Origin of the sequence: Candidatus Methanoperedens sp. (assembly GCA_027460535.1) — an archaeon.
GTDB lineage: Archaea > Halobacteriota > Methanosarcinia > Methanosarcinales > Methanoperedenaceae > Methanoperedens.
In genome coordinates this window covers 1-57,671 of record JAPZAR010000031.1, presented here as the reverse complement: position 1 = coordinate 57,671, position 57,671 = coordinate 1, and the positions used below count along the sequence as shown (strand labels likewise).

The following is a 57,671-nucleotide window of genomic DNA, read 5'->3' as shown; positions in this document are numbered from 1 at the left end:
ATGAACGAGACCGAAACCCAGCCCGTATAAAAAGGCTGCGGCAATGAATAATGAGAAGGAGTTCGCGATCGAGAGGACAAAAAGCCCGAGGGTGATTATGAGCATTCCGGGCACGATCACGGCCTTCCTCCCCCGGCTGTCCGAAAGCTTGCCAGCAAGTGCCCTGACCAAGACCAAAGTGACTGCGAATACAGTGAAAAATATTCCCGGATTCCCCATACCCTTTTCCTGGGCTAAAAGAGATAGAAAAGATACGATCGAACCGTAGGTCAGCGTAACGCTGAACATCAATGCCGATGGGAAAAGCGCCTCTTTGCTGAAAAGGGACGTTTTCGGATGCACTGCGCCTGTTTCAGTTATGGGCAAAACCAGTAATAGAGATACGAGCGCTATCAATGCGCTTACATCAAAGAGCCTCGGGAAATCAGGAACCCCTGAAGCATACAACAACCAGAAACTCAATGCCGGGCCTATTGCCATGGCGACGTTGGATGACATGCCGTAGATGCCCATGGCCTCCCCCCTCCGGCTCGGCGGTGCGATGTCCGCTATCAGAGTGCTTGCGGCCGTAGTTGCAGCGCCCCAGCCGATGCCGTGGAAAACCCTCAGAAGCAGCAATGCAGTGACACTTGTGGTATAGTTGTAGAGAAGCATGGACAAAAGGAACACCAGCGAGCCTGCCAGAAGCATGTTCTTCCTGCCTCGCCTGTCCACCTCGCGACCCATGAACGGGCGCAAGAGCACGGCTGAGATAGTAAACACGCCGATGATGAGGCCTATCTGGGATTCCGTTCCGCCGAGTTGCAATATATAGATAGGCAGTGTGACCAATAGAAAATAAAAGCTTGTGAATATGGCAACCGTTGAAAAGCTGGTCAGCAAAAAGTTCCTTGTGAGAAGTGTTTCGTTTTTCGTAGGTTCCATAATGTGAACATCTTTAATGGGGATTAGGCACATAAAATTATTCTGGTTAGGCAAATATCTATTATGAGCAAACCTGAGCCTTCAGATGAAGGTAATAGTTATAATTCCATTTCATAGGTTCAAACGAAGCGTGAATATTGAACTATGAACAATGGTGCAAACAAGAAAGTTGTATTACTTGTAACAAAATGAGCTCATTTCTTTAGGATAAGAGGCCATATACTGCTACTCCACCAGAAAAGCTTGCCATGTAAACCTTGCCGTTCGCGATAGTGGGGGGACAGAATTTCGCTGCCTCGCCAATATCGTCACGAGGATTCATCTCGCTATTCCACAGTTCATTTTGTAGATTTGAGGCATCGAAGGCATGGAGTACATTCAGCTCGGATACCCACAAGATCCCGGTTCCAGGAATGCTGCCGTTGGCTGATATTGACATCCATCCACCCGATACAGAGGTAATGTTACTCTCAGAAACCGGAGTGGTAGGCTGGAAAACGCCTGCAGCGAATCTATAAGCTTTCACGTGAGCAGCTGAGGGTGATACATAGACCAGGGAACCATTGGGGCTATCCCAATAAACAGGCCCTCCAAAAAGCTCGTGGTTATCCTGCGGATCTGACTTCGTGATAACCGAAAAAGGAGGTTGAACTATCTGACTATCATTGTTGGGATTGAAGTGCCCCATATTATTCCTGTCTATCAGGAAGAGCTTTGCTTCTTTTCCGCCGCCTACCAGCAGGTCAGTACCCGGGATCAATAATGCTCCTCCAGAACCAAAATCCAAATCGTTCTCATTGAGTTCGGTATTATTGTGAGGAGAGAACCAGTCAACTAACTTCAATTCTGGCGTGAGCTTCACGATACTGTCCCCCAGATCACTTGGCATGGGATTAGAAAAGCCATTAAAATCGCCATTACCGGTAATGAAATAAATATTGCCTGAACTATCTGCAGCCGGCCCCTGCCCGCCCTGCCAGATAGACCCCAATCCTGGAAGTTGTGGTCCGATCGGCACATCGTCCGGTGTTGTAACGTAAACAGCGGTCTGATTCAGTGTATTAGCGGAATATGACATCACCCAGCCGTGGGATGGCGTTACATCATCATATGATGAAAAGGCTATGTATATCATGCCATTGGATAATAGCAGGGCTGAACGCTGGAGCTGTCTGTGACTGGTGAAGTTTAAAATTCCGTCCATACTACCATCTCCATTTCCAGGATAAATTGCACTTATCTTAACAGGTCCGCCCAATTTCTCTGCTCCAGTACTGATATCCAGTGCATGAAGCCAATGAGAATATGAGCCAGCATCAGAACTGTTTGGATCTTTATTGGATGAAACGACATATATGGTGTTATTTTCCGGGGAGATGTACGGGGTGCTGACGATGCCTACCTCTCCTGTAATATCCACATACCCCTCCTGTGGACCTATGTTTGGATCCGGGAGAGGTATAGAGGGCCCCAGAGAGGCCATCCAGAGCGGGAGAGTGGCGTTCGGGTCATCAGCATCAAAGGCATAAACAGTGTTGTGCATTGTGGCTATGTATATTACATTGTGAATGCCCTGGTTGGGTATATTCACATTGCATAGATACAGAGGTTGAGCGTAGATCTGGCCATCCACCTGGAGTGTGTACAATTTGCCAAACTGGGCCGGATTCACGTTAGAAGTGTTCAAGATGACCTCGTTCAGATTTGCACCTGAGCGATTGTTGTCATTGTGCTGAGTTACAAGGGGGGTTTCGCCGGCTTCTGCGCATATATTTTGCTGCGTCTGCAATTTATTTATTGGATTTAGCTGGTCAGGAGTTGATGATTCTAAAAGAGATCCAGTTGTTGTGTTTTTCGCTGCTGATGTTGGAGGAAGCTCTTTTGATTGATTTATTATCGCATAGGATACCAAAGCGATAAGACTGATTAATATGATTGCGGATAATGCAATTATGTCATTTTTGTTCAGGTTTCTTCTGCCACTCATAGATCCCTCTTCATCGGAGGCATGATTTAATTGAAGTGTCCACTAACGTAAGCTTCGGATTGCATTATTGTCAGTTCGTCGAATGATTCCATGCTAACATTACCCTAAAAATGCCAATTTGAATCATTCCTTTCCTAAAGAGGAAAAACTGTGGGCATCTCTCCATATTTTTCTTCCTTTCTTTTTCAAGATTCTATCTCCAATAAGTGTGCAAACCACCGGTAGTGGTGAAAATGCATACAAAATAGAACCAAACAAATACATGAATTTGCGTGAATTTCTTACCCTGGATATTCTGGCAGACATGGGGCAATCTACATCATTGAAATTCAGGATGGTTTTTGACGATTCATATGCTACCCGGGCACTATAATTGACGAATTCAAACAGAGGTGCTACTTTTCCACCATAAATCGTCTGCTTATTTTTTATGCTGGCCCGCAGATCTTCATGAGAATATCCATCAAATAAAGTATAACCATTTCCTATCATGTTACTTGCATGCGCATCACTTCCGCCAAGCTTCGCATTCCCGTTACAATTTTCAAGGGCGATAGCGTTTGAATACCCGTCCCTGTGTAATGCATTGAATACTTCTATTCCATCTAATCTCAACGTGTTCATTTTTTTGCCTATGCACGAACAATGTGCGCTAAAAGGATGCGGAGCAATGGCCATCCCATCCTGACTATGTATCTGTTCTATCGTTTCTTCCGCACTTAAGCCCGGATTTATTTGCTCTTGAAGGAATAATCCCAGTATTTCACCATCGATAGAAGAGATTTCTTCACCAATTACCACCAGTTCTTTATTATACTTCCGAGCTTGAACTGCGCCTTTGATCGTGTTGTGATCAGTTATGCAGAGAACATTGAGCCCAAGTTTTTCGGCGACCTTGATGGATGTCCTGGGAGTGGTCACACTGTCCGGGTATGATAAAAACGAATATTCAGAAAAACCTGAATACATGGTGTGAGTATGAATATCGCTGACTCCGATTTGCAATTTTGCCTCTACTTCTATTATTAACCTTTATTGTATAAAACTTATACTAAACTATTTTGAGTTTTGTGCATCATATCCTTTTTTTAAACCGCTTCGGTCCTTTCTCTATGATTCGGAAAATAAATCAATCATTCGCTGGGATGTCTTTTTACCATTATCTAAGTGCCATTGGCGAAGTCATAAACACCCTGTAATCTGTGCCGTTCATGGTCAGAGTACCCGTTATGAGCGATTCACCTTCGTATTTTAACGTTGACAGCGAGATGTTTCCTACTGAAGTCGGAGTGAAGCTTGTCTGGTTGGTACCATGCGTGAGCAGTGTCAACACATCTCCCGTAAGAGACTGGTTATCATAACCTGTTATGTTGAGAGCATATACCTTACCTGCAAATCTGAGATGCGCCCTGGTCATGGTCGCTATTTTCGCATCGTTTATTTCTTTTTCGATCTCTCCCGGGCTTTTTTTATTCGAAAGCAGGGAATGGATAAAACCATGGGATACGTTAATCGTTTTTATAGCATTCACATCCAAAATGTGATAGTCGTTTCCGTTCAGCGCAAATCCGTGCCCAATGAGTATGGGCTCAATGAATGGTCTTACATGCCCCTTTTCCTTACCCATGGGCCGGGCAAACACTGCCAATGCAATTATCACTGAAACCAGAATTACAGCTGTAAAGAATATTGCTGTTTTTTTAGTCAGTTTCATTTTATTCTCCTTGATTCAACTTGGACTGAACGATATTTAATATTGATGCTGAACAGTGATATGAAATAAGCTCTATTTGAGTCTTTTTTCTAATATGCACCATTCCAAAGGTTCGATTAGGTTCGTCCATCCATGCTTGCGCTTTTTTATTTTGTCTGCCGATTTTGAGCATTTATTATACCTGTGAGTGAGCACACTCATGAACGATATTTGAATCCACCTTTATTCGTATCTCAGAGCATCAACAGGCCTCAATTTCGATGCCTGGTACGCAGGTATTATTCCTGCAAGAATTCCTACTATGACCGATACTGATAATGCCATCATTATTGAGTTCAATGTCACTATTGTGCCCCCTCTTGCCATGGGAAGACCTCCCCCCATAAGCGCAGGCATGAAGCCAGAAAGCATTGTTCCGAGGATTACGCCAATTATTCCACCAACGAGTCCGATAAATCCTGCATTGAACAGGAATATGAGCAAAATGTCGGGATTGCGCGCGCCGATAGCTTTCATTATCCCGATTTCCTTAGTCTTTTCAAGGACGGAAGTGAACATGGTATTTGCAATACCGATGGAACCCACAATCAATGAAACCGCTGCAATTGCAAGCAGAAATGTGCTCATTGAACTCATCGTAGCCGCTCTGGCCTGCTGCATTTCCTTCCTTGAAGTGACTGAAAAATCCATTGTATTTTGAGTGACATGTCTTGAAATCATAAGTTTATTCTGGATTTCCGTGATTACAAAATCTAACTGGTCCTGATTCCTGATCTTAACAACAAGTGTGTCGTAGATATCATTCGTCTTGTCTGGCATCACCTGGTATGCCATCTGGATCGGCATGTAAACGCTGGTGGTCTGGTCATTAAGAATTCCCACAACCCTGAAAGCAGCGGCGTTTATCGTTACCATCTTATTAATCCCGACAGGCTGGGAAAAATAAGAGGATGCGAGATTTCCCCCGATAACTATGACGTTCTGGTCAGCAGAATCAAGCATCCTGCCAGTTTGTATAGTAGTAGTAGTAATTTGAGACCATACTTTCTGGTCAACGCCTGTTACAGATACTTTCCCTGTTTTGCCAAGATAGGATATATTCACACTCTCTCTGATATTTGTGTCGATCAGAGCAATATCAGGTATACCCTTCAATGCCTGGAGGTCACTTCTGCCCAGTACTATTTCTTTGGTCGTTGCCTGGCCTCCTCCTCCCCCGCCGCCTCTCATACCATACATGCCGCCACCCCGTTCAGCGCCGGCTGTGATTGTAACGATGTCTCCGCCAAGAGCGTTCAATTGTGCATTCAGCGTTTGCTGCATCCCGTCTCCTATCGAAACAATCGCAATAACCGCAGCAACACCTATGACTATGCCCGTTATAGTCAGCCAGCTTCGCAGCTTGCTGTGAAGTACCATGTTAAACGCATGTTTGAAACATTTATTTAGTTTCATTTTGACCCGCAGGAAATTATCATTTCTTCTCGCGTTTGAATAAATCCTTCATTTTGAAACCAGGATCAAGCAGTTTGCGGCTCTTGTATTTCCTGTGGACTACAACTGCGCCAACGAGCACTATTATGCCGAAGAAATACAGCATGTTATTAGAGAGTACACTTGTTGGTTGTGTGGCTCCTCTTCGTCCCTGCATAGCGCTTGGAGATGCCATATTTTGAAATCCGATTTTGACCTGTTTTTCAACGACATTTCTTACTCCCATGGTATCGGTATAGGCTATTTGTATGAGCACTGTATCGGATGAGATATTTGTTGGACTTTGCCTTCCCTGGAAATTGGTATTGTTTCTGGAGGCTCTATTCTGGGAAGTCATATTACTCATTGAGGATTGCAATTTGAAGCTTGCAACCGTATAGTCTCCTTTGTTCAGATTACCTATGATGACTGAATTTGGGCCGCTTACACTCCAGACCGGCTGATCGGGAATAACCACAGATACCGAGTTTGCTGGGTTGCTTCCTATATTGGCAACGCTGAAAGACATCTGGCTGTTCGCATTATCTGAGTATGCCACATCGAAATCCGTTCCTCCGCCAACATACACCCCGGCAAATGTGCTTATTGTTTTGGTTTGGTTTGTCATTGAATCTTCATAAGTCAGGTATAAGTTCAGTTTGTATAATCCCGGCACTGCATTAGTATCTGCCATCACCTGGTATTCCAGGTCAGTGCCATTGCCAATATCGATGTACCTGATATATTTGGTATTGTCACTCCCGACTGGGAGAACTATCTTTTCATCATTCGCCCAGCTGAAAGTCAGATCCCGGAGGGGTGCATTCCCGACATTATTGATCGTGAATATTAAGCTGCTTTGCCTTCCCGGAACGAGCATCGTCTGGCCAATGTGGATCACTTCAGCGTTTTCTTTGCTCTTCACATCAATGGACAGGCTTTGCTGGGTCACATCGGTTGAACCCGCCTCATAATACTTAACTTTGAATTGGTAACTACCTGCCGGAGCATTCCTGTTTATCTGCATATGGTACAGTATGACTTTTATATTTACAGTAGGATCACTCTTCTGATAGGGTTGAACTATTCCTACATCCTGAACTGCGTTTTCACCTGGTACAAGCTCAAAAGGATACTGTGGTATAACTTCCATCATAAGATCGCTAGTAGTCGTACCCCCGATATTCTGGATACCTATACGAACATCCACGGTATTTCCTGCAATAGCAGGATTAGGGTCAGAGTTTGCAAGGCTTACTGATAGTACTGATGAGCCTGCTAGATCTGCTAAATCTGCATAAACTGCAGGTGTGTAAGCTGTCAATACCAGTATTATCAAAACCGGAAACATTATTTTTTTCATTTTTTATTTACCTCGTTATTTTCAGATATTTTCAAAATCTCTCCGTCTTTCAGTTCAATTGTTGTGTGAGCATATTTAGCCAGATTAAGGTCGTGAGTGACCATTATGATCGTTTTTCCATGCTCTTCCCACAATCTGTGAAGCATATCCAGGACTTCTCTGCCTGTAACACTGTCGAGTGCTCCGGTCGGTTCATCCGCAAGGATTATCTCAGGGTCGCCAGCAAGGCATCTTGCTATGGACACTCTCTGCTGCTGACCACCTGAAAGCTGTGTCGGACGATGATGCATCTTATCACTCAACCCCACCAGTGTCAGTATTTCTCTTGCCCTGTTTGCTGCTTTTTGGTCATCATATTCTAAGAATTCCAGTGGAAGCATCACGTTCTCAAAAGCAGACATCGACTGGATCAGGTTGTATTGCTGGAAAATAAAACCGATAGTCTTACCCCTGAATGAGGCAAGGTCTGATTCGCTTAATGTGCTGATGTCCTGCGATCGGAGATATAAGCTTCCTCTGGAAGGAATATCCAGGCAGCCTATCAGGTTCATCATTGTAGATTTGCCGCTTCCCGAGGCACCTATAATAGCCACAAAGTCTCCCTTCTTTATTTCAACGCTTATTCCTTTCAGAGCCGGCACTTCCACTTCGCCCATCTTGTAGATTTTCCAGACGTCCTTCAGTTCCATTATATTTTCCATCATATTACCTGTTGAATAAGAATTGAACGTAAAAAGTGCGACTGAAATTAAGACCAGTCATAATCATTTATTTTTCCGCCTTGCCAGAAGAGCCAATGCAAATAATCCGACCAGGGATAACACAATTCCGAACCCTGGAGCCGCTTTAGTCCCTGTCACGGCTGTATCTGCGGGGCTATCTTGTGGGTTTGCTGCAGGTGGCTGCCCTATAGCCATCAGGGCTGCACTGGGATCGGTAGCGTGGTCAGGCTGGTTAGCAAATAACGTTCCGTACGAGTTAAGCGGCAACGTTCTGTTTGAGGAACGCATTCCAAACGTTCCGTTAGAGCGGCGCATCCCCGGTGTTCTGCTGGTGTTGCGTGGAACATAAGTTCCGTTAGAATTGTTCTGTCCGAACATCCCGCTGGAGTTGCGCATTCCACTGCCTGAAGCTATTACATGGCAGGTGCCGCATGAACCAGCGCTATACACTGCGGTGAGATTTGTAAGATACTGGAGCCGTGCGAAAGACTCCGGTGCTCCTGAAAGAATTGCTAATGTTAACAAAAGTAACACTACTACGCCTTTCCTATTCATACATCTCCTTCTTGTCTCTTTTTTGTTAATATATTTATATTGAGGGATATTAAAGGAATCCCCGCTTGGGGGATTCCCATTACTATCCTTTTTCTATTTCTAATTGCCCGATCCGAACTTACGCGCTCCGAACATTCCATTGGCATTGTGCATTCCGCCACCGGATGCTATATCAGGGGATGTCAGTAGTACATTGTAAGTTCCAGTGTAATTCGTACCGGAGGTCATTGTTAGAGTTCCATTTGAGAGCATTACCCCTTCATATTTAGACATTGAAAGCGAGATGCTACCTGCTTCACTTGGGGTGAAACCCGCATGGTTCGTCCCCCGCGGAGGCACCGTATATATGGTTCCAACTAGTGATGTGTTGGTATAGCCTGTTATGGTGAGACTATACGGCTGACCTGCGAATCTGAGATTAGCTCTGGTTCGACTTTGCGTTGCATTACTGATCTTCATAGCCGTCACATCCAGAACGTGATATTGGGTTGTATCTGATGGATTCAAAGCAAACCCGTGCCCCATGACTATAGGTACAATATTCTGTCTGAACGTTCCCATAGCGTTATGCGATGCCCCGTATCCTCTTCCCATACCCGGACCCGAAGGCTGGGCAAATACAGTTACTGCCAATGGTGCAGAAACCAACAAAACCGCAGTAAACAATGTCAATATTGCTGTTTTCTTCGTTATTTTCATTTGATTTACCTCGAATGCCTACTTTGATTGAACGATACTTAATTTCGATGCAGAACTTTGACATGAAATGAGCCTTATTTGAGTTCTTTTTTGGATAAAAACCATTCTAATGGTTCTATAACGTTCATAAGTTCACTATTATCCTTTTTTACCATATATATCATCTTTGGAGCACTATTACCCGTAAGTTAAGATTTTTCTACGTGTATTGCACGAATATTAGCAATAAGCTTGCTTGGGGAAAATGAACGAATAAAAAAAAGGAACTGAAAACTGGAGAAAAATAGGAGGAGTGCAGAGCTACAATTCACTAAGTTCTTCTGTATTTGAACGATCGTTGAGGTGGTAACTAGTGTTCAAATCTCTGGCCGAATCCACCTTTGAATCTTCCTCTACTGTGGCTTTGCCCGTTCAATGGCTGGATACCATGGACGTCTGTCACAACTCTGCGCCAGCCGGTCCTTCCTGAGGGAGAAACGATCTGCGTCGATGTTGAAGAGGTGCGGGCTACGGTGAAACTGGCTCCATCGCTTCCCAGGGCTGAAGGGTGAGCCAGGACCTGACGGAGATTATTAGCCATGACTATAGAGTGCGCGTTAGCCTGGGCAGGGGTCAGTGCAGTGCCGTCTTTAACAGCCGATAAAGCGCTGAATTGTACGGAGCCGAAATTATCGAGCGGAATGAAAGATCTGCCGCGAACCGGCATTTCCTGGATCCATTCTGCTGAGGATAAGGATGCGGCGTAGGTAACTGTTGTCTGGTAATTCTGGCCTGTGGTATCATCACTCAAAGAGATCGTCCAGTGGTTCGCTGATTGCTGGACAATAGAAGCGGTAATGGAATCACCGGAGTTGATCGTGAGCGGAATTTCCTGGGAGTTCGCCGGCAACATCTCATACCAGGCCTGGTAACTAACCTTGCCATTGTTATTGGCTAAAGCCTGCGTTCCCGTCTGAATTAAATGATTACCGGCTGTACCTCCAATGCCCACCCAGGTTGCGTCGGCTGAAGTTCCTGTTGCGCTTACCTGCGGGACGCTCCATGATCCGCTTACCGAAGTAAAAGTACCCCCTGTAGCGACATACCCGGCCCAGTTATTGGAGAAATTCAGTCCTCTGCCGACATTAAGACTTGGATCGATTGCTCGTTCCGCTGTAATTTTCTGCCCAGGATTTGTCTGTGCCAGAAGACCAAGGAATATCAGTGGAATAATTGCATAGAATAATTTTTGTCTCATATCAATCTCCTTTCAGTAAAGCCTTCACTCCGGGGCTTGACGGCTATCCTGCAATGGTAGTTTCATGGTCATTCTCATTTTCTTCACCTAAGATGTCGGGTTGGATCGAACGATACATAAATGCGATGCAGAACGTTATAATAAAAATGCTTTATTTTGGTTCATTTTTTGATAAAAAACCATCTGAAAGTTCAAAATGGCGACATGAGGCCATCCAGATTCCTGCATCGAATCATCATTGAATTATTCCTCATTCCTGTCGAATTCCGAAATTTCGCAATATATCCATCCCAGCTGAGTCCTGAACTTGATCGTATAGCGGAGGAGAAGCGGCTCATAATAGGGAATTGAGATATTAATCATCATTTAAAGGGTTTTATTTGAATTAGGAATTGAATTTGGAGAAAACCCAAAAAGAACTATTATCTATAACATCTCAATATTTCAAGGGCTATTGTTGGAAGATTAAGAATGCTGCGCGAGAGATAGGCTACATCTTTGCGTATCTTTTTTCCGATCAAGGCGTTCATATGCTCTTCATAGACCTCGTGAGCTGTTTTCTTGAAATCCGCAGGATAATATGCATTTACAATAAAATTAGCCAAATATATTTTTTCATCAAGGCATGATTGCTTTTCAAATAAAGCAGGTACTGTGATTAGTTTCAGCCCATCATCCAATTCAGATAAAAAAATGAAGATTGACCTTCCCACATAAGCCTCTGCTGCTGCAGCTTCTATATTTCCTTTCAAACCGCTAGCATGAATTTTATTAATTAATAAGCTGCAGTAGCCTACTCCGGAGTCATTCAAAAAATATTTCACACTGAGGGTCAATTCGATATCCATTATGGGTATATTAATTTCAGAGTGCTGTATATCGGCTGCCAACTCCTTGAAATAATCCAAATCATCCATAAACCAGACTGTTTCCTATTTGAATTCTTTTTCTGACAAAAACCATTCTGAAAGTTCTATAACATTCGTTCTTCCATATTCATGCTTTTTTATTATGTTTCTCCTCTTTAAAGCGTTTAATATGCCTGTAAGCGAAGATTTTGGAATCATGATCTCATATCGAATATCAGCCTGCGTTGCAGAACCTCCGTTTTTTAACAATAAGCCTATTATTGCCTTCTCCTTATCGGAAAGAGTATCTATGACCTTTTGCATCTCGCCCGTGGCATGGATTTCTTTCGTTTCAGGTTTTGTTTCAGGGATAACTTTTTTCTCTTGATCCTGTGATTCTTTTTTCTCAGGAATGGCTGTTTTTTTCTGCATTCTGCGTCTATAGATCAGGAAAGTAGCTCCAGCAATCAACACAATAATTAGTGATACAGGAAGCACGGAAGTAACCAGACCACTTGATTGACCCTGTACTTCGGCCGGTACTTTGTAATCCACTTTGATCCAGGGAGACACCACCCTGTATCCCTGTATGGATAAGGTAAGCGAGTCCTCCTTGACCTGGAATTGATAATTGAGTTCCGGCTGTATGTCAAATTTCGTGACCTCAGAACCAGGCGGAAGATAAAATGTTACAGAATAATCTGAATAATAACCTTCTGAAGAAAAGTTGAGCGACCATGTATCTGCGCTCTTTGATGTCAGCATATCTGTTACGGCATAAAGCTGGCTGGTATTGTTGTCGAAGGTATACTGTGTCCCGTTTAAGAAATGCATATAAGATAGAGATCCGGGTGTGGCATAGCCTGTCAAGAGAACTTTCCCGGAATTGTCCACATAACCATTTAGCAATACCTGCTCCTCGTGTGGGATTTCCTGTGCATGTGTGGAATTTATCAGCAGTATCATCAAGAACAAGGCTGTTCGAACTTTCATGCTTACTGATAAATTGTATGCTTGCCAAAACATAAGTTATAGTCTCCAACCATAATTCAGCATAATGGGCGTCGCAGGATACCTGACCAATGAGTAAGGTGGCCAGTTAAAATTCTGTATTAAACATGAATTAATACTATCACAAGTTTTCAGTAAAAAATTTTTCAATTTTATATGTTCACCTCTTATTGCTCAAAACGCAGGGCATCCACAGGGTTCATCTTTGCGGCTGTCCTTGCAGGCACGACGCCTGAGACCACGCCTACGAATACGGAGAATCCAAGTGCAAAAATAAGAAGCTCTGGTGAGACGACTGCGTTCATTGTCCCGCCCGGTCCTATTGCCCTAAGACCAACTACGGATATTATGAGGGATATCAGTACGCCAAAAATTATTCCCAGCACCCCTCCTACGAACCCAAATAATCCTGATTCTATAAGGAAAAGTTTCATTACTTCATTATCCGTAGCGCCCAATGCCTTGAGCAGTCCTATCTGCCTTGTGCGTTCCATAACAGACATGAACATGGTATTCGCTATACCCACAGCTCCTACCAGAAGCGAAACTGCCGCTATCGAAGCAAGGAACAGCGATATGGTCTGGACGACACTGGTTATCTGTTGTTGTATTGTTGCGAACGCCGTGACTGTAAAATCTCTGGTTCTCGGATTGACGTGCCTCGACGGCATAAGTTTTGCTACAATATCATCGGCTATTTTACTCGCCAGCGCGGGGTCCGTTACCTTTACCGTAATCGACGTAAATGTATTCCTGGATACATTCGTGGTTATCACATCCCTGGCAAAATCATCCGACATATATACTGCATTATCACTTCCCCCTCCAAAACCTCCACCTGATTGTACGAATACTCCAACGACTTTGAAAGTCTTGCCCCCTATTGTAACCGGCCTGTTCAGGGTGATCGGCTGTAAAAAAGTTTCGTGCGCTAAAGAGTAGCCAATGACTACAGCGTTTGAATCGCCCGGCTGAAGATATCTGCCTGCTTCAAGCTGCGTGGTGACCATGGAACGCCAGACCGCGGTATCAATACCGCTGATAGATACGGAGGTCTTCTCAGTACCCAATATCATATCCGCCCGGCCAGATACCATGCCGTTTACATAGAGCACGCCCGGCACCTGCTTAATCACATTCACGTCTTTATCAGTGAGGTTAATGCTACCTCCGGAACCAGCCGATCTCCCTTCAAAACCCCCGCCTGAAGCCCGTGAAAAACCCGGAGTGACCGTGATCAGATCGGCTCCAAGGCTTCCCAGACGAGCCGCCACGCTCTCCTGCATTCCCTGGCCAATGGAAATTATAGCTACGACAGCGGCTACGCCTATTACAATACCTATTATAGTGAGCCAGCTTCGCATCTTGCTTTTTTTTACATGGCTCAGGGATAATTTGAAAATGTCAAAAGTCTTCATATTTAGTCCTCGTCAGTCCCCGTGTTTAAATACAGGGTCTCACCTTCCTTTTTGTTTCTGGAAATATGTTGTTATTTTTCTTCTCTGCCAGTATATTGCCAGTATAACAATAGCTGCAAATAACCATGTTGTATAATTTGTGCTTGCTGACCTGGTTTGTGTGCCAGACTGGGATAATTCCACAGGAAGATACTTTGTAATCGATTGTCTCTGTCCGCTTGTGTCGGTATATTGTATGTAGACCTCAAGACCGTTGCCAGCACCCGGTATTTTTGCAATCTGGAATATGGCTGATGTGTAATCACCCGGATTTAAATTCCCAAGCACAGAAGAACTGCTCCCTGTTGAAGAGAAGTTCTTTTGTCGCGGAAGGGTTACTGTCACTGCACTGGCAGGACTTATCCCTACGTTGGCGACATTTAGCGAAAAAGAGCCCAGAGTTTCCTGGTAACTTATCTCAAAATTAGTTGTCCCTGCGACAACCAGTCCAACAAAATTATCGGAGGAATAATTGTTCAGTCCTGTAATTGTTATAGGAAGATTATATACACCAGGATGGGCCGCAATATCTACGGCCAGATCAAATGTAATATCTGCCTCATCTCCTGCCTTCAGGTTGCCGAGGGAAAACAGAGTCCCTGCGCCAAGAATGGAAAACGCTGAATTCGTTCCTGTAAGGTCTATTCCAGCCACGGCGCTCTGTAGTGTGCCTGTGCCTGTATTTTTGAATTGCAGAGTCTCCTTATTAATGCTCATCGGTGCTATGGTTCCAAGCGTTGAATTGAGCAGCACTATCAAGGGCTTCCCCTTAATAGTTAATATCTGGTCCTCCAGCTTGGTTGTTACCGGAGTTTGTTGCGTACCGCTATTCATTTGCTGGCCCTTGTAGGTAATATAAACATTGAAATAATACTCTCCTTCCGTGGCATCAGGATTTATGTGGATCCTGAATTTTGCAGTTCTCTGGTCTCCCCAATTGTTTATAGTTCCCAATGAATACGCATCATCAAGGATCGTTACTGAATTGGCTGAAGCATTATCTTTGGGCTCCAGTCTGGCCGATACATCTTCCATGAACGTACCGAACCCCATATTCTGTATCGGCACATAGACATAGGTCGTATCTCCTGGAAAAACGGGTGCGCTTTCAGTCACAAGATAATTTGATTGAGCAGATGCGACCATTGATAACAATACTGTTGAAACGACTATCAAAATTAAATTGAATTTATTCATGTTCCACCTATAATTTTTCCATCAAGCATCTTAACAACTCTTCCTGCATATCCTGCAATCCTCATGTCGTGCGTTATCATTACAATAGTTAATCCCTCGCTGTTCAAGCGTTTGAAAACATCCATTATTTCGCTTCCTGATTTTGTATCCAGATTCCCTGTAGGCTCGTCTGCAAGTAGAATGGAAGGACCTGTGGAGAGTGATCTTGCTACTGCAACTCTCTGCTGCTGTCCGCCTGATAACTGGGAAGGAAAATGACCTCCACGTTCAGATAAACCAACAGTAGCTAGCAGTTTTCTTGACGTCTCCTCTATATCGCTCTGAGGAAATTCATGGATCCTCATCGGGAGCTGAATGTTTTCCAGTGTTGTAAGGGTAGGATACAGATTGAACGTCTGGAATACAAATCCGATTTTTTTCCCTCTTGTGCGCGCAAGCTCATTGCTGTTAAATTCTGATATGTCCCTGCCTTGAAGCAGCACCCTGCCTTTTGTGGGCATGTCCATGCAGCCAACCATATTTAGCATCGTTGACTTACCGCATCCGCTTGGTCCTGTTATTGCCACGAACTCACCTGCCTTGATGGCCAGGTCTATTCCCGCAAGCGCAGGTACATCAAACTCACCCATGCGATAAATTTTCCATACATCTTCCATTTCCATTATATTTTCCATCATTTCACCGGTTAAATAATTGCTGATGGCCCCAGCGCTTTGGATTTTGATTCTGGAAATCCGTTATCCATCCGCTGGACTCCGTCCGGGTCTTTTCCACAACACTGCCTGTATCCATATCGACAAGAGCGGTCAGGGTTATATTTCCCTGATTGAGGACAACACGGACGACCTTTTTATCCCCGTTTGCCGTTGATATTATCGATCCATGGTCCTGGACAGTAACATTATAATCGTTATTTCCAATTTCATTTCTCAACCCATTCTGAGCTGATTTTATTGCAAAACTCTTCTGCGACTCGTTCAGCGCAAATCCATGCGTCTCAATAAAGGTAAATCTTAGTCCGACTGCAACAGCCAGCAGGCCAATCATTACTAATGCCAATACTTTCCAATGGTTCATGGTTCGTCAAATGGACGAAAGGCCATATAAGAATATCCTGAAATTCCTCTGAAAGCAGTTTCAAAAAAATGAAATTACGGCTGCAATGGCCTTGATACTCCCACAATCATCCCAGCGGATGCTCGGCGTTTGAATCACTGTCTTTTCAATGTGAATGAGCCAACATATGTCGTACTTGAACCATCTGAAAATGCTCCTGTTCCCGTATATGTCGCTGTGATCGTATCATCAGTGATGGTTCCCTGTACCGGAAGATTATATGTTCCTCCTGCCCCGCTAAGAACCATTGTTCCTGTGAATGAGTCTCCTGAAATTGTTCCTGTGACAGTCCCGGATGTTGTAAAGCTGCCAGTTTCTGCTCCCGCACAGGTCGATGAAATACTTGCTCCATCATCAGTAACAGTCCCACTGAATGAATCTCCGCTGATTTTCAAGTTCCATGCCAATGTTCCGCTATTTGTATTGACACATGCTTCGCTGGTTTCTTTTTCTGAATAACTTCCTTTCCATATTGTTCCATTGATTCTATTATTGTTTTCTTCAGTGATGATCACTGTTGCATGCCCGCATTTTGAATTTGCCACTGTGTCTTTTACACAAACTCCAACTGTGTATTCTCCTGCCTGCGTCGGTATTCCTGTAAGTCTGCCGTTCACATCAATGATTGTTCCAAGCGGTGGAGCGCCTTCCCGGAATGTATCTGATTGGAATGTGTACGGCGGATTTCCTCGTGTCGCTGTCGCAATCACTTCATTACATCTTTGATTTACGGTGCATGCCACTTCCTGCGGGACAATTCCAATTGGCGGTTCTGTGATGACTATAGTGTATGAGATTTTTGCCGTATTTCCAGCGCTATCTGTCACAACAAACATGAATGGCTGCGAAATACTTTTTGATGATCCTGGCGCAAGAGTACCACCTCCTCCAATAGTTCCGTCTGGTCCCATGTTGAATCCTGGCGGAAGAGACGTTCCATCACCAATTGAAAAGTTATATGGGGGTTTTCCTCCCGTGACTTCAGGTTTGTATGTAGCAGTCCCTCCAGAGATCCATTGCGGCAATTCCTCAGTTTTAATCTGCAGAGACCCATCGGTTGTGGTGCCAGTACATCCACTTAGTATCAAAATAGAAGCAAGTAACACTATATATATATATTTCATTCAAGAATGATTAAACTTTAAGCTATTTATTTCTTTTGCTACTACCCAACTATTTGAGGACCAGGTAAGTTGAAAGAGATATAAAAGCAAAGTATTAATGCTATTATGATTGTTATTTTAACTATCTCTTGGAACGAATGGGATTGGAACCAGCATATCTCTTCCGGGGGGAGAGAAAGTGCGTTATGGGGTGTATATACATTGAAAAAAAGGGAGGTATCTATACACGAAAAGATTTCATAATAAAACGATCTACGAAACCCTAAAGGAAATAGTTGCTCCTGAACACACAGCACTTGTGGTATGGGATGTCCAGAATGCCCTCGTCAACAGTATATTTGATAAAGATGAATTCCTTGGAAATTTAAAAACCGTCATACATGCAGCAAGGAAAAGAGGGATTTCCATTATTTATACAAAGATCACACCATTACCGGCGGATTCTAATTCATCATGGTCAATTTATATTATGATGAAAAGGTACGGTGTCGATGACCCTGCCAAATTGCCGGAATTTTTGAAACCAGGAACTTCTGATGCTGATATTCCCGCAGATGTTGCTCCTCTGGACAATGACCTGGTAATCAAAAAGCATACAGCTAGCATATTCATAGACACTCATGTCGAGTACATGATCAGGAATAAAGGCATTGACGCCATTGTTTTCACGGGCATATCTACGGAATTTGGCATTTCTTCAAGTGCAAGGGATGCCTCAAACAGGGGTTTTTATCCTGTTGTTCTAAAAGACTGCGTATCATCCAGGGACAAGGAGATGCATGAGGCAAGTTTAAAGGCTCTGGCAGGGCTATGCATTGTTGTCCCTTTCGCTGAAGTTATAAAGGAATGGAAATAACCCTTGACAACATTATATTTCCAACGGTTTTTTATCATATTTCCAGAAAATCGATTTGTAGCCCATTCTCACAAAATGATAATAACCCAAATAGCTTATCATCCTTTAGGTAATATCATCTGATTGCGAGGTTGGCAGGAACAATTACCACCACCATCCTAACCCAACATTTAAAAACTTTTTTGCTGCCAACCTCATATTAATCAAAACAACCGGCAACCTGAGAGAGGTTTAAATCTTAGTTAGCTTTTTCCATGCTTCTACTGTCCCATCATCGCTAACCACAACAGCATATTTTTCCTGATTCGACAGGATAATATTCCATGCTCCTGCAATGTGTCTTATTTCATCAACTTCAAGGTTTTTGGCTCTGCTTCCCATGAATTTCAGCGCAATTTGCTCCGCTTCTTCCAATGAGATCCTTCCCATCTCTCCTTTTGGAACATCAAAAGGCGCCAGAATCTCTCCTTTCTGCAGGGAGCGCATCTTATCCATGATCTCTTTAGCTTCTGTTGAGACCGTAAATTCAATAAAAACGGCATATTCCCTGTTTTCTTCAATATATTTCATATCGATGCCTGTTCCAAATAAAAAGCTCTTATTAAATTTCAAATCAGTGATATCTTTTATTTGGATTGATTTTGTCTTTTTTCCGAATACCTTGAACCCGCGGTCTATTAAGAGCCTGAAATTCGTCAAAATTAGAGCTCCGCCACTTACCCTTGCATATCCAACGGTATATTCATCTTTATTCAGTTTTAGTTCCATGCTGTCCTGAACGGTTCCACTATCTCCCAGGAGATCGGTGGAAATCTTTTCCACAGCCTCTTTTTTATACCGCTAATTGACTTGGAAGTCTGCTCCAGAAATGAGAATTGTTCTTATCCCATTTCGATCTCTAAAGCTTTTTTCTTCTCCACAATAACAGAGCGGCCGCTGTCAGAGACGTAATCGATGCGATCAATCCCGGGCCAGACGCTTTTGGGGTTACCTTCACGGGTGTCCCCCACTGCGTGATATTGGTTATATTTGCCAATTCTACGTTTATGGATTCAGGTTCCATAGTGATAATCTCAGCTTCTAACTGATAAGTTAAGGTCGTCTGAGTATCCAGTTTGCCGGTGCCGTCCGGCACATCAAACTCGAACATCTCAGCTCTGCTCTCTCTTGGCTTGAATCTATTATCCTTAGATATAGATGCTGCCTTCCAGAAATCTGCCACTTCATTTCCATATTGGTCTATAAGTGTCTTGGTATAGATCCTCTGGTCGCTGAATATCGCCTGCCCTTTCTCATCACTTGCCTTAAAATCCAGGACAACCTTTCGTGAGGGTAAACCGCTTGGAATCATGTGACCAACATTATTGTTTGTGATATTGAGCGTAACTTTGACCCTATTTCCAGTCCTCTGGACTATGGATTCTATCTGGAATGCATTTTGTAAGAATTGCCCTGTGTGCCCGCCATACCAGAAGTGCTGGTAGACCTGATCCCGCATTGTCCCGTTCTTCGCTGCAACCCCATTTTTTGTCTCCATGTGGCAGTCCTGGCATTGCTTGCCCTCTGCTGCATAGGGGCCTTCTTTCCATTCAGTATATGTCCGTGAGATCGGCACACCGTTGATCGCGAAATCATGGCATCCTGCACAGAACTCTGATTTTGTATGCAATTCGGAGTATGTCGATGCATGTGCATCGGTCTTTGAATCCTTATAGGGGCCCTGCATGGGGTTGTTCTGGTTAAACGTATAATTATTATTCTCAACCGCAGTCACTGTATGGCAAAAACTACAGGTAATACCTTCAACGGATATCGATTTAGTCAGGTTGAAATCGTTGGTTATCCGCGTTGTGGGGGAGTGGCATGTCAGACAATAACTACTGTATTTCGGGTCGGATTGAAGAGCACGTAGGTATTCTGCCTCGAATATCGGGTCACTTACGGCCAGGGCATGCATCGAACGCGACCATTCATCATACCTGTCCTTATGGCAATTGGCACAGGAATAGCTGATCTGAAATTCCCCTGCGCCCTGCACCATCGGAATTATCCACATAAACATTAAGCCGATTATAGCTCCACATATTACTTTTACACGCATACGATCCTCCCGTTAGGCAGCTTCTCTAAATGTAATTTATCTTTCAATCCATAAAAAGCCTTGTCAAAATTATATCATTATCTTTACCAAAGGGCCTGTGATCCTTTCTCTTTGGCGATTTCTTTTATAATCGGCTTTAAAATTTCGGGATATGTATAATCCTGTACTGCTGTTTCAGCGACAATCCAGTCCCTGGTTACTTTTGATGGTGGTTCTCTTGTTTTCTCACCGATTTTTAATCCCTTTTTAAGCGCGGCTACTTTTCTCAGATGTTCGAGGTCTTTCAATTCTTTTTTTGCCAGAAGCCCTGATGCCACTGCCGAATCCAATAATTTTTTCCCAAGTTCAGTCCTGACAATCGTGGTATTCCAGCCATCTTCGCTTCCCACAGACCCTATTGAGATATCAGCATATTCAGCAGCATAATCATGGCAGGGAAGGCAGCCAAGCAGGCCGTATTTATGGAGTTCTTTTAAGCTATAGGTATGTACTGCAATCTTATCCTCAACCGTTATTTCTTGGATTATCATCTTGCCTTTTACATCTACTTTCTGGATATTGGATGGTTTTATTTTCTGGTTATCCTTCAGAAATTCCGTGAAGAGCCCGCGGTAATTGAAAGCCTCCATGCAGAATATTCCTATTTTCAGCTTATGTACGTCACCAAACTCTTTGAAATCAGGGGATCCGTCAATGAGGTGCTCTGCTATGGTTACACAGGGCATGCCCACTATGGCAAGCTTCTTAAATCCCGCTTTGATCGCATCCCGCCAGCAGGTGAGAACAGATGCCTCTGAAAGCTTGGTCCCTGCGGATTCGAGGATTTCTTCAGGTGTTGTGGCAAGTCTGGGTTTTCCGATCCATCCTTTGTCTTTATCGACAAGGAGGGCTGAATCTATGACCTCATCCTTCATCCCCTGTAGAAGCAGAGAGGTAACAGTACCTCCGATCTGTGCTTTTTTCAGAACTTTCTCATCCGTACTTTTCGTAGAACAAATTTCAAGATAGGGACCTAGAAGCTCATCCACGGTCTGACCTTTTGCCACAGGAGGTTTGGGGTATGTTGTTGAGTGGTTGCTGTTTATGACCGGGCAGACCAGCAGGTCTTTATCGAACATGATGCTATCTTCATCGAAGACCAGCTCCCCGTTTTCAAAACCTACGCCGGGGCTTGGGTTCACGCACACGCACGCGCCACAGTAAACACAGCATTCCCGTGCAACGGGTTTTACGAGCCTGCTGTCAGCATGTTTTTCAATGTCTAGATACATTTTTTAGACCTCCCTTTTGGTTATTTCGATTATCCCCACAGGACACTGGTTCTCACATAGCCGGCAGCCAAAACACATGTCCTCGGCGACCACCTCTGTGATCGTCCCCATCCACTGAGGGATCCTTTCTTCATACTCGGGCCCCTTAAAATCCGTGGGTTTTAACCTGAACACCCTGCGGGGACACATGTCCTCGCATATGCCGCAGGCGAAGCACTGGGACTGGTTGACATATACGTTATATCTGGGCATACAAATCCTCCAGAAGTGACCTTAAGAGGTCATCTTCGGAAAGTGGATGTTTCATCCCAACACACCAAGTGTCGCTTCATATTCATTTAATATCTGGTTGATTGTATTTTGAGCAGCCTCCAGTCCTGCAACATCGCCTTTCTTGGCGGCATCCGTCAGGGCATTAAATGCATCATCGATCTGCGAAGATTTCGCGGAGTCCCATGCCTTCAAACTGTCTCCCAGTCTATCATGGGCTGCAGCGGCTTCCTGTGCTTTAGTGAGGGCAGTTGAATTGTCTCCCTTTTGCGCTGCATTTACGGCATCGTCCATTGCAGTTTTTACATCCTTAATTGTATCTGCATTCGATAAAGGAATTAAATATGTGCTCATAAAAAAGTCGGAGCCTTTTGATTCCCAGAGCGGTCCGATTGAATATGGAACCAGTACAGCGACAAGTGTCAGAGCCGTAAGCCCCGTTGCGACCATGTATTTGGTCTTGTTCGCATCCGTATCAGTGGCAAGCTTGTACACCAGCGTTATGATACCAAGCACGAAAGCCGGTATAAAAACGCCAGTGTTCCAATCAGACTGTACCCTTGGAACGATCATTACCCCTAAAAGACCAACAGCGGAGAGTATTAAAACATCTCTTCCTATTATCCATCCCTCCCATAGTAAATCAGCACCGAGCCGGAGAGTCATCCTGTTTAGATATCGTAAGACCATGGGTCTGGCGATATGAAGGCTGAGCGCGATAAAGAGCATCATTATTATGGTAGGAAAAAGCGTAACAATCACGAACCATTCTGAATAATCCATCCATCCCTTCATCATAAGAGCATTTCCGTTCAGAGCCGGGCCCGCTTCTTGTGCCATAACGGCCCCGATGAAGAGGGTCGTCATCATCGCTAATATTGCTAAACTAAAAACTGGGTTTCGTATCTTCATATCATACCTCTTGGCTAAAAGCCATTTTCATTCATTAGGATTCACCATATTTATAATTATTCAAGAAAAAAAATAATTGTGTATCAGGAACAAAAATAAAATCTCCAAAACAAATGTTTTTGCAGCACAGGAAGAAAATTAATTATTAAACATAAAGATTAAAGGCTATAACGATAAAATAAGGCGTACTAATCACAAAATGACAATTGAACAAATAAAAGAACTAAAGACAGTAGAGTTTTTTAAAGTTCTTTCTCATGAAATCAGGGCAGAAATAATATCTCTTCTTCATGAAAACATAGAGATGTCGTACACAGAGATCCTGCACACACTGAATATAGAGGAAGGGAACCTGAATTTTCATTTAAGGAAGATGAAAGGTTTCATTGAACTTACCGAGAAAAAGAATTACAGACTTTCAGAGTACGGGAAAATTACCCACGGTATGCTCCAGGAAGTTGATGCAAGATTATGGAAAGATGCGAAGGAAATAATCAAAAATGACGGGAACAATACCTTTTCTGCTCAAACATTGGTGAGAAGAGCTGTAGCATCATTCATAGATTTCGCACTATTCTTGTTTGTGGGTGTGGCCCTTTTCTTTGCATTTAGCAATGGGCTAAAATTTGATGTCCACACTTTCCTTGTCATAATATATCTTCAATTGGCCCTTCAATTTGCATATGCTTCTTTTGTAATTATGGAAGCCTATAATGGCCAGACGATTGGAAAATATGTTATGAACATCCGGGTAGTAAAGGCAAATGGCGATAAAATCACAATTCTAGAAAGTGCTACAAGGAATATCGGGAAAGTATTTTTGCTTCCGCTGGATTTCCTGATCGGAGTGTTATTTTTCAGGAAAAGGGGCTATATCAAATTCTTTGATTATTATACAAAAACAAAAGTTGAAAGAGTGTTTTAGATTAAAAAAAATTGCGCTGTCAAATAGACAGGCATTAGAAAGACTGAGTGAAACTTAAAAAGCATGAATTGTTTTGATCAATATTCTATTTTTAATCATTCCGATGTTATCCTATCCTTCCATGGTTCTCAAAATGCATGCTAACTTTCGGATCAGAAAAATCTTTCTTCAAAACCACATCTTTCAATATTATCATTCATTATCATCTCAAACAATTTCCGGAACAATTTCTCATCACCTTAAGTTCGTTTCTATTCTTTTCAAAAGAAGTCTTTCCGATAAAGATGCCATTCGCTTTCTAATGAATTCCTGATGGAAAATAACGAAGAACAAGTACGATGGATAGAGTACCATAACGATTTCGAAAAGTTCAGTTAAGGCATCTAGAGGAGAACCAAGGTGAAACAAGCTGGATATTCCGATTGCACCACCGATCAAAGGCAGGACTGTGCCAATGCTTCTGCCAGCCATATATACTTCACCCGTTCTTCTGCTGTAGATCCTGATGCCTAAATCATCCAACCCCCAAACCACTGAGAGAAAAAGGGAAACTAATGCACTGCCCATAAAGAAGAGAACCAGGCGGACCGGAAGGAACTCTAATAAATTCACCAGTCTCTCAGCAAAGATCATAGATAGACCGATACCTTGCAGTGGTCTGATAACCCACGCATCAAGCTTGCTCAATTTTGGATAGGGGTCTGATGCGGCCTTGACAAACTGTCCGAATCGCCCTTCATTCTTCGCCCTGTTCACCACCAGAGCAAGAAGTCTGGGCAATATCAAAACAGGTGCTATGAATATAATCGTAACCAGAACAAATCTTACCAGCATAGCCCTGATTGAACGGGACAGGAACAATCCTTGGGGATGCCCCGTCACTAACGAAATCATTACTGTGAGGATCAGGATAAATAAGGCTGGTGACACCAAAATTGCCACCCTGAAAGCCGATGATTCCGCGAGCTTCATCTGATGTTTGATTAGTCTTTCCATTAATAAAAGTAGCGAAGAGAGCTTTACTAATTTTAGTAAAAATCGCACGGCAAAATGAGGGGCTTCGAGGCCTGTATCTTGTGGATGAGGGCCCAAAACATGAGGTCGTCCGGCACATCCTGGCGCCTTAAATTTAAATAATGGGATTTCCCTTATCTCTTCCCCATGGAAAATGCCTTTCCAAGATATTTGCCGATTCCATAATAGCTCGCAATATCCGGAGCAAATATGATCGGTTTTAATTTTTCGATATCAGTAAGCCCATTATCTGCCAGCACGAGTTCGTCTTCCAAGACGTCCATGATCTCGCCTATAAACTGCGTGTGCAACCCTATTTCAATGGAACGGATCAGTTTACATTCCAGAACAATAGGAAATTCTTTCACGTATGGAGCATCGACAAGGTCACTCTTGACGCTGGTGAGCCCTGCTTCGCTGAACTTGTCCACGCTTTTGCCTGAGACAGTTCCGAAATAATCCGCTTCCCTGATGTATTGTTCAGAAGGAACATTGACCGTGAAAGCCTTTCGTTCCATGATATTGCCATACGAATACGTCGCTTTCCGAAGAGAGATAGCGACGCACGGAGGATCGGAGCAGCAAATGCCACCCCAGGCTATGGTCGCTACGTTCGGTTTTCTGTCTTTGCCATACGTTCCTATGACCCAAACCGGGATAGGATAAACAAGAGTTTTTGCACCTCGGGACTTTTTCATAAATTCCTCCCTATCTGAATTGTCCTTTGAATGTATTTTAAGACTTTGCTTCGATAAATCCCGCGGTGCATCAGTGTGATGCTGCACAGGATTCATTCTTACGGATGAAAGAATATCGAAAAAGTATTAATGGAATATTTGGAACCAATCCAAAATTAGCTTGATTTGAAAACGTAGAATGCCATGTTAATTTAACCGAACCCCTTAAACCTGACAACTTCCAGGATTGGCCGCCTGGGGCTCCTGAACTTATTCTGCGGATGTTGTATATCACTATAGCCAAGCGCTATACCTATTATAATAGAGAGGTGTTCCGGAATTTCCAGTTCTGTGCGAATAAGATCAGGGTAGGATACCAGCATATAAGCCGGGATCGAGCCCAGACCATGTTCCTGCGATGCTAACATAATACTCTGAGCCAACATTCCAATATCAAATATCGACCACGGTGTAAGGCTGCGATCCATGCACAGGTAAATGACTACCGACGCTCCGAAAAACTTATAGTTCATTTCAAAAATGGCATGTCTAGCCGCTTTATCATCACGCTTTATTCCGGCGATATTAAAGCGTGTCTCTCCCAGCTCTTCCATACGCTTTTTCATGGCTGGGGGCCATTTCTGCGGCGCCACCACATCCGGTTTACCGGGCACGCCATTCTGGAAATTTGCCAGATATTCCCCGCGTATCCTGTTTAACACTTCTCCACCGGCAACAAATATTTCCCACGGCTGTGTATTGGCCCATGAGGGCGCGCGGGTCGCAGCTTCCAGGATATTGAGGATCGTTTCCTTATCCACTTGATCGGGTCTAAAGGCGCGTGTACTATAACGGGAATTCAGTGCATCTGTGACATTCATGAAAAATACCACCTTATTTTGAGATGTTATTTTATTCTCTTTTTTAGGATTTGCGTTGATTGTACATATTTCTTGTGCTTCAATTGAGATTTTGGTTCACGATACACAAATACCTATCGCATTGTTTCAGGGTACAACATCGCTGAAAGCGATGGGAAATACTCTGTGCCACTGATACCTCAATATTGAACGCCTGGCCGGTTAAAAGAACCAAAGGATTAGCAGGAAAAACATCTGAATCCTGCAGATGTGTATCCAATACGGTTTATTCGCACATAATCTTAAATATGCGAGAATTATTAAAGATGGCTTCATCTTTTGTAAGAATTACTATGAACTCTAACTTTAATAGCAGCATTCAGGAAAGCTATAAATGGACCGCCCTTTCGGTGACCTCTCTCGGAATGCTTGTCGGGATTCTTAATGCCAGCACCCTGATAATCGCTCTTCCCACTATGATGGTGAAACTGAAGACAGACCTCTTCGGGATAATGTGGGTACTGATAAGTTATTCACTCCTCCTCACAATACTTGCTCCAGCCTGGGGCAGGCTTGCAGATATTTACGGGCGGAAGAAACTCTACGTCTATGGATTGGCAGTCTTTACAATTGGTTCATTGCTTTGCGGTTTTGCAGCTGACATAAACCAGCTTATCGCTTTCAGGGTATTGCAGGCTGTGGGAGGATCGATGCTTGTGTCCAACGGCACCATCATTGTCACCGATGCTTTCAGGCGGAACGAACTGGGAAAAGCAATGGGGATCCTTAGCATGATCATGGCCGCAGCATTTGTCGTGGGTCCGATATTGGGAGGGCTCCTTACATTGATAGACTGGCGGCTGATTTTCTTTTTTAATGTTCCAATTGGTATCGTAACTACGGTTTGGGCGCATTTGAAATTGAAAGATGTGGCAGAGCTGCCGAAAGGAGAAAAATTCGACCTCACTGGAATGGTCTTATTCACGATCGCCTTCATCACGACCATGATATATCTCACGGCAGGGTTTATATTTGGTTTGACATCGCCTCCAATGCTTCTGTCACTTGTTATCGCTATCGTTAGTTTTACCGCCTTCCTGCGCGTCGAAAAGCGAGCGATATATCCATTGATGGACCTGAACCTGTTCAAAATAAGAATCTTCTCCTACGGGCAGCTGAGCGCCCTATTAAATTCAATAGCCAGAGGGGCGGTAATGATTCTTCTAATCCTCTTCTTCCAGGGACCGAGGGGCTATGACCCGCTTACGGCAAGCATACTCACCATACCTCTTGCAATTGGTCTTGCAATAACAGGCCCAATAGGGGGAGTGCTTTCAGATAAATATGGATCGAGAATGATAAGCACGGTCGGGCTTGTTATATCCCTCGTCGGTCTCCTGGGCCTTGCGACAATGCATTACAATACACCTTACTGGATACTGGCTGTATGGATGTTCATCAACAGCTTTGGTTCAGGATTATTCCAGCCTCCGAATACCAGCGCCATTATGTCGTCAGTCCCCCCGCAGCGGCGCGGTGTAGCATCATCCATGAGGGCATTTTTCAACAGCGCCGGCATGGTACTGAGTATGGGAATAGCCTTTCCTCTGATAATGGGAGCGATCTCTCTCACCGAGATGATGGATATGTTCGTTGTTGGCGGAGCAAACATGCCTGTAGCTGTACAGGAGGCCTTTACCGGGGGTATAGCCAGTGCATTTATTTTATCTTCGATAATAACCGTGCCTGCAATAATTGTCTCTGCAATGCGTGGAACGGAAGATATCCCGAAATGAGCCCTCATAATTTTATCGCCCCAGCACACCTATTGATGCCCTGAATCTCAATTTCCATATACAGGGTTGAGCGCTCCAAGAAGTGCCAGAAAAAGTTACAAAGGCGAACGAAGCGTATATATCGTTTGTTATACAAAGTTGCATCAATAATTTAGAATATATCGTATATAATTGAAAAATCATGAGTAAAAATCTCAAAACTGCTATGCCGGAAAAGAAGCAGATCAAACTTGATGAAATCGACAAAAGTATAATCGCCCTGCTTCAGGAAGAAGGCAGGATGCAGGACATCGAAATTGCCAAAAAGCTTGGAATATCTGATGACACTTCCAAGCGGCGGAGAAAACGACTTGATGAAATGGGCTACCTGAAGGTCAAAGCAATGCTGAATCCCTGGAAATTCGGATTCACAAGTGTTTTTTTCATGGGGATTATGCTTGTGCCGGGGACTGATGTTAGAAATGTTGCTAAGAAGCTGTCAAAAATCGATGAATTCTTTTTTGTCTCACTTTCTCTTGGCCCCACTCATTCTATCGTCGCCACTGCCAGGGCAAAGGATCAGTTGAAGCTTAACAACCTGGTTGAAGAATTAAAGCAGTGGTCAGAAATAGAAAGGATTGATGTAAATATCATCTATGAAGTGATAAAAAGCGGATATCATTTCATACCTGCTGAAAAGCTTTAATGGTGAAGGAAATCCTAATCAAATTATACACTACAAGTGGATTTCGTTTTCCATTATATCTTGCGGCTTATGCCAGAAGCCGCGATTTCCCAATATAGGTTTCCATGAGATGCCTTCCTCTGGACTCTTATATCATAATTAACAATTTTAATTATTATTAATTTTCAAATAGTTTTATATTTATAGAAATAGTATACGGTTATAAGGAGGCGAGGCTTAAATGGACATATTTGATGTATTATCCGCCATCTCAAAGAGAAAGAAAGCGTTTATGCATAGCGGAATAAATGAACAAGAAGCTCTGATGAAAGCACAAGCTGATGTTTCTAAAGATTATCACATACCGCTTTTTGACATAAAGAAGTTATTAAGATCGTAGATTCAATCGTAATGGAGTCCGAGGTGCACAAGATTCATATCGGACTTCAAGTTCTTACTAATCTTTTCCAGAACCTGCAGTAAGTAGGTAAAGACTGATAGCTAATGCTTTATCAGTCATGGGTGTTAGGCTTGACCCAGGGTACAGGGTAAAATCAATAGGGCAGGTTGAGTGGCCGACAAACATACAGGAAATATTTGAATGGAAGGCACAATATGAACCCGATTATCCGCTCGTAGATTCTTTTCATTTTCAGTTACTGTTATATCTTTTTAAATAAGGATTTCGCCAACGCATCCGAAATGTATTATTGAAGAAGTTATTTTTTACCTATTACACCATATAATCTCCCTGTATCCTCACAACTTCTGAGCTGTCCTTTGCTTCTGAATACCTCTCAAGAGGCTCGCGGTTCACCTCCAGGAATACCGGACCCCATTTGAACTTGTTCAGGATGAGTGCGGCCTGCTCTTTTTCCCCGAGTATGTAAAGCGCTGCCGCAAAAGCCTCGACCGTGCTGAGCTTGAAAGGTTTGCCGAAATTCACAGCGTTGGCAGCGAGGAGGAAAGGCAGGGCGCGGTGGCGCAGCCTGAGTTTCTGCAGCACAGGGAAAACGCGTTCCACCTCTACCCAGGAACAATCGAGCACAACGATCCCATTCCCATAATCATCCGCGGGTGATAGCGCCTGCTCTGCAAAGGGGTCGAGAAGTATGGCTTCCCGCGGGAGGGCTCTGGGATTCTCATGCAGTTTTGCAAGTGCGAACCTTGCAAGTTTTTTCCCGGAGCATTTCCTGGGGTCGCACTGCCTGGCATGATAGATGTGCAGGGGGATCATGCGCTCTTATTACTACTACGGGTTATTATTATTTTGGGAGTTGACAGCATACAAATAGAAAACTATAAACATTCTTAATTAGCTTTATCCAGAAACAATTGGGAGACGGAGATGCCATGGAAGAGGAAAAATGGTTATATCACAATATTCTAAAATGGAAAGGCGAGAAAAAAGCAGACCTCAGGTTCATTGAAAGTGACAAGGAGATAGAGGTCGCAACACCGCCCGAATTCGGGGGACATGAGGGCACAATCAGTCCTGAAGACCTTTTTGTTTCATCGGCTAATGTTTGTTTCATGACCACGCTGCTTGGCACAATAAAGAACATGGGAGTGGAACTGGTATCCTACCAATCTGAAGCTGAAGGGATTCTGGAGACAGTAGATAAATTGAAAATATTCACGAAGATAATAATAAGACCAAAGATAAAAGCAAAAGAAAGCGAGGAAAAAATCAGGATGATACTCAACCATGCTGAAAAGCGATGCCTTGTAGCCAACTCGATGAGGACCGAAGTAGTCATCGAAGCTGAGATAGAAGCAGTATGATCTTGCCTTTGATGCAAGCGTATTTATCCATTCAACTTTCTTTCTTATCCAAATAATGAGCAAACTTTTTATAGACGGCAAAGCTATCGAGTTCATGAAAAATGCACTTGAAAAAGAGAACCTTCCAGCGATGCGGTTATTTATAAGCGGGGGTGGATGCTGCAAGCAGTTTGAATTAACTCCCGTAAAACAAGCGCTCGCCGGGGACGTCACGTTCAAGCAAAGCGGAATTACGGTGCATGTTGAGAAAGAACTGGTCAATAAAATAAAGACCATAGAAATAGGATTCGATGAAAGAAAAGGATTAACTATAAATTTTGAATGAAACGAGGAAATCTTTAAATAAAATTAATTCGTAATATATCGAACAAAGGAGAAAAAGGATGATAGGAATTTCAAAGCTTTACTGCGGAACCGTTGAACCCTCAGACGCTCTCAGGTACGGGCGCGATTCCGGGAAACTTCCCTCGCATTTATTGCAGTTCTCAAAGGATAAAAAACCGGTAGTGGTCTGGAACATGGGCAGGCGCTGCAACCTGAAATGTGTGCACTGTTATGCCCAGTCAAAGGACATTGAGTATAAGAACGAGCTAACGACGCAGCAAGGAAAGGAGCTCATCGACGACCTTGCACAGTTCGGCGCGCCAGTAATCCTTTTCTCCGGCGGTGAGCCGCTCATGCGTCCTGATCTACCTGAGCTTGCGCTGTACGCAAGGTCAAAAGGGATGCGTGCGGTCATCTCCACGAATGGTACACTGATCGACAAAAAGAAGGCGAAGGTCTTGAAAGAGATTGGGCTTTCGTACGTGGGTGTTTCGCTGGACGGGACGAGAGAGACCAACGATAAATTCAGGGGCGTAAAAGGCTCATTCGATCTGGCATTGCAGGGTATGCGCAACTGCCTTGAAGAAGGCATTAAGGTGGGCCTGCGCTTCACTATCAATAAGAAGAACGTGAAGGATATCCCGGCCATATTCGACCTGCTTGAAAAGGAAAAAATCCCCCGAGTATGTTTTTACCATCTTGTATATGCAGGGCGCGGCTCAAAACTGGTAAAAGAAGAACTATCACATGAAGAAAGCCGAAAGACGCTCGATCTCATTATGGACAGGACAAAGGCTTTGCATGATAATGGCTTCCCTATTGAGGTGTTGACTGTAGATAACCACGCAGACGGTCCTTATGTTTACTTCCGTTTGCTGAAAGAATATCCCAAACGTGCGGCAGAGGTGTATGAACTTCTCCAGATGAACCAGGGCAATTCCTCAGGCATCGGCATAGCCTGTGTTTCATGGGACGGATCGGTACATGCAGACCAGTTCTGGAGACATTATTCCTTCGGTAACGTAAAGGAGCGGAAATTCAGCGAGATATGGACAGATAAAAGCAATCCACTGATGGCTGGTCTCAAGAACAGGAAGCCCCTGATAAAAGCAAATGCGGACAGGTGCGCCCGATGCAAATGGTTCGAAATATGTAACGGGAACTTCCGCGTGCGTGCAGAGGCAATATATGGCAACGTCTGGGCGGATGACCCGGCATGCTATTTGACAAAGGAAGAAATAGGATACGGGAAAGAGCCTATTCCTTCTCAAGAAGCGTGAGGGAACGTATCCATTCCCCTTTTGGTTCTCTTGATGTCCCAACAACGAGCCTTTTGATATTACCCACGACCTCTACCATTCCCCGAGCCTCGATCCTTTCCCCTACCAGTGCCTGGCCTGCATAGGTGTGGGTATAGGACAGCACGCAGCTTATCTCGGGATGGTCGATTTCAAAGATAGCGGGGCTGTCAAATGCAAAATCGGCATTCGTGACCTTTGCCCGGATCGTTTCCATACCTATATCTTTTCCCCTCAGACACCGGGTGATATCTTCCCAGTCCCTTACATAAAGGAGGTCAAAATATGTCCCATCCACCATGCCGCGGTTTCCTTTTCTTACCTCATGCCAGAGAAATTCATCAAAGGAAAGCTCGGGCTTCCTTTTCCTGTAAATATCATGCCACATTTCATCGCTTATCTCTTTAACGGTAGAACATTCCTTTTTTGCCTCTGCTATGATATCCCGCGCCTGGAACCAGGATTTTCCATATACGATGAAATCTATATCTGAGAATTCGTTCTGCAAGCCGGCAAGTAGAGACCCCGTCACTCCCATTTTTTCAAGTGGCACATCCCCTTTCAGGAGAGTGTTTACTATGTCTCTCAGTTTCTTATTGTCTTTCAGCAAAATAGGGAGTTTTTTCTCTGGAGCAAGCACCTGTTTGACACAATCCCATGGGACAATATGTACATCATCCACCCACTGAGGGCGATTCGCTTTCATAAAGCTGAAGGCATCGTCGAAGTCCAGCTTGCGGAATTTTTTACGCGTTCCTCTTGAACCCTCTGGGTCAGGCACGTATCTGAGAACAGAACGGATGCCCTTCTCGTGACAATAATCCGCAACCGCGAATATCCAGTCATCACTGGTAATTATAAAATCACGCAGACGTATCCTGAACATAATTTACAATACGATGCTGGATTAATATAAAATATCTCTATTCAGGTTCCTATATTCAAACCATATATTACCAAGAAAGGAGAAAAAATCCTCCCTGGGTGCAATTCATTTTGTTAATACTATCGGCTCTAAGAAGATTTCATTTAGAATTAATTCTTTTCCTTACTATCGCTGCTATTAACAGTATTAATGCTGCATATTCAAATCCCGGCGTCTTTTGTGGGGTGGTAACTGCCGGTGTCTGGACAGGTGTTGGCGTAGGCGATATTGTTGTAGCCTTTATTGTCTGTGTTATGGCCGGAGTTGTCTGAACCTCCCCTGCAATAGAATATGCATATACTTTTCCGCTATGGGTTACTGCATAAAGCATATTACCGGAGATAGCAGGCGAGGTTATGTAATCTGTGGTATCCATTCCAGTCAAGTTTTTCCAGAGGAGATTCCCTGTATTAGTATCAAGAGCATAGATGAAATTATTTTTCGACCCGAAATAAATGACATCATTTGAAATCGCAGATGAAGCATCAACAAAGCCCGCTGTCTGGAATTTCCATTTCATGTTTCCTGTTGCAGAATCAATAGCATAAAAGTTAAAATCTTTTGAGCCTACAAAGACCGTACCATCTTTAACCGAAGGAGATGATACCACATCGCTCCCTGTCGAAAATTTCCATTTCAAAGCCCCTTTATCCGTCAGAGCATACACATTTCCATTATTTGAACCGAAGAACAGGATGCCATTTGCAGCAGCAGGTGAAGATTTTATCATACCTATGTCTGTGTAATAATGCCACATCTCCCTGCCATTCCCGGCATCAAGGGCAAAAAAAGCCCCATTGTCATTCCCGAAGTAAACCGTGTTATTTGAAACGGCAGGAGACGAATCTATGCTTTTCCCTGTTAATTTAGTCCACGAAGGTTCTCCGACCTGGGGATTAAATACATAGAGAGAGCCGTCTTCTGATGCTACATAAATAAGATTATCGGCAGCAGTGGCGGAGGAAACGAACCCACCGGTAGCATCCTTATAGATCCATTTTTTAGAGCCATCTTTTATATCGATTGCATAAAAGTGTTCGTCATTCCCCCCAACGTACAGTGTCCCATCCATGACCATGGGAACAGCTCCTATGAATCCATCTGTCGGGGACCTCCAGATCTCTTTTCCGGATTCTGCATCGAGCGCATGGACTCCACCGTTTGAGCCTACATAAACAACCCCGTTCACGACTACAGGGGATGAATCCGTATTATAATAGAGGTTTGCAGTCCATTTCAAGACAAGCGGAGGTACAACGCTATCCGTTGTAAATCCAGAATGAGAACTATCATATCCGAACTGGCTCCAATCCGAGGCGACCGCCGGCGCCGCCAGGATCAATAGTGAAAATAAATACGCAATCAATTTCATGTTAGCACCTCTACAGGGGCATAATAGCATTTTTGATTTAAGAATTTATCTGTTTCTAAATGTCTTTCTGGCAAAAGTCAGTAACATCCATAAAGACTTATAATCATTAAATATTTCATCATTATAATTACTATCATGCGAAATATATAAGTAGGGGTAGTACATAAACGATATTATATTCATATCTGCAGAAAAAAACGCCATTTCAAGCAGAACAATGGATAGATGATGGGTACTATGAAACGAAACGGCATATTGATGTGTTTGATTTTATTGGCTGTGGCGGTAGCCATACCGGAAGCGATTGCAACCTATACGGCTCAAGATGTTACAAATAATGCTTGTAATGCCTGCCATCCTGCATATGTTTCAGCCATCGCTTCCAACAGCGCGATAACTTTTTTACCGAGGCAACATGATAATATAGATAACTCCCAAACAACTGCCTGTCTTATTTGCCACAGGGGGGCATATGATACTAGCACGCATACAGTTAGCGGTTATATCGGATACCAGGTCACAGTGACAACCTGTAATACGTTACAAAATGGTCAACCTGGATGCCATGCAACCAGTGGATCGCGTCCTGTTGATACAAACACCCATACCGGCAATGCAGCTAGTCCCGCAGACTGCACAAAATGCCATTTCGCCAATACTACTAAAGTGTTTCCTCTTTCTAGTTCTCATACTTATTACCAACATGACCATAATTTCACCGTTGAATACAATTTTTATAATTACAATCTTTTAGGAATGCCCCTCAGCGCCGACGGCCATGTAGGCAAGGGCATGTTCCCGTACTATACCTGTACTCTGACCTGCCATACAAGCAAAAGTAAGGAAAATATAACCATCGGCTGGAACCAGAGTAAACATGCACAATCATATACCGGCAGTGAGACGATGTCATGTGCCAGATGCAAGTCACCGCCCAACTATAACGTAAGTGCCAACCAGAGCGCACCTGTGGCAGCGGCCGACTGGCAGGGCATCCAGTGCAGGGTATGCCATGACATGCATAATGTTTCTTATAGCAGCCCGGTGAATGGAGAACCGCTAGCGTTCTATAATGGAACTCTAAGCTCTCGTGCGGGCTACCCGGTCTATGTACAGGTTCACAATGCTACCGAATTGTGCGAGAAATGCCACACAACTACCTCTCATGACAGTAAGTTTGCAGGAATTCACAAAGACCCAGCTGGTGCGAATTTCACCTGTGCCAGTTGCCATGCGAACAGATCAATCGAAAGTGATTTAACGCAGTTCCATACATTCGAGGTCAAGAACACTACCTCAAATGTGACCGGCTGTGAAGTGTGCCATAAATCAGAAGACCATACATTCCAGTTCACGTCAATGCATACAGGTAAAGTTGAATGCGTAGCATGCCATGATCAAACTTTTACAACAGTAAATGCTACGAACTATTCCGTATCAAGTGACGGTAATTACGGTCTGTGGAAACCGACCCCGACCAGTAATTGGACTACTTATGTATTGGACAGAGGTAAACCTAAAACATGGCCCCTGCATAATATAACCAAGAGTGTAGATTGCAGCAAATGCCACAATGCAACCTCTGTATTTAACGGCACGATTACGACTGGCCTCGTATGTGCAGATTGCCATCCTACATACGCCACTGCATATAACGCCTCAAAGCATAACCAGACCCTGAATGCAAGCGCGCCTGCATGTATTGACTGTCACGTAGGATATGTACCCAGCTACGGTCATACAACAGGAGCCAAGGGTTTTACAGTGAACGAAAGTAACACGTGCAGGAATTCAGGGTGCCATCAAACCAAAGATGAAAAACATACATCAACCGATGATTGTACGATGTGTCACTTTGCAAATATGAACACGTCTTTCAGTTTGAATGCGTCACTCTATGTACATGACCACAATCTGACAATTATCCGTAACTTCTATCAATACAATCTAACAGGAACGATACAGATGCCTCTAAAGAGTAATGGTGGTGTGGGCGTAGGAACGTTTCCATACTATTCATGCGATGCGGCATCATGCCATCATCACGATGGTAGCAATGTAAAAGTCGACAATGCATCACAAACCTGGGTCCAGAGTGCGCATGCCCAGTCATTGGTAGAACCCCCCACTGACCAGAAGAATTCCTGTGCCAAATGCAAGTCGCCTCTGAATTATAATGCGAGTGCATCATCGGGTACACTTATTCCAGTAGCCGATTGGCAGGGTATTAATTGCAGGGTATGTCATAACCTCCACAATAGATCGTTTAGTAGTCCAGGGACAGGAATACTGGCGTTCTATAACGCAACTTTAAGTTCTCTTGCGGGTTACACAATCTATGACACGGTTGCCAATGCTACAGTTTTGTGTGAAAAATGCCATTATGGAGATGGCCACGACAGCAAGTTTGCAGGAACTCACAAGACCCAAGTTGGCTTTGATTGTGCTGATTGTCATTTGAATACTACTAGTGGTGCAAGATTCAATTACCAATCACATATGTTCGAAGTCACGAACTTAACAACAGGTGTAACTGGGTGTGAAGTGTGCCATAAATCAGGAGACCATACATTCCAGTTCACAGCGAACCATACAGGTAAAGTTACATGCGAAGCCTGTCACGACAAGACAGTTGCAAGGAATGCAACTGGCTATGCAGTCGGCCTTAACAGTACGGGAGTCAAAATAATTTATGGTCTCTATAATGACACAGCAACAGGATTAATATCCAGCTACAAAGATGGGTCTGCAGCTCCAACAACATGGCCATTGCACAATATAAGTAAGGATGTTAGTTGTGATAAGTGTCATGGTACCAAGTCCGCTGTAACGAGCTCATTATTAGCGCCGACATTTGGAGACATTGGTTGCGTCAAATGCCACTCTTCATACGCCAGTGCAGTCAACAACTCAAATCATAACCAGACAATGAATGTCGCTGCACCAAACTGCACAGATTGCCATGCTGGCTATGATACACAGCATAATGGTTACACAGGTTACATCGTGAATGAAAGCAACTCATGCAGGAATTGTCACGTTGAAGGTGTTAACCTTAGTGAAAGCCATGGAAATCACGGGTACGGGCAGAATTATGCAGACTGCACGCAGTGCCACTTTGCGAACACAACGCAGCAGTTCGCCCTTAACTCATCGCTATACACCCATGACCATAATCTGACTGTTGAGTACAACTTCTATAACTACAATCTTACAGGTATTCCCCTCAGCACCAATGGCGGTGTTGGTAAAGGCATGTTCCCGTATTATACATGTACTTTGACATGCCACAATGGAACTGGTGGAGGACAACCTAAGATAGAGAATGAAACCATAGCATGGAACCAGAGCGGCCATGCTCAATCAAGTCTTCATGGAACATATTACAGCGGCTACTGCTTAAAATGTCATTCACCTCCGATGTATAATCAGTCAAACAGCGCGCGTTATAACACATCAAATAACCAAGGTGTCCAGTGCAGGGTTTGTCATAACCTCCACAACGATACATATAGTGGTAATGGCACATCACCGATATACATTGCATTTTACAATGCCACCTCAAGCAGTTCAGCCGGGTCGCCTGTCTATGATACAGTGGGGAATGTTACGGAGTTGTGCGAGAAATGCCACAACGGAAGTTCTCATCACATCTCTGACCGTGATATTTATTATGACGGATCCCATAAAACTTCCCTGGGTTTCACATGTGCTGACTGCCATATGAATTCAACCATCAATAATGGTTCAGAACATACGTTCGAGGTCAATAACATTGCCACAACTAAAACAGGTTGCGAAGCATGCCATGTAGCAACATCCGAGCACACTACCTCTAACTTCAGGGAATATTCAAGCCACGGGAATGTAACATGCGATGCATGTCATGACGATACTTTTGTAAGGAATAGTACAGACTATGTGGTTAATGTGAGTACAGGAAAAGTCAAAGGTGGTGTCTACAGGAATCAAAGCACCAATAAATGGACAACTTACAGAGGAACCAGTACAGCTACAGATTGGACGTTCCATAATATCAGTAAGACTATAGATTGTAACAAATGCCACGGTGCAAGGTCGGTTTTTAATGGATCGATCGCCCCGAATTTGACAAGCGGCGGCACCACATACTACACTACCGACACACTGGTATCAGAATATAATCTCATCGTGCTTTGGCTTAACCCGAACCCGACGTTGTATGCAGGAAATCTCCTGTATACATCTTCAACAGGTATTCCTGGCGTCTCAAAAGTGCTCAAATGGGATTCAACCAACCAGATATGGGTCAGTTACCAGATCATAGTGCCGAGTGGAGGTGTCGGATTTTATTCAGGAACCAATTTCACCATGGCAGGCTACAAACCTTACTTTATAAAAGGGAATGGTACCACCAATGGAAACACGTACACATTTGTGGGAACAAAATAGAGAGGATATTATGAAAAAAATTCTCTTCTCAATTTTTTTCCTGTTAGCAATAATACCTGTAATGGCATCGGATGGGAACCCATTTACTGTATTCGGCCGGGTAACTGATACCGATGGCACGCCCATAAATGGTGTGACAGTAGTGCTTTCAGTTTCTGGAGGTTCAAATAGTACTACCACCGCAAATGTGACTCAGACAACTGGAGGTATTGCCAGCGGATATTATGTATTCCAGCTCGCAAACCTGCCAGTCAGTGTCAATGCAGGCGATTCCATGACGATAACAGCAACTGCTACCGGGAAGTCGGCTTCATGGACCGGACCAAGAGCAGCTTTAGATGACCAGGAGGAAAATCTACAACTTTCAACAGGAAGCAGCGGCAGTGGTCCATCAGGTGGCGGTGGTGGTGGCCCATCAGGCGGCGGCGGTGGCGGCGGGACATCAGGTGAGAATTACTCAAATATCCAGGCTAAAGAGTCCAAAGAAGAGTTCATAGCCAAGGATCTGCCGACAAGATACAATTTCACTACTCCAATACTCCCAGTCTATCAGCTCGAAATCATTGGGGCTGTCAGTGCAGGGTTGATAAATACTCAGATCGAACTTCTAAAAGATACGTCAACACTTGTAAAAACAAGCGCACCTGGGACCGTTTATAGATACGTCAATATCTGGGTCGGAACATCTGGCTTCGCAGTTCCAAAGAACATAAAAGAAGCTACTGTAAGATTCAAGGTCGAGAATTCATGGCTCATATCGAACGAATTCAAAGATACCGATGTTGCCCTTGAAAGATGGGATGGAACAAAATGGGAACTCCTGGAAACTGGATCCAAAGGAAAAGATGAGCTTTTCACTCACTTTGAGGCAAAGACAAATTCCTTCTCGCCATTTGCAATAACAAGCTTGAAGGGCGTGGTGGTACCGGCTGAAACACCTGTAGCGGGGGAAGAAACACCACAAAAACCAGGGCCAACTGCAGTGACAATACCTGTAAAGAAGACACCGGGATTTAATGCCGCCATGGCAATGATATTGCTTTTGGCAGGTTATATGTTCGGACGGAAGAGGTGATGGCCCCTATCATTTTTTAATATTTATCCAAATTCTTACATGTCCTTAATAATAATAAAAACGTAATTAAATTATAAAAATGCATGTCATAAATAACAGATCTATAATTTTCAGTCTGCTCCTATTTATCACTATAAACCTGATGCCTGCCGCAATGGCAGGGTTTGAAAACTGCATTGATTGTCATGGGACTATTTTGGCGGGGATGCCATACGTAAATCTTACTTCCTTAAATAACAGTATGCATGGACGAGTGAACAATGTAAATGATTTGAACTATGCTTGTTATGCCTGCCACTGGGATGGCACTCCTCCAAAAATCCATCCAATAGATCTAAGCCTGGTAAAAATGTGTTCAGATTGTCATGTCAGCAATCTTTTCAATGCACCTTTGGTTAGCGAGCACATACAAAATGGTAAAGACATTAACATATCCACGAGCTGTACTACCTGCCATAGCAACAGTGTAGATACGAATGCCTCTTATTTTAACATATTTGACCGGGTATCTCATTATGGAACAACCAATAACCTTATCCAATCAAAGGATTGCGCCTTTTGCCATTACAATAACAGTGGAAATAGTATATGGGGGGCACCAAATGATCCCAGAATCTCCTTTGTTGCCTTGAACCATACTCCATTTACAGCCAGCACAGAATGCTATGGCTGCCATGTGCGCGGCGGCGGAACTCCTCCAACTTTCCACGATAGTACCATGGGTTTAGGGGGTAACAAAAATTGCATTAGCTGTCACGATATTGGAGGAGCTGCGCCATACCATGTTAATTTTTCAGCCGCCAATGACGATAAAGCGGTACATAGGACTCTGAATGCAAATGCTATAACTTCTTTAAACAGCAACAATCTCCGCTGCTGGGCTTGCCATGGAGATGGGGATGGAAGTGAGAATGCACAGCCTGCAGGTGGGCATCCACTAAATTACAAAACTCCAAAAAACTGTAACAACAATGACTGCCATTCACTCTCACAATCCCCCTATCAAGAGCCTATGGTTTATTCGCATTTCCAGAATGCAAGCCTAAATGGTAATCAAAATAATGCTACAAATTATAATATAACCACTTCAGTACAATGCCAAATCTGCCATCTAAACAGTCTGGTGATAACGGATAATAATACGGATCTGGCTCTTACATCACATTACGCGTCGACAGATAATTTAATTGATTCTTTCAAGTGCACCTATTGCCATCTGGTTAAAAACAATAGTGAAGCCTGGGGCAATGCAACTTTAATATACAAGAATACAACCTCGCTTATTGAACTTGAAAAAGAACGAAATAAACTAACAGCTTTTGAGGGAGAGAGCGTATATCTCGGTAATGGATATTCTTTGAAAGTGGTGGAGATCTCCTCAGAAAGGAGTGAGGCTTTAATTCAGCTTTTAAAGAACTATAGTATTGTAGATGAATTCTCAATAGGTGTTGGCTCTCAATATAACTATGAGGAATATACTACTATAGACAATGGAACGTTCAAGATGCCTATTATTATCCTGAATATAACATCAATATTCAAAGGCGCAAATCAAAGCCTCATTCAGTTCAGTGGATTCAGGACAGCTAGAGTCCATGCAGAAACCAACAGCACTGCGTGCTTTGCCTGTCATCTGTACCGGTATTCTCCAGAAAAACAACGGTATCTGGTTATTGACAGAGATCTAGAAGAAAACCCCAATAATGATATCATATATTTCACCAATGTATTCGTTGATTTCATATCTGAAAATAAAAGTAAGATATACTATAATGGCGACGATTATGTTTTAAACCAGATCAACACCGATTTTGGGACATTCCTTCCCTCTCCCTCGTTACAGAAATATCTAAAGGTGGGGGAAACGTGGAACCTTGGAGAGAACATTTCTCTGAAACTTAATGACGTTAGTACTGATAGCAAACAGGCATTGCTGGCTTTAATGATTAACAATAGCGTTGTCGAGGATTGGGCAGTTACCAGCGGTTCTGAGTTTAGTTATACCCGTCCAATCAGATATAAAGGATACCAAGATATCAATGTAACAATTTTCAGCGCAAACCTTACGTCAGTTGTTCAGGCAAATCCAAATTTCGTAATACTTAAGGACGTGCTGGCGATTTCACCCTCGATAATGAAAACTACCGCCAACACCACAGCTTTTGGGTATAATAGCAGCTGGCTTTTTCCCAATGATACCTTCATAGTGGGGAAAGTACCGGAAAATCTTCACATACCGAACCTGTATACCGATCAAAGGATGTGGGCTGATTGCGTTAACTGCCATGATACATCAAGAAAACTTAATATTCCTAATTTTGATGCAGTTTCATCAAGATTAGGAAAGCACGACAGATTGAACGGAAATGCATCCATTGATACCCTTTTGTCGGATTCGATTGATAAAGCATGCTGGGCATGCCACACTTTGGACAGCCAAGAGCCGCAGTCGCATGTTCCAACATACACTACACCAAGATCTTGCAAATCCTGTCACATCTATCAGGAAAATCCAAATTTTGGGGCAATAAATATCAGCGACGAGCCACATGCGCTGGAACAGAATTGCGAATCCTGTCACATCCTGCAATCACACAATCTAAAAAGATTTCTGGTTTCACCGGTGATAAGGGAGGCGGCTCTGGATAATATCGAAGCTGTCAAAGGCGAAAAGTTAAAACTGACTGCGAGGGCAATGGCAGGTTATAAGATGAAAATAAGGGCAGCCGAGTATTTTATGGATAGAATGGGCACTTCCGGGAATGGAACACCGCTTGGCCTGATAAATGGTACATATGACTCGCAGGTAGAGGATGTTACAGCAGAGATAAATACAACTAATATTTCAGTCGGAGCACATGTAATTTATATACATGCTATGGAGAGGAACAATAATTGGGGGGAGTTCTATCCTGTAAATTTTACGATAACTGAGAAATCAATGGTATCCGACATAAAGAAGGTCATCCACAACGTACTTGGTTCAGTCATACTTGCTTTAATAACCGGATTAACGGCAGCATACCTTTTCTATTCAAAGCCTTTGTGGAGATTATACTCGATTTCAAAGCTGGTTCGAAAATGAACTTGTATGGGCCCGCTGAGAATCGAACTCAGGATCTCCGCTGTGTGAGAGCGACGTCATAGCCGACTAGACCACGAGCCCTTTCTTTTGTCTGATAGTATCTATTCCTCATAAGATTATCGTTATTAAAGCTGGACTCCCAAAAATCCTGCATTTAACAAAAGGCTTAAATGCGAAAAAACCATTTAAGCGAATCCCTGCAAAGTCCGGATAGTGTAGCGGCCTATCATGAGGGCCTGTCGAGCCCCCGACCCGGGTTCAAATCCCGGTCCGGACGTCCTTTTTTTTGTTCAAATCCCTACATAGTGTTAATAATATTTCTATAGTGCACTTGCACTCGTGCTTGCTTCAGACTTTTAAAGTTCACCTTCTCACCAGTTCATCGAGATTATCGCAATAGCTATTTTCATATCTCCTTCCTTCCATGGCCAAAAATCCTCTAACCCCACCAATGCAAAAAATTATGGGAACCCTTCACTCAGATATAAAGTCCCCCATTTATATCTATCACCTGACCTGTTATGTAATCCCCGTCCAGTGATGCCAAGTAGGCCACCGCACCTGCGACCTCGGATGCCTTCCCCAGTCTTCCAAGTGGTATTTTGGCAAGAATCTTTTCGATTATTTCATCAGGAACCCCTTTTACCATATCAGTATCTATAAATCCCGGGGCTATTGCATTTACAGTTATACCCTTGCCAGCAAACTCCTTTGCCAGTGCTTTTGTAAGACCTATCATGCCTGCCTTTGAAGCTGTATAGTTCGCCTGGCCGAAATTGCCCATTCTTCCCACAACCGATGAAATGTTCACAATCCTGCCATATTTCCTTTCCAGCATTCCTTCTATGAATGCTTTGGTGCAGTAGAAGGTTCCATCCAGGTTCACCGACATAACATCTCCCCACATATCAGGAGTCATTTTGACAAAAGATTTATCCCTGACTATTCCTGCGTTATTAACCAGAATGTCTATTTTCCCGAACTGCCCGATCACTTCGTCCCGCATCCTGTTTACCTGCTCAAGATTACTGACGTTTGCCTGGTATACATAAGAGTGCCTTCCGATAGCCTCTATTAACTTTGATATTTCCTTTGCTTGCTCTTTATTATCCATGTGGTTTATCTTTATGGTTAATTTTTCAAGTTCATCTGCCATGCCAATCTGGTCAATCAGCTTTGATACCTTCTCGGCATGCTCTCTTGTGTTCTGATAGTTGATAACAACGTCAGCGCCGTCTTCCGCAAGCCGCAAGGCAATCGCCCGCCCGATTCCTCTTGAGCCTCCAGTGACCAGAGCAACTTTTCCTTCCAATTTTTTTCCATTCATGTTCATAATATCACCTCTTTACCACCATAGCAATACCCTGCCCACCTCCGATACAGAGTGCAGCAAGGCCGTATGTGCCTTTCCTTCTCCTTAATTCATAGAGAAGAGTAACCAATATCCTTGCACCGCTTGCTCCTATGGGATGCCCCAGGGCTATAGCGCCGCCGTTAACGTTAACATGTTCTGGATTAAAACCCAGTTCTCTGATAACAGCGATGCTCTGCGCTGCAAAGGCTTCATTGAGTTCTATCAGGTCAAGCTCACCTGCGGAGATATTGGCACGCTGTAGAGCTTTTTTACTTGCATCAATAGGCCCAATGCCCATTATTTCCGGAGGCACGCCGCCTAACCCGTAGCTTTTGATAGTCGCCAGAGGCTCAAGTCCTTTATCTTTTGCCTTTTCTTCAGACATCAAAAGAACCGCAGCGGCTCCATCGTTAATTCCTGATGCGTTCCCCGCAGTTACTGTCCCGTTCTTTTTAAATGCAGGTTTTAATTTTGCAAGTATCTCTTTCGTTGTGCCGAATCTGGGAAACTCATCTGTATCAAAGAACACAGGCTCGCCTTTTGGCTGGGGAACTTCTACTGGAATAATCTCCTCTTTAAACTTGCCTGCCTTGATAGCAGCCTCTGCTTTATTCTGGCTTTGTGCCGAGAATTCATCCTGTTCTTCCCGTGTAACATTATATTTTTCCGCTACGTTCTCTGCTGTTATACCCATATGGTAATTGTTGAAAATATCCCACAGCCCATCATATATCATCAAATCCACAACTTCATCGTTTCCCATCTTTGCTCCCCAGCGGTTTTTTTTCAGCGCATACGGAGCCATGGACATGGACTCGACGCCGCCTGCCAGAACAACATCTGCATCACCGAGCATGATAGATTGTGCCCCCAGAACGACTGACTTCAAACCCGAGCCGCATACTTTGTTCACGCAATAGGAGGGTATCTCTTTTGGAATCCCCGCTCCGATTGCAGCCTGCCTTGCCACATTCTGACCATGACCTGCTGAAAGAACATTTCCCAGGATTACCTCATCAACGTCATTTGATTCAACATTACCCCTTTTCAAGGCATCTTTCAATACAACAGAACCAAGCTGTCCTGGGCTAAAATCCTTAAGAATTCCCCCGAATTTCCCGACTGCGGCTCTTGTTGCCGATACAATAACTACATTATTCATACTTCTCACCTATATTATGAGTCCTCCATCAACGCAAAGCACCGCACCGGTAACAAACCTCGCCTCTTCTGAAGCAAGATATAAATATGCATGTGCAACATCTTTTGGTTCACCCAGCCTGCGCAGTGGAGTTTTTTCTCTCATCATTTCAAGTATTTTTTCAGGTACATTTGAGGTCATTGGAGTCATTATAAATCCAGGTGCCACTGCATTGACCCTTATCCCCTTTTTCCCAAGTTCCTTTGCCAGGGTCTTTGTCATGCCAATTAGACCGGCTTTGGTTGAAGCATAGTTGGTCTGCCCGACATTGCCATTCAGTCCGACGATGGAAGATGTATTGATAATTGCACCACTTCCTTGATTGATCATAGCTTCAACCACAGCCTGGATACAATTAAAAGGCCCTTTAAGATTGATATTAATAACCCTGTCCCACTGTTCCTCTGTCATTTTTGTTACGAGGGCATCCTGAACAATGCCTGCATTATTTATCAAAACATCTATTCTACCATATTTTTCCAGAGTAGTTTTAACCATCTGTTTTGATTGTTCCCTGTTGGTTACATCCAGTTTAGCAAAAAATGCCTCTCCATTTTTCTTGATCTCTGCCACTGTCTCCTCACCAGCCTTTTCATTTACATCGGCGACAACAACGTTAGCTCCTTCTTTTGCAAACAGGAGTGCAGTCTCTTTACCAATACCGCTTCCTGCCCCAGTAATAATTGCAACCTTATTTTCAAGTCTCATTTTATACTCCTCCTTGCCTTGCGACTCTTTCCTTTTTGTTTGAATTTCTTTTCCTCGATTTGTTCAAACTTCTCTTCTCGCTTCCATCAAGGGACCTTGGTTTTAACCACTCAGTAATCTTAGGACAAACCACTTTCTGGGATTTTGAACCCACAAATATACCTATATGCCCTGTCGGAAAAACAAGCATTTCTTTATCAGAACTTGATACCGCATCATTCAGTGGTTTACTTGCTTCATTGGGAACTAAATGGTCAAATTCCGCCATGATATTAAGCAGTGGCATGGAGATCTCTTTCAAATTAATCTCCTTTCCATCGATCACCATCTTGTTTTTAATGAGCAAGTTCTTCTGGTAGCAGTCTTTGACGAACTGCCTGATGGCCTCACCCGCCTGTCCTGGGCTGTCGAATATCCATTTTTCCATTCTCAAAAAGTTGCTGACAGTTTCTTCATTGCGAAGCTCGCATGCAGCATCACCAGGTTCACATTCAATTCTCTCAAGCAGGCCTACATACTTGTCAATCATAAGCCTGAATGGGTCTGTGAGCAAGAATCCCCCATTAAGGAAATCTCCTGGAACAATTCCATAATAGTCCACGATTTTGTCCACGTCTAAGCTCTTTGCCCAGATATGAAGAAGTCCTTTATCTGTATCAAAGTTTATGGGGGCCACTAAAGTGATCAGGTTCTTTACTTTTTCTGGGTGCAGTGCAGCGTACATCACAGAAAAGGTTCCTCCCTGGCATACACCGAGCAGCGTGATCTTATCCAATCCAGACCGTTCTCGAATCTTATCCACTGCATTATTTACATAACCGATCACATAATCGTCGATTGTAAGATATCTGTCTGCGCCCGAGGGATACCCCCAATCAATGATATAGACATCAAAACCCTCATCCAGCAGCTTCTTTATCACACTTTTATCTGGCTGGAGATCCAGAATATAGTACCGGTTCACAAGTGCGTACACTATGAGTATTGGAACTGGATATGTTTTTTCTACGATCGGGATATAATGGATAAGTTTCATCTTATCTTCGCGAAATATTATCTCTGAAGGCGTGGTTCCAACCGAAAAATCGGGGGGCTCCAGGAATAGTTCCACCCCATGTTTGAATTTCTCATAATCTCCTATTAAATTAAGTGCGTTCATGGTATCTCATCACCCAAAAACCTATTTTTTCTCTTTTAGTTCTTTGATCTGGCTGGTCAGTTCTTTTACTGTTTTCTTTAGAGAATACAACTCTTTGTTGATCTCGTCGATATCCGTCTTTGTAGGGAGATTCATAGGTTTCAGATAATTCTCTTCAAGCATTTCCCTGTTGTATTTTTGAAATTCTATTAAATACGAATTCAATTTCCCCATGTCCGACGCAAAATGACCTGATTTCAGGAATTCCCTGAAGGTCTCGCTGTAAGTTTCAATCCAGATCTTGTAAAAATCCTTATATTTCTCAGGGGTGATTTCCCCTTCCATATCAGTTGCAGTCTTTTCACGCACTCTGCGCATTGCTTCTGTAAATATACTCTGGAAATTGAAATTGGAATCCATCCCTGCAGTATAAAGGTTGATAAAGGTAGAGAAACCCTTCATCATTTTTTCAGATTTCTCACGTGTTGGACCAAGGGCAGGCATCTCGACGAGCCTGCCCATTGTGGCATTGTATGTCCTTAACCACAGGTCAAAAAATTCCTGGGTGGATTCGAAACTGGATTTTTCCATATTTAAGCCTGGCTTGCAGAGCTTGAATATGATTTCACCCACATCTTGGAAATCTTGGTAAATGTGTCTGCATATATCTTAGCTGCATTCTTTACGGGCTCCAGAATCTCTTTCATTGGTCCGACCGCAGGAGTGTCCTCAAAGAAGCTGTCAAAAGCCTTTTCATACATCCTTACCCATAAATTATAAAATTCTTTAGACGCCTCTGGATCAGCAGTTCGTTTTGATAGCTCCTCAGCCTTTTCAGACAGGTTTTCAAGTGCAGCTATCCAGGACTTGTAAAGGTTCAGATAAATGTTTGCACTCAATGCGAAATTCTCAAATACTTCCTTTGAAGGCTGCGATCGGAAATCAAACAACTTGCCGTAGGTCTCCTGATATGTAACCTGCCATAGTGTATAAAATTCCTTATAAGCTTCGGGACTTGCTCCTCCCTTGGAGATTTCTGCTGCTTTCTCAGAAAGTTTCGATACAGACGCCATCCACGGCTCGTAGAGTTTCGCATACGAATTTTTCCATAGTTTTGATATCTGTAAAAATGTCTCAGAGTAGAAATCGGGTATGCCTGTGTAATTTTCGAAGAGATTTTTTATATTTTCCCGGGCTGGCAGTTCAAGAAGCTCATCGAATATTTTTCCGTACGATTTTATCCATAGATCATAGGCTTCTTTATATTTTACAGGATCAGGTTCGCCTTTAAGTACCTCTCTTGTCTTCTGGGAATTCTCCTCTAACCTGGCAATCCATGACCTGTAGAGCTTATTCGATTCCTCTGCACCGATCAGCAGTCTCTCGAGTGTCTCTTTATTGGATTTCAGAGTCGGGATCGGATAAAAATCACCAAAGGTATTCTGGTATGTTTTCACCCATTCGTCATAAAATTCCTTATATTGCTTTGGTGCAGCATCCTTCGGGAGTAGAGCCGCCTTCTCAAATAGCTCTCCTGTGGATTCGAGCCAGGGCTTGTATAGCTTTATGTAGGAATCCTCCCACATTTTTGAAACGGCTGTGTAGCTGTCAGCCCATGTCTTGAAAATATCCTTCTTTTCTTCTTTTATATCTTTTCTTTCTTCAGTTTTCTTAACCATGTTTATTCACATCTTTTTAATTTTATTTACTATTTTAATTTATTTTTTAATCCAAAAGCCTCAACGCCTTAGTAGGTCGATGCTCAGCAGCTCCAGAAGATGGGGAAAACATTTGGAAAAAGAGTCGCTGATGCCTGCTGGCTTCAGTCCGGGATGGATCTCTCTCTCCTACCAACTTCTTGATATCAAGCAGTGGTATGTGGTATTCTCTGGATATATCAAGTATAGCTTTCATCATAGCTTCATGTTCGTTCGTACCGCTATGCATGAAGGTCTTCTTTCCGAGATAGCTGTCAATACATCAAATATATCCATGTTTCGCCAACTTACCCCTGGTTTTTGCTCAACATTTCTTCTAAAATTTCATCGGTACTTAGAAGATATCTTGATCTTTCCAGGTCTATCTCCCCAACATTCTTCCATGAAGGCCATTCATGGATAAGTCTTCTCTTGGGGAAACCCTTCATCAAGTCAGGAACTGATCCCAATTTCTTCTCTATATCCTCAAGCGTATCTTCGTATAACCCATCAAGGTTGACGTTAGCAAATGACCCTTCATAATTAATTTGCTGGACGGAATCCTCTGGTACATCTATTTCTTTAAATTCCATTCAATTCACCTCTTAATTTATTTATTCCTCACGGACATCTCCACATTTTTGTTTATGAGGAGATGACAATCAATCTTTGGATATTTACACATAATATCAGACCTCCGGATTTATCAGAAACTTTTTGCGCTTCCTGACTCGGTTCTGTCAGTAGTGAATCTTTTCTGAATATACGCTATGATATTGCTGGCTGCTATAAATGTCAGAAACACCAGTTCCAATGCGTAAGTAGTTCTAATCATTATGCTCAGAATAATGAGTTGGAAAATAATATAACCATTCATTTTTCAAATTTTATTTCTCAATTTATTTCAGAATTTGGTTCAAAAATTGAAAATAACAGACATTGGAATATTTTCAAAAATGGAAGCAAACTACAATACCCACCTCTTCCTTCTGGACAAAAGCTTCTTTATTGCTTATTCAAGAACCAGACTGGTAGACAGTGCATCAGCTCCGCCGAAAGAGCGGTCGCTCAAGAGTATCGTTTCGTCAGCTCCCAGTGCCAGAGCTTTTCGCAATGTTGCCTCAGTATTAGGGGGCCCCATTGAAATAACCGCTAGGCGAAACCCATATTTTTCTTGGAATCTGAGGCTTTCCTCTAAAGCGTAGGTATCAAACGGATTAATGATGAAAGGCACTCCCTGTCTAATCAAGATACCAGTGATCAGGTCAACGTTGACCTGAGTAGTACCTGTCTGGCACACGCGACATCTATCTACACGCATGTAAATTATACAAGAGCAGGAGGACTAATTTTTAAATAGAGATTAAATATAGAGTCCTCCATTAATATCCCATTTGTATTTTTACTCGTATTTTCCTTCAATGTATGGCTTCATTTCTTTCAATACAATCGCTACGAATGCTATGATGTATATTGCAGCAAGGGATACAGTTATAAGAAGTATCATTTCTATCATGGTTGTCACCTCCTTAATTCACAAATAATACGATCAGGGCAATCACGAGTCCGAAGATCGCGATGGTTTCAGGAATTACAGTCATTATGAGACCTTTGCTAAAGAATTTTTCATCTTCTGCCATGGCTCCGATTGCCGCTGCTCCTATCGTCTGTTCTGCTAATCCTGCGCCAATTGCGCCACCAGCAAATGCTACTCCCGCTCCGATTATTGCTAAATCTCCTACCATTTACTTTCCTCCTTTTGTCTTTGGTTTTGTAAGAAATACTAATTCCAATGCGTATGCAGTCATCATTATTATAATTATAATGATTTTGTGCACAATATAACCATTTATTTTTCAGAATTTGGTTCAAAAATTGAAACATGGTATGTTTAAATAGTTAATATGGTAATTATTATAATTATGAAAAATGAAGAACGAGACATAAGAGGCTAACGCCCATTCATATGACGAAAAATCAACAGCCTGTGTGATTATGCTTACGCATGGGCCGATATAATATATTGCGAGGTGATGATACGAATATTGCAGGTGCCGTAAGGGAGCAACTCGTGGATAAAAGATTAAAATATGTTACAGCCGCTGCAGTAGCTGGTGCTGTTATGTTAGCTGCTTATTATTACCCGGCAGAGGCGTTCATTGCTTTTGTTTTGTGGGTGTCTCCTGGCATCCCGTTAATCTTGATAGTGATTTTGATATATAAGTTGTTTTTCGAGAAAAGGAGGACATCGATATGAGTAAATGCAACATGGACGAATTCAACAGGGAAAAATGGAAGATGCCCAGATGGGCAAAGTACACAACTTCTTTGATAGCTGGAGTTTTTATGGCTTTCGTACTGGGATGGCTGTTCCTTATTCCAGTGGCTGTCGTTGTACTTCTGGCCTACGGGCTTGTGGTATCTATGAAGGACAGGAAGAACAGGATCACGGTCGTTGTAAAACCAACTGAGGCTATGAAAGCCATTGCGCGCAGGGAGGAAGAACTCAAACTAGAGAAAGAAAGAATCATGTATGAAGAATCTGGCGCCGTGATAAAATAGTAACCACTGGATTCTTACAGGCTTGAGTATGAACAGATTGACTCTATTCTTCATCGCTGGACTCTTCTTATACTGGCAGGTGTCGAAGCTATTTCCGGGCAAAGCGAGGATAAGGATGTGTATCATTTTTCCACTGTCACTATCAGTATCTGATTGTTGTGGATTTCACATCAGGTACTTATTGAAGCAATTAAGATATATATTCTCTAAGTTATCTACAGAGGCGGATTCATAGTTTTTATTAATCAAGCAGGAAAATAAATACATTTGGCTTCATTCCTTTATATTTTTCAGGCATTTACGAGTGTCTTTTCTTCAAGCTTCAACTTCTCAACTATCTTATTTTCAATTTTTATTTCTGAATTTTATTCAGAATTTGATTCAAAAAATTTAAATAGTAGATACATACATTGATGATAATAGAAAAATTGGGTTGGTGACAAAAGTGCGTATCGATTGTCTGCGGTGTAGAAATACTCAAATGACTTTCAAATTAAGGAAAAAATATAGAAATATTTGTGAAATATGAATAGGCAGAAAATACTTTTAGTGGATGATGATGGATCAAATAGTGAACTGCTAAGGTTAATTTTCGAAAAAGATTACGAGGTTATAACAGCATGCGATGGAAACGAAGCATTGCTCAGAGTTGAAAATGATTTGCCTGACCTGATACTTTTGGATATATTAATGCCTGGTTTAGACGGTTATGAGATATGTAGATTGCTTAAAGATAAGGACAAAACCATGTTTATACCTATCATAATGGTAACAGCTCTTATGGAAAAGAAAGATAGGATTATGGCTATTGAGGCTGGTGCAGACGATTTTCTAACCAAACCTATTGATATGGATATATTATGTACAAAAGTGAAATCACTGCTCAGGGTTAAGCGATATTATGATAATTTAATAGATGCGAATAGAGAAAAATCAGAGTTTGTAAAGAACAGGGACCAAAAGCCACCGGTTCCACCGAATTCATCTGATCAAGAAATAGTGGATATATCGCATCCATTATTAAAAATGAATCCACACATAGAAGGTATTGTTAAAAACCATCTTGAAATCATCATACTTGAAATGTTATCTAAAGAACCGTTGTGCGGCTACGACATAATAAAACAAATTTTTTCTAAATATAATGTTTTCTTGAGCCAGGGGACAGTATACCCAGTTCTATATTCCTTGAAACGAGATAATATTTTACAGGTTGAATTTGCGAAAGGTAACATGAGAACAAAAAAATATTCAGTTACTCAGGATGGAAAACCAACCATCGAGAAAAGACTAAATGAATTTATAACAGCTGAAGAATATATTTTGAAATCAATCAGGAGAGGATGATTACGATTTTTAGGAATTTGATCAATGGCTTGAATGTGGACTGCGCACTAAATGTGGACGACTGGTATAGCGACTCCAAATTAATACTCTAATGATTCAATCGCGCCAGGCATCCCATCCATTTATAATTTCCATTTGAAAAAACAGGCCTTTCGTTCAATTCATCAAAATACTGACAAATACGTTCGGTTAATTCATCTTTTGAAATTACTCTAATTCCTCTCAAAAAGCTTCCTGTCATTTTACTGAATAAATTCTCAATAACGTTTAGCTGCGAAACGTGTTTAGGAGTAAAAACAAATTGAAAATCTTTGTGGAACTGTTTCAAGATATTTTTGTGTTTCTTTTGAAGTGTGCATTCGAAGGTATTTCTTTTGGATAATATGGATCCATATCTTTTAATGAGTCAATAAATTCATTACTCTGTGGCTAAAGATTAGGTTTAATTGGTACTAAAAAGCAACGGCTGATACATTGGCACGCAACACGCCTATTCCATCAATTAACCTTATTTATCCAATGGAAATATATAGTATTACAAAAAATCATTAAAAGAGATTATGAAAGAGATTCACATCATTGCCCTCATGATAACATTAACGGGTATACAAGCAGGATTAATCCTTGGGGGGATTTTGCCTCCTTTATCCACCAATTCTTCGGTCAACACGTTGTTTCTACTTGCTCGCCTAGCAATTATTGGTTACACGGGATGGATATTTTCAGGCTCCGGCTTCAAAGAAGCTGCGATAAAAGGCGGCATTGTAACGCTTGCCGCAGTTATTACAGTTTACATGGGTATATTTATCGGGATGACCATGCATAAACCAGTTCTTGGAATAAGTTTTGCATCCCGATTTTATTTGCTTTTTAATTTACTGTTTATGGGTATAATCAATCTTATGTTCGGAACAGCATTCGCAGTGATTGGCGCGCTAATCGGAAGGAAGTTTAAGAAATGATGTTGGTTGCGGTTGCCGTGGGAGCATCTACGAAGATGCCGCATAGGTTGAAGGAATTGGGCAAATAAATAAATTTAGACACTACATAGATGTTAAACAAAAATTTGAACGTTCGGTCCGGACTTCTTTCTTTATAACCAATACAGTTAAGGCGTTTCAAAACCTCAAACATATATGGGAGGTATTGTTCTTGCTAACTAAAAGGAAAACATATTCTGAAAAATGCCCGATGTGTGGTGGTGACATCCATCCGCTAGGTGATGAAGCTGTATATTTTGACGAGCTTCCACCCGATACCCCGGTTCTTGCAGAGGTGAGTCCAGGTCATTGGGTAAAAGTGGTTGATAGAAAACCATCCAAGACCTAAAATAATCAATACATAAACATTTATGAGGTTGAACGATTACTTGAGGGTATGGTAAGAGTAATCGGCATAGACCCGGGAACAAAAAGTTTTGATTTTTGCGGTCTGGATGACGATGATGTAATTCTTGATATTTCTATCGCAACGCGGGACATCATAGAAGATTCCGGGGCAATCGCGGACATAATAACAAGAACCAGCCCGGACCTTGTCGTGGGGCCCTCGGGTTTTGGCATTCCGCTCACCGATATCAAAGATGTCGGAGAGAGGGAGCTATTTTTAATGTCCCTTATCAAACGAGAGGATAATAAAAGCTTCCTAGGCATGCGTAAATCGATAAACAGGATGATACAATTGGAGCTTCCAGTAGTTTTCATTCCCGGGGTCATTCATCTTCCAACCGTTCCCTTTTATCGGAAATTAAACAGGATTGATATGGGCACTGCTGATAAACTCTGCTGCGCAGCACTCGGGATTCGGGACCAGGCGGAGAGGGGTGAAAAGAGTTATGATAAAACATCGTTTATAATGCTGGAGATGGGCTTTGGATATACCGCGGCAGTTGCCGTAGAGGAAGGAAGAATCGTGGACGGCATCGGGGGGAGTTCAGGTAACATTGGTTTTCTTTCAATGGGATCTATGGATTCGGAGGTTGCTTACCTTCTGGGAGGATTTAATAAAGATCTGATATTTAAAGGCGGAGCCGGGACTATTGCAGGAACACCTGAAAAACTTATGGAAAATGAAGATGCTCTGAATGCATATCTGGAAGGCGCTGTTAAAGATGTCTTATCATTGACAGCTTCCGTAGAACCAGAGGAAATCCTTGTTTCAGGCAGGATTTCAAAGGTTTCAGGATTGTTTGAGGAATTAAAAAAGCGCATTGATCTTGCCCCGATAAGAAGGCTTAATGGTTTCCCTGTTAAGAAAGTCAAAGAGGCTGCCCAGGGTGCGGCGCTCATAGCCAATGGACTGATGGGAGGGAAATATAGGGAACTTGTTGATGTAATGAAAATAAAAGAGGCAAAAGGCACGTCACTGGATTATATTCTTCTTCCTGAAATCGAGGACATGAAGAGAGAATACAGTGTTTAGCAGAAATCATGAGTTCAATGCCAAAGCTTTTTAAATAATCAAGACATCTTGGGGTTTCGCGCTGGGCTCGTGGCTTAGCTCGGATATAGCGCCGGGCTTCTAACCCGGATGTCGAGGGTTCGAATCCCTCCGGGCCCGTTACAAAAATATCCCGGCAATAAAATCAAAAGCGCCTCGGTGGCTTAGGGGTATAGCGCGTCCTTGGTAAGGACGAGGTCGAGGGTTCAAATCCCTCCCGGGGCTTCATGAAACCATAGCAAAAGCCCACTTTGGAGTATAAAAGCTGGTAAAAGAGTGAGGTTTAGCATGGTTGAGGACATACACAATTTAAAAGTGTACTGGAAAGGGATACTGAGCGCGTTATCTATCAAAGTTGCCCATAGAGGACAGGGAAAGCGTTAATCGATTCTTTTGGAGCATTAACCACAATGCATTGGATGAATACTCGAAAATAGTTATGACTTTGTTGCATCGTTAAACATTTGTAGCACTTCCTGTTATAGTTCCAGTCGGCTTCTTCTCGAGTTCAATATCATGCACAACAACAGCACTTAACACCGTTGAGACGATTGAACTGTTCGTATAATACGTCGGCTCGAACGTCGCCACAATATTATATGTACCCGAAGTGACTGAGAACGAATAGAAACCCGATGCATTGGTCGTTGTTGAAATGCTGGGGTTAGTGGATACCTTTATTCCGGGAATACCAGTTTTGTTTACACTGTCCATTACTGTACCGTTAATGAACCTCACTGATGGAAGTATTGTGGTTGACATATGCGTTACCATGGTGGTATTGATATTGCCATTTGTATCCACTGTTCTTGTCCCGATTGTGTAGGTTGCTGGAGCTAAACCAGTAGCATTGTAATACTGTTCACCTTTTGAGATATTTTTCTGGAATATTCCATCGATATAAACCATCACTCGATCAAAATCAAAATCAGATGGATCTGTCCAGGTCCAATTAATGTAGTTGTGGGCATAGCTTATATTTTTGAGGTTATTAATGCTGGCGGGAGGAGTTGTATCTAGAGTTGTCGGCGTAAAACTGTAAGTGTAAGTTGTATTTACATTACCAGATCTGTCATAGGCTTTTGCATAATATTGGACGACTGTGCCGTTTTCAAATGCCCCAATATTATAATTTAAGGAAAGAGAATTTGAGTTTGGGAACCATGTTTGAGATTGCAGAGTTCCATTATTCCAATATAACTCTACTCTGCCTAAAATATCATTATCGCTTGCATTAATGGCAATTATAACATTGTCTTTATCAGTTGGATCAATTGGTGAACGAGCTACTGAAATGTTAGGCTGAGTCCTATCTAAAATTGTAAATGAATATGTGGACGTCTGTTGAGTATTTCCACTTGTATCATTTGCAACCGAATAATATTGAATTATTTTTCCAACATTAAATTTTCCTAAATTCGTGCTATTAGAAAATGGATTGCTGGGCGAGTTCCAGGTTTCGTTATGCCATGTCCCATCGTTCCAGTACAATTCTACTTTGCCTAAAATACCATTATCGCTTGCATTAATGGCAATTATAACATTGTCTTTATCAGTTGGCTCAATTGGTGAACGAGCTACTGAAATGTTAGGCTGAGTCCTGTCTAAAACTGTAAATGAATATGTGGACGTCTGTTGAGTATTTCCACTTGTATCATTTGCAACCGAATAATATTGAATTGTTTTTCCAACATCAAATTTTCCTAAATTCGTGCTATTGGAAAATGGATTGCTGGGCGAGTTCCATGTTTCGTTATGCCACGTCCCATCGTTCCAGTACAATTCTACTTTGCCTAAAATACCATTATCGCTTGCATTAATGGCAATTATAACATTGTCTTTATCAGTTGGCTCAATTGGTGAACGAGATACTGAAATGTTAGGCTGAGTCCTGTCTAAAACTGTAAATGAATATGTGGACGTCTCTTGAGTATTTCCACTTGTATCATTTGCAACCGAATAATATTGAATTGTTTTTCCAACATCAAATTTTCCTAAATTCGTGCTATTAGAAAATGGATTGCTGGGCGAGTTCCATGTTTCGTTATGCCATGTCCCATCGTTCCAGTACAATTCTACTTTGCCTAAAATACCATTATCGCTTGCATTAATGGCAATTATAACATTGTCTTTATCAGTTGGCTCAATTGGTGAACG

Annotated in this window: 55 protein-coding genes and 4 tRNA genes (1 of these 59 running past the window's edge); 20 read left to right on the top strand and 39 right to left on the bottom strand. The window is 42.7% G+C overall.

The features are described 5' to 3' along the window. The 17 genes from O8C65_14520 to O8C65_14440 form a co-directional block, all read right to left on the bottom strand. Positions 1–924 carry the 5' portion of an MFS transporter gene (locus tag O8C65_14520; protein MCZ7358132.1) on the bottom strand. It extends 225 nt beyond the left edge of the window, so 924 of the gene's 1,149 nt are visible here — the first part of the coding sequence; it begins with the start codon at positions 922–924; its stop codon lies off the left edge, out of view. 202 nt (positions 925–1,126) lie between these two features. Then, a complete protein-coding gene (locus tag O8C65_14515; protein MCZ7358131.1) occupies positions 1,127–2,911 on the bottom strand; it encodes a hypothetical protein in 1,785 nt (594 codons plus the stop codon). A 123-nt stretch (positions 2,912–3,034) separates the two neighbouring features. Beyond that, positions 3,035–3,916, bottom strand: coding sequence for a hypothetical protein (locus O8C65_14510; GenBank protein MCZ7358130.1), 882 nt, complete (start codon positions 3,914–3,916; stop codon positions 3,035–3,037). 154 nt (positions 3,917–4,070) lie between these two features. Continuing rightward, positions 4,071–4,625 carry a hypothetical protein gene (locus O8C65_14505; GenBank protein ID MCZ7358129.1) on the bottom strand — a complete coding sequence of 185 codons (555 nt, stop codon included), beginning with the start codon at positions 4,623–4,625 and terminating at the stop codon, positions 4,071–4,073. Between the two features lie 222 nt (positions 4,626–4,847). After that, complete coding sequence (locus O8C65_14500; GenBank protein ID MCZ7358128.1) at positions 4,848–6,080, bottom strand: ABC transporter permease; 1,233 nt, start codon at positions 6,078–6,080, stop codon at positions 4,848–4,850. Positions 6,081–6,099: 19 nt separating this feature from the next. Beyond that, positions 6,100–7,461, bottom strand: coding sequence for a COG1361 S-layer family protein (locus O8C65_14495; protein MCZ7358127.1), 1,362 nt, complete (start codon positions 7,459–7,461; stop codon positions 6,100–6,102). Next, positions 7,458–8,165 (bottom strand): ABC transporter ATP-binding protein, encoded by a 708-nt coding sequence (locus O8C65_14490; protein ID MCZ7358126.1) that lies wholly within the window; start codon positions 8,163–8,165, stop codon positions 7,458–7,460. Before O8C65_14490 ends, O8C65_14495 begins: the two co-directional genes overlap by 4 nt. Positions 8,166–8,225: 60 nt before the next feature. Then, positions 8,226–8,738, bottom strand: a complete 513-nt coding sequence (locus O8C65_14485) for a PGF-CTERM sorting domain-containing protein (protein MCZ7358125.1) — start codon at positions 8,736–8,738, stop codon at positions 8,226–8,228. A gap of 99 nt (positions 8,739–8,837) precedes the next feature. Beyond that, the gene (locus O8C65_14480) at positions 8,838–9,437 is read right to left on the bottom strand and encodes a hypothetical protein (protein ID MCZ7358124.1); all 600 of its coding nucleotides are present in this window, start codon (positions 9,435–9,437) and stop codon (positions 8,838–8,840) included. A gap of 349 nt (positions 9,438–9,786) precedes the next feature. Next, entirely contained in the window at positions 9,787–10,674 is an 888-nt protein-coding gene (locus O8C65_14475; protein MCZ7358123.1) for a G1 family endopeptidase, read from the bottom strand. A gap of 422 nt (positions 10,675–11,096) precedes the next feature. Further along, positions 11,097–11,591 (bottom strand): hypothetical protein, encoded by a 495-nt coding sequence (locus O8C65_14470; protein ID MCZ7358122.1) that lies wholly within the window; start codon positions 11,589–11,591, stop codon positions 11,097–11,099. 15 nt (positions 11,592–11,606) lie between these two features. Next, entirely contained in the window at positions 11,607–12,515 is a 909-nt protein-coding gene (locus O8C65_14465) for a hypothetical protein (protein ID MCZ7358121.1), read from the bottom strand. Between the two features lie 185 nt (positions 12,516–12,700). Then, complete coding sequence (locus tag O8C65_14460; GenBank protein ID MCZ7358120.1) at positions 12,701–13,951, bottom strand: ABC transporter permease; 1,251 nt, start codon at positions 13,949–13,951, stop codon at positions 12,701–12,703. Positions 13,952–13,990: 39 nt separating this feature from the next. Next, the gene (locus O8C65_14455) at positions 13,991–15,187 is read right to left on the bottom strand and encodes a hypothetical protein (GenBank protein ID MCZ7358119.1); all 1,197 of its coding nucleotides are present in this window, start codon (positions 15,185–15,187) and stop codon (positions 13,991–13,993) included. Further along, positions 15,184–15,864: an ABC transporter ATP-binding protein gene (locus O8C65_14450; GenBank protein ID MCZ7358118.1), complete on the bottom strand. Its 681-nt coding sequence runs from the start codon at positions 15,862–15,864 to the stop codon at positions 15,184–15,186. The genes O8C65_14455 and O8C65_14450 overlap by 4 nt, the downstream gene beginning before the upstream one ends. Position 15,865: 1 nt before the next feature. After that, a complete protein-coding gene (locus tag O8C65_14445; GenBank protein ID MCZ7358117.1) occupies positions 15,866–16,264 on the bottom strand; it encodes a hypothetical protein in 399 nt (132 codons plus the stop codon). A 134-nt stretch (positions 16,265–16,398) separates the two neighbouring features. Next, the gene (locus tag O8C65_14440) at positions 16,399–17,427 is read right to left on the bottom strand and encodes a hypothetical protein (protein MCZ7358116.1); all 1,029 of its coding nucleotides are present in this window, start codon (positions 17,425–17,427) and stop codon (positions 16,399–16,401) included. Between the two features lie 298 nt (positions 17,428–17,725). Here O8C65_14440 and O8C65_14435 point away from each other — a divergent pair, with 298 nt between their 5' ends. Further along, entirely contained in the window at positions 17,726–18,283 is a 558-nt protein-coding gene (locus tag O8C65_14435) for a cysteine hydrolase (GenBank protein ID MCZ7358115.1), read from the top strand. 231 nt (positions 18,284–18,514) lie between these two features. On the opposite strand, the gene O8C65_14430 is transcribed toward O8C65_14435, so the two are convergent. From O8C65_14430 to O8C65_14410, 5 genes are all read right to left on the bottom strand, one after another. Further along, positions 18,515–19,105, bottom strand: coding sequence for a hypothetical protein (locus O8C65_14430; GenBank protein ID MCZ7358114.1), 591 nt, complete (start codon positions 19,103–19,105; stop codon positions 18,515–18,517). Between the two features lie 76 nt (positions 19,106–19,181). After that, positions 19,182–20,339 carry a multiheme c-type cytochrome gene (locus O8C65_14425; GenBank protein MCZ7358113.1) on the bottom strand — a complete coding sequence of 386 codons (1,158 nt, stop codon included), beginning with the start codon at positions 20,337–20,339 and terminating at the stop codon, positions 19,182–19,184. Positions 20,340–20,467: 128 nt separating this feature from the next. Next, a complete protein-coding gene (locus tag O8C65_14420; protein ID MCZ7358112.1) occupies positions 20,468–21,655 on the bottom strand; it encodes a Coenzyme F420 hydrogenase/dehydrogenase, beta subunit C-terminal domain in 1,188 nt (395 codons plus the stop codon). A 3-nt stretch (positions 21,656–21,658) separates the two neighbouring features. Beyond that, positions 21,659–21,907, bottom strand: coding sequence for a 4Fe-4S binding protein (locus O8C65_14415; protein MCZ7358111.1), 249 nt, complete (start codon positions 21,905–21,907; stop codon positions 21,659–21,661). 51 nt (positions 21,908–21,958) lie between these two features. Then, positions 21,959–22,837, bottom strand: coding sequence for a hypothetical protein (locus O8C65_14410; GenBank protein ID MCZ7358110.1), 879 nt, complete (start codon positions 22,835–22,837; stop codon positions 21,959–21,961). Between the two features lie 199 nt (positions 22,838–23,036). Here O8C65_14410 and O8C65_14405 point away from each other — a divergent pair, with 199 nt between their 5' ends. Then, positions 23,037–23,762: an RDD family protein gene (locus tag O8C65_14405; protein ID MCZ7358109.1), complete on the top strand. Its 726-nt coding sequence runs from the start codon at positions 23,037–23,039 to the stop codon at positions 23,760–23,762. A 234-nt stretch (positions 23,763–23,996) separates the two neighbouring features. Here O8C65_14405 and O8C65_14400 read toward each other — a convergent pair whose 3' ends face one another. The 3 genes from O8C65_14400 to O8C65_14390 all read right to left on the bottom strand — a co-directional run bounded on the left by O8C65_14400 (position 23,997) and on the right by O8C65_14390 (position 26,334). After that, positions 23,997–24,734 carry a hypothetical protein gene (locus O8C65_14400; protein ID MCZ7358108.1) on the bottom strand — a complete coding sequence of 246 codons (738 nt, stop codon included), beginning with the start codon at positions 24,732–24,734 and terminating at the stop codon, positions 23,997–23,999. 176 nt (positions 24,735–24,910) lie between these two features. Beyond that, positions 24,911–25,474, bottom strand: a complete 564-nt coding sequence (locus O8C65_14395; protein ID MCZ7358107.1) for a flavin reductase family protein — start codon at positions 25,472–25,474, stop codon at positions 24,911–24,913. Positions 25,475–25,665: 191 nt separating this feature from the next. Beyond that, a complete protein-coding gene (locus O8C65_14390) occupies positions 25,666–26,334 on the bottom strand; it encodes a nitroreductase (GenBank protein ID MCZ7358106.1) in 669 nt (222 codons plus the stop codon). A gap of 332 nt (positions 26,335–26,666) precedes the next feature. On the opposite strand from O8C65_14390, the gene O8C65_14385 reads away from it, so the two are divergent. The 3 genes from O8C65_14385 (at position 26,667) to O8C65_14375 (ending at position 29,173) form a co-directional block, all read left to right on the top strand. Continuing rightward, entirely contained in the window at positions 26,667–28,109 is a 1,443-nt protein-coding gene (locus O8C65_14385; protein ID MCZ7358105.1) for an MFS transporter, read from the top strand. 181 nt (positions 28,110–28,290) lie between these two features. Further along, positions 28,291–28,794, top strand: a complete 504-nt coding sequence (locus tag O8C65_14380) for a winged helix-turn-helix transcriptional regulator (GenBank protein MCZ7358104.1) — start codon at positions 28,291–28,293, stop codon at positions 28,792–28,794. 220 nt (positions 28,795–29,014) lie between these two features. Further along, entirely contained in the window at positions 29,015–29,173 is a 159-nt protein-coding gene (locus O8C65_14375; protein ID MCZ7358103.1) for a hypothetical protein, read from the top strand. A 333-nt stretch (positions 29,174–29,506) separates the two neighbouring features. Here the strand turns inward: O8C65_14375 and O8C65_14370 are convergent, their stop codons facing one another. Then, positions 29,507–30,010 carry a DUF367 family protein gene (locus tag O8C65_14370; GenBank protein MCZ7358102.1) on the bottom strand — a complete coding sequence of 168 codons (504 nt, stop codon included), beginning with the start codon at positions 30,008–30,010 and terminating at the stop codon, positions 29,507–29,509. Positions 30,011–30,126: 116 nt separating this feature from the next. Between O8C65_14370 and O8C65_14365 the strand changes: the two genes are divergently transcribed. From O8C65_14365 to ahbC, 3 genes are read left to right on the top strand one after another with little or no spacing between them, the layout of a single operon-like run. Next, a complete protein-coding gene (locus O8C65_14365) occupies positions 30,127–30,558 on the top strand; it encodes an OsmC family protein (GenBank protein MCZ7358101.1) in 432 nt (143 codons plus the stop codon). 55 nt (positions 30,559–30,613) lie between these two features. Then, the gene (locus O8C65_14360) at positions 30,614–30,883 is read left to right on the top strand and encodes a hypothetical protein (GenBank protein ID MCZ7358100.1); all 270 of its coding nucleotides are present in this window, start codon (positions 30,614–30,616) and stop codon (positions 30,881–30,883) included. 58 nt (positions 30,884–30,941) lie between these two features. Continuing rightward, positions 30,942–32,162, top strand: coding sequence for a 12,18-didecarboxysiroheme deacetylase (gene ahbC, locus O8C65_14355; GenBank protein ID MCZ7358099.1), 1,221 nt, complete (start codon positions 30,942–30,944; stop codon positions 32,160–32,162). Here the strand turns inward: ahbC and O8C65_14350 are convergent. Together O8C65_14350 and O8C65_14345 are read right to left on the bottom strand one after the other, a co-directional pair. Next, positions 32,140–33,066 (bottom strand): nucleotidyltransferase domain-containing protein, encoded by a 927-nt coding sequence (locus tag O8C65_14350; GenBank protein MCZ7358098.1) that lies wholly within the window; start codon positions 33,064–33,066, stop codon positions 32,140–32,142. The genes ahbC and O8C65_14350 overlap by 23 nt on opposite strands. Before the next feature lie 139 nt (positions 33,067–33,205). Next, positions 33,206–34,477, bottom strand: coding sequence for a PQQ-binding-like beta-propeller repeat protein (locus O8C65_14345; protein MCZ7358097.1), 1,272 nt, complete (start codon positions 34,475–34,477; stop codon positions 33,206–33,208). 237 nt (positions 34,478–34,714) lie between these two features. On the opposite strand from O8C65_14345, the gene O8C65_14340 reads away from it, so the two are divergent. The 3 genes from O8C65_14340 to O8C65_14330 all read left to right on the top strand — a co-directional run bounded on the left by O8C65_14340 (position 34,715) and on the right by O8C65_14330 (position 43,068). After that, a complete protein-coding gene (locus O8C65_14340; GenBank protein MCZ7358096.1) occupies positions 34,715–38,908 on the top strand; it encodes a hypothetical protein in 4,194 nt (1,397 codons plus the stop codon). Positions 38,909–38,918: 10 nt separating this feature from the next. Further along, positions 38,919–39,983, top strand: coding sequence for a PGF-pre-PGF domain-containing protein (locus tag O8C65_14335; GenBank protein MCZ7358095.1), 1,065 nt, complete (start codon positions 38,919–38,921; stop codon positions 39,981–39,983). Between the two features lie 154 nt (positions 39,984–40,137). Further along, positions 40,138–43,068, top strand: coding sequence for an S-layer protein domain-containing protein (locus tag O8C65_14330; GenBank protein MCZ7358094.1), 2,931 nt, complete (start codon positions 40,138–40,140; stop codon positions 43,066–43,068). Positions 43,069–43,075: 7 nt separating this feature from the next. Here O8C65_14330 and O8C65_14325 read toward each other — a convergent pair. Then, positions 43,076–43,149 (bottom strand) — tRNA-Val (locus O8C65_14325). A 123-nt stretch (positions 43,150–43,272) separates the two neighbouring features. On the opposite strand from O8C65_14325, the gene O8C65_14320 reads away from it, so the two are divergent. Further along, positions 43,273–43,345 (top strand) — tRNA-Asp (locus O8C65_14320). Between the two features lie 201 nt (positions 43,346–43,546). Here O8C65_14320 and O8C65_14315 read toward each other — a convergent pair. The 9 genes from O8C65_14315 to O8C65_14275 form a co-directional block, all read right to left on the bottom strand. After that, a complete protein-coding gene (locus O8C65_14315) occupies positions 43,547–44,395 on the bottom strand; it encodes a beta-ketoacyl-ACP reductase (protein ID MCZ7358093.1) in 849 nt (282 codons plus the stop codon). A 10-nt stretch (positions 44,396–44,405) separates the two neighbouring features. Next, positions 44,406–45,584, bottom strand: a complete 1,179-nt coding sequence (locus tag O8C65_14310) for an acetyl-CoA C-acetyltransferase (protein MCZ7358092.1) — start codon at positions 45,582–45,584, stop codon at positions 44,406–44,408. 9 nt (positions 45,585–45,593) lie between these two features. Further along, positions 45,594–46,331: a 3-oxoacyl-ACP reductase FabG gene (gene fabG, locus O8C65_14305; GenBank protein MCZ7358091.1), complete on the bottom strand. Its 738-nt coding sequence runs from the start codon at positions 46,329–46,331 to the stop codon at positions 45,594–45,596. Position 46,332: 1 nt separating this feature from the next. Further along, complete coding sequence (gene phaC / locus O8C65_14300) at positions 46,333–47,490, bottom strand: class III poly(R)-hydroxyalkanoic acid synthase subunit PhaC (GenBank protein MCZ7358090.1); 1,158 nt, start codon at positions 47,488–47,490, stop codon at positions 46,333–46,335. A gap of 21 nt (positions 47,491–47,511) precedes the next feature. Continuing rightward, positions 47,512–48,060, bottom strand: coding sequence for a hypothetical protein (locus O8C65_14295; GenBank protein MCZ7358089.1), 549 nt, complete (start codon positions 48,058–48,060; stop codon positions 47,512–47,514). A gap of 2 nt (positions 48,061–48,062) precedes the next feature. After that, positions 48,063–49,148 (bottom strand): hypothetical protein, encoded by a 1,086-nt coding sequence (locus O8C65_14290; protein ID MCZ7358088.1) that lies wholly within the window; start codon positions 49,146–49,148, stop codon positions 48,063–48,065. A 326-nt stretch (positions 49,149–49,474) separates the two neighbouring features. Beyond that, entirely contained in the window at positions 49,475–49,759 is a 285-nt protein-coding gene (locus tag O8C65_14285) for a hypothetical protein (GenBank protein MCZ7358087.1), read from the bottom strand. Between the two features lie 419 nt (positions 49,760–50,178). Beyond that, the gene (locus O8C65_14280) at positions 50,179–50,487 is read right to left on the bottom strand and encodes a hypothetical protein (protein ID MCZ7358086.1); all 309 of its coding nucleotides are present in this window, start codon (positions 50,485–50,487) and stop codon (positions 50,179–50,181) included. Between the two features lie 208 nt (positions 50,488–50,695). After that, positions 50,696–50,911 (bottom strand): V-type ATP synthase subunit K, encoded by a 216-nt coding sequence (locus O8C65_14275; GenBank protein ID MCZ7358085.1) that lies wholly within the window; start codon positions 50,909–50,911, stop codon positions 50,696–50,698. A gap of 260 nt (positions 50,912–51,171) precedes the next feature. On the opposite strand from O8C65_14275, the gene O8C65_14270 reads away from it, so the two are divergent. The 8 genes from O8C65_14270 to O8C65_14235 all read left to right on the top strand — a co-directional run bounded on the left by O8C65_14270 (position 51,172) and on the right by O8C65_14235 (position 55,739). Continuing rightward, positions 51,172–51,423 (top strand): hypothetical protein, encoded by a 252-nt coding sequence (locus O8C65_14270; GenBank protein ID MCZ7358084.1) that lies wholly within the window; start codon positions 51,172–51,174, stop codon positions 51,421–51,423. After that, entirely contained in the window at positions 51,420–51,728 is a 309-nt protein-coding gene (locus O8C65_14265; GenBank protein ID MCZ7358083.1) for a hypothetical protein, read from the top strand. The genes O8C65_14270 and O8C65_14265 overlap by 4 nt, the downstream gene beginning before the upstream one ends. A gap of 525 nt (positions 51,729–52,253) precedes the next feature. Continuing rightward, positions 52,254–53,075 (top strand): response regulator, encoded by an 822-nt coding sequence (locus O8C65_14260; protein MCZ7358082.1) that lies wholly within the window; start codon positions 52,254–52,256, stop codon positions 53,073–53,075. A 560-nt stretch (positions 53,076–53,635) separates the two neighbouring features. Next, the gene (locus tag O8C65_14255) at positions 53,636–54,037 is read left to right on the top strand and encodes a hypothetical protein (GenBank protein MCZ7358081.1); all 402 of its coding nucleotides are present in this window, start codon (positions 53,636–53,638) and stop codon (positions 54,035–54,037) included. Between the two features lie 190 nt (positions 54,038–54,227). Further along, positions 54,228–54,404 (top strand): hypothetical protein, encoded by a 177-nt coding sequence (locus O8C65_14250; protein ID MCZ7358080.1) that lies wholly within the window; start codon positions 54,228–54,230, stop codon positions 54,402–54,404. 48 nt (positions 54,405–54,452) lie between these two features. Next, on the top strand, positions 54,453–55,496 hold the full coding sequence (locus O8C65_14245) for a DUF1464 family protein (protein ID MCZ7358079.1): 1,044 nt from the start codon (positions 54,453–54,455) through the stop codon (positions 55,494–55,496). Positions 55,497–55,559: 63 nt separating this feature from the next. Next, a tRNA-Arg gene (locus tag O8C65_14240) sits at positions 55,560–55,634 on the top strand. Positions 55,635–55,667: 33 nt separating this feature from the next. Next, positions 55,668–55,739 (top strand) — tRNA-Thr (locus O8C65_14235). Positions 55,740–55,970: 231 nt separating this feature from the next. On the opposite strand, the gene O8C65_14230 is transcribed toward O8C65_14235, so the two are convergent. Then, positions 55,971–57,671 (bottom strand): carboxypeptidase-like regulatory domain-containing protein (locus O8C65_14230; protein ID MCZ7358078.1); only part of this gene is annotated, 1,701 nt, incomplete at its 5' end.

What these genes read in the sequence shown, in the direction of transcription:
- O8C65_14340 (MCZ7358096.1), top strand. Translation starts at nt 34,715, where the DNA reads ATGAAACGAAACGGCATATTGATGTGTTTGATTTTATTGGCTGTGGCG.
- O8C65_14505 (MCZ7358129.1), bottom strand. Translation starts at nt 4,625, where the DNA reads ATGAAACTGACTAAAAAAACAGCAATATTCTTTACAGCTGTAATTCTG.
- O8C65_14390 (MCZ7358106.1), bottom strand. Translation starts at nt 26,334, where the DNA reads ATGAATGTCACAGATGCACTGAATTCCCGTTATAGTACACGCGCCTTT.
- O8C65_14425 (MCZ7358113.1), bottom strand. Translation starts at nt 20,339, where the DNA reads ATGTGGATAATTCCGATGGTGCAGGGCGCAGGGGAATTTCAGATCAGC.
- O8C65_14350 (MCZ7358098.1), bottom strand. Translation starts at nt 33,066, where the DNA reads ATGTTCAGGATACGTCTGCGTGATTTTATAATTACCAGTGATGACTGG.
- O8C65_14405 (MCZ7358109.1), top strand. Translation starts at nt 23,037, where the DNA reads ATGACAATTGAACAAATAAAAGAACTAAAGACAGTAGAGTTTTTTAAA.
- O8C65_14285 (MCZ7358087.1), bottom strand. Translation starts at nt 49,759, where the DNA reads ATGGAATTTAAAGAAATAGATGTACCAGAGGATTCCGTCCAGCAAATT.
- O8C65_14335 (MCZ7358095.1), top strand. Translation starts at nt 38,919, where the DNA reads ATGAAAAAAATTCTCTTCTCAATTTTTTTCCTGTTAGCAATAATACCT.
- O8C65_14380 (MCZ7358104.1), top strand. Translation starts at nt 28,291, where the DNA reads ATGAGTAAAAATCTCAAAACTGCTATGCCGGAAAAGAAGCAGATCAAA.
- ahbC (MCZ7358099.1), top strand. Translation starts at nt 30,942, where the DNA reads ATGATAGGAATTTCAAAGCTTTACTGCGGAACCGTTGAACCCTCAGAC.
- O8C65_14400 (MCZ7358108.1), bottom strand. Translation starts at nt 24,734, where the DNA reads ATGAAGCTCGCGGAATCATCGGCTTTCAGGGTGGCAATTTTGGTGTCA.
- O8C65_14415 (MCZ7358111.1), bottom strand. Translation starts at nt 21,907, where the DNA reads ATGCCCAGATATAACGTATATGTCAACCAGTCCCAGTGCTTCGCCTGC.
- O8C65_14515 (MCZ7358131.1), bottom strand. Translation starts at nt 2,911, where the DNA reads ATGAGTGGCAGAAGAAACCTGAACAAAAATGACATAATTGCATTATCC.
- O8C65_14255 (MCZ7358081.1), top strand. Translation starts at nt 53,636, where the DNA reads ATGAAAGAGATTCACATCATTGCCCTCATGATAACATTAACGGGTATA.
- O8C65_14470 (MCZ7358122.1), bottom strand. Translation starts at nt 11,591, where the DNA reads ATGGATGATTTGGATTATTTCAAGGAGTTGGCAGCCGATATACAGCAC.
- O8C65_14480 (MCZ7358124.1), bottom strand. Translation starts at nt 9,437, where the DNA reads ATGAAAATAACGAAGAAAACAGCAATATTGACATTGTTTACTGCGGTT.
- O8C65_14265 (MCZ7358083.1), top strand. Translation starts at nt 51,420, where the DNA reads ATGAGTAAATGCAACATGGACGAATTCAACAGGGAAAAATGGAAGATG.
- O8C65_14280 (MCZ7358086.1), bottom strand. Translation starts at nt 50,487, where the DNA reads ATGCGTGTAGATAGATGTCGCGTGTGCCAGACAGGTACTACTCAGGTC.
- O8C65_14395 (MCZ7358107.1), bottom strand. Translation starts at nt 25,474, where the DNA reads ATGAAAAAGTCCCGAGGTGCAAAAACTCTTGTTTATCCTATCCCGGTT.
- O8C65_14360 (MCZ7358100.1), top strand. Translation starts at nt 30,614, where the DNA reads ATGAGCAAACTTTTTATAGACGGCAAAGCTATCGAGTTCATGAAAAAT.
- O8C65_14330 (MCZ7358094.1), top strand. Translation starts at nt 40,138, where the DNA reads ATGGCAGGGTTTGAAAACTGCATTGATTGTCATGGGACTATTTTGGCG.
- O8C65_14490 (MCZ7358126.1), bottom strand. Translation starts at nt 8,165, where the DNA reads ATGATGGAAAATATAATGGAACTGAAGGACGTCTGGAAAATCTACAAG.
- O8C65_14445 (MCZ7358117.1), bottom strand. Translation starts at nt 16,264, where the DNA reads ATGAACCATTGGAAAGTATTGGCATTAGTAATGATTGGCCTGCTGGCT.
- O8C65_14420 (MCZ7358112.1), bottom strand. Translation starts at nt 21,655, where the DNA reads ATGTATCTAGACATTGAAAAACATGCTGACAGCAGGCTCGTAAAACCC.
- O8C65_14495 (MCZ7358127.1), bottom strand. Translation starts at nt 7,461, where the DNA reads ATGAAAAAAATAATGTTTCCGGTTTTGATAATACTGGTATTGACAGCT.
- O8C65_14465 (MCZ7358121.1), bottom strand. Translation starts at nt 12,515, where the DNA reads ATGAAAGTTCGAACAGCCTTGTTCTTGATGATACTGCTGATAAATTCC.
- O8C65_14475 (MCZ7358123.1), bottom strand. Translation starts at nt 10,674, where the DNA reads ATGAGACAAAAATTATTCTATGCAATTATTCCACTGATATTCCTTGGT.
- phaC (MCZ7358090.1), bottom strand. Translation starts at nt 47,490, where the DNA reads ATGAACGCACTTAATTTAATAGGAGATTATGAGAAATTCAAACATGGG.
- O8C65_14260 (MCZ7358082.1), top strand. Translation starts at nt 52,254, where the DNA reads ATGAATAGGCAGAAAATACTTTTAGTGGATGATGATGGATCAAATAGT.
- O8C65_14450 (MCZ7358118.1), bottom strand. Translation starts at nt 15,864, where the DNA reads ATGATGGAAAATATAATGGAAATGGAAGATGTATGGAAAATTTATCGC.
- fabG (MCZ7358091.1), bottom strand. Translation starts at nt 46,331, where the DNA reads ATGAGACTTGAAAATAAGGTTGCAATTATTACTGGGGCAGGAAGCGGT.
- O8C65_14455 (MCZ7358119.1), bottom strand. Translation starts at nt 15,187, where the DNA reads ATGAATAAATTCAATTTAATTTTGATAGTCGTTTCAACAGTATTGTTA.
- O8C65_14365 (MCZ7358101.1), top strand. Translation starts at nt 30,127, where the DNA reads ATGGAAGAGGAAAAATGGTTATATCACAATATTCTAAAATGGAAAGGC.
- O8C65_14370 (MCZ7358102.1), bottom strand. Translation starts at nt 30,010, where the DNA reads ATGATCCCCCTGCACATCTATCATGCCAGGCAGTGCGACCCCAGGAAA.
- O8C65_14485 (MCZ7358125.1), bottom strand. Translation starts at nt 8,738, where the DNA reads ATGAATAGGAAAGGCGTAGTAGTGTTACTTTTGTTAACATTAGCAATT.
- O8C65_14500 (MCZ7358128.1), bottom strand. Translation starts at nt 6,080, where the DNA reads ATGAAACTAAATAAATGTTTCAAACATGCGTTTAACATGGTACTTCAC.
- O8C65_14290 (MCZ7358088.1), bottom strand. Translation starts at nt 49,148, where the DNA reads ATGGTTAAGAAAACTGAAGAAAGAAAAGATATAAAAGAAGAAAAGAAG.
- O8C65_14270 (MCZ7358084.1), top strand. Translation starts at nt 51,172, where the DNA reads ATGGGCCGATATAATATATTGCGAGGTGATGATACGAATATTGCAGGT.
- O8C65_14275 (MCZ7358085.1), bottom strand. Translation starts at nt 50,911, where the DNA reads ATGGTAGGAGATTTAGCAATAATCGGAGCGGGAGTAGCATTTGCTGGT.
- O8C65_14375 (MCZ7358103.1), top strand. Translation starts at nt 29,015, where the DNA reads ATGGACATATTTGATGTATTATCCGCCATCTCAAAGAGAAAGAAAGCG.
- O8C65_14385 (MCZ7358105.1), top strand. Translation starts at nt 26,667, where the DNA reads ATGAACTCTAACTTTAATAGCAGCATTCAGGAAAGCTATAAATGGACC.
- O8C65_14295 (MCZ7358089.1), bottom strand. Translation starts at nt 48,060, where the DNA reads ATGGAAAAATCCAGTTTCGAATCCACCCAGGAATTTTTTGACCTGTGG.
- O8C65_14245 (MCZ7358079.1), top strand. Translation starts at nt 54,453, where the DNA reads ATGGTAAGAGTAATCGGCATAGACCCGGGAACAAAAAGTTTTGATTTT.
- O8C65_14460 (MCZ7358120.1), bottom strand. Translation starts at nt 13,951, where the DNA reads ATGAAGACTTTTGACATTTTCAAATTATCCCTGAGCCATGTAAAAAAA.
- O8C65_14410 (MCZ7358110.1), bottom strand. Translation starts at nt 22,837, where the DNA reads ATGAAGATACGAAACCCAGTTTTTAGTTTAGCAATATTAGCGATGATG.
- O8C65_14440 (MCZ7358116.1), bottom strand. Translation starts at nt 17,427, where the DNA reads ATGAAATATATATATATAGTGTTACTTGCTTCTATTTTGATACTAAGT.
- O8C65_14315 (MCZ7358093.1), bottom strand. Translation starts at nt 44,395, where the DNA reads ATGAATGGAAAAAAATTGGAAGGAAAAGTTGCTCTGGTCACTGGAGGC.
- O8C65_14310 (MCZ7358092.1), bottom strand. Translation starts at nt 45,584, where the DNA reads ATGAATAATGTAGTTATTGTATCGGCAACAAGAGCCGCAGTCGGGAAA.
- O8C65_14345 (MCZ7358097.1), bottom strand. Translation starts at nt 34,477, where the DNA reads ATGAAATTGATTGCGTATTTATTTTCACTATTGATCCTGGCGGCGCCG.